The organism is Enterococcus sp. 6D12_DIV0197, assembly GCF_002174385.1.
Classification (GTDB): domain Bacteria; phylum Bacillota; class Bacilli; order Lactobacillales; family Enterococcaceae; genus Enterococcus_D; species Enterococcus_D casseliflavus.
On sequence record NZ_NIBN01000001.1, the window covers coordinates 1,283,106 to 1,340,776 of the forward strand.

58 protein-coding genes (1 of these 58 only partly in view) are annotated in these 57,671 nt (G+C 43.3%); 46 read left to right on the plus strand and 12 right to left on the minus strand.

Annotated elements, in window-relative coordinates; translation table 11 throughout:
- The first annotated feature begins 92 nt into the window (after positions 1–92).
- The 26 genes from A5867_RS06015 to A5867_RS06140 all read left to right on the plus strand — a co-directional run bounded on the left by A5867_RS06015 (position 93) and on the right by A5867_RS06140 (position 27,462).
- A complete protein-coding gene (locus A5867_RS06015) occupies positions 93–1,943 on the plus strand; it encodes a DUF262 domain-containing protein (RefSeq protein ID WP_212648492.1) in 1,851 nt (616 codons plus the stop codon).
- A gap of 226 nt (positions 1,944–2,169) precedes the next feature.
- Positions 2,170–2,907: a tRNA pseudouridine(38-40) synthase TruA gene (gene truA, locus A5867_RS06020; RefSeq protein WP_087627111.1), complete on the plus strand. Its 738-nt coding sequence runs from the start codon at positions 2,170–2,172 to the stop codon at positions 2,905–2,907.
- A 42-nt stretch (positions 2,908–2,949) separates the two neighbouring features.
- Positions 2,950–3,708 (plus strand): type I methionyl aminopeptidase, encoded by a 759-nt coding sequence (gene map / locus A5867_RS06025; RefSeq protein WP_087627112.1) that lies wholly within the window; start codon positions 2,950–2,952, stop codon positions 3,706–3,708.
- An 87-nt stretch (positions 3,709–3,795) separates the two neighbouring features.
- The gene (locus A5867_RS17790; protein WP_074534955.1) at positions 3,796–3,894 is read left to right on the plus strand and encodes a type I toxin-antitoxin system Fst family toxin; all 99 of its coding nucleotides are present in this window, start codon (positions 3,796–3,798) and stop codon (positions 3,892–3,894) included.
- Positions 3,895–4,240: 346 nt separating this feature from the next.
- Positions 4,241–4,408, plus strand: a complete 168-nt coding sequence (locus tag A5867_RS06030; RefSeq protein WP_087627113.1) for a PTS glucose transporter subunit IIA — start codon at positions 4,241–4,243, stop codon at positions 4,406–4,408.
- A 259-nt stretch (positions 4,409–4,667) separates the two neighbouring features.
- The gene (locus A5867_RS06035) at positions 4,668–4,958 is read left to right on the plus strand and encodes a SpoVT/AbrB-like protein (protein WP_016621415.1); all 291 of its coding nucleotides are present in this window, start codon (positions 4,668–4,670) and stop codon (positions 4,956–4,958) included.
- Entirely contained in the window at positions 4,952–5,302 is a 351-nt protein-coding gene (locus A5867_RS06040; protein ID WP_087627114.1) for a type II toxin-antitoxin system PemK/MazF family toxin, read from the plus strand. The genes A5867_RS06035 and A5867_RS06040 overlap by 7 nt, the downstream gene beginning before the upstream one ends.
- Positions 5,303–5,577: 275 nt before the next feature.
- Positions 5,578–6,501 (plus strand): peptide-methionine (S)-S-oxide reductase MsrA, encoded by a 924-nt coding sequence (msrA, locus tag A5867_RS06045; protein WP_087627115.1) that lies wholly within the window; start codon positions 5,578–5,580, stop codon positions 6,499–6,501.
- 349 nt (positions 6,502–6,850) lie between these two features.
- A complete protein-coding gene (locus A5867_RS06050; protein WP_005225442.1) occupies positions 6,851–8,212 on the plus strand; it encodes a hypothetical protein in 1,362 nt (453 codons plus the stop codon).
- Positions 8,213–8,228: 16 nt separating this feature from the next.
- Positions 8,229–9,452, plus strand: a complete 1,224-nt coding sequence (locus A5867_RS06055; RefSeq protein WP_087627116.1) for an amidohydrolase family protein — start codon at positions 8,229–8,231, stop codon at positions 9,450–9,452.
- Positions 9,453–10,310: 858 nt separating this feature from the next.
- A complete protein-coding gene (locus A5867_RS06060; RefSeq protein ID WP_087627117.1) occupies positions 10,311–13,346 on the plus strand; it encodes a WxL domain-containing protein in 3,036 nt (1,011 codons plus the stop codon).
- A 506-nt stretch (positions 13,347–13,852) separates the two neighbouring features.
- Positions 13,853–14,260, plus strand: a complete 408-nt coding sequence (locus A5867_RS06065; RefSeq protein WP_016613633.1) for a helix-turn-helix transcriptional regulator — start codon at positions 13,853–13,855, stop codon at positions 14,258–14,260.
- A gap of 322 nt (positions 14,261–14,582) precedes the next feature.
- The gene (locus tag A5867_RS06070) at positions 14,583–15,161 is read left to right on the plus strand and encodes an LOG family protein (protein ID WP_087627118.1); all 579 of its coding nucleotides are present in this window, start codon (positions 14,583–14,585) and stop codon (positions 15,159–15,161) included.
- Positions 15,158–15,598 carry a nucleoside 2-deoxyribosyltransferase gene (locus A5867_RS06075; RefSeq protein WP_087627119.1) on the plus strand — a complete coding sequence of 147 codons (441 nt, stop codon included), beginning with the start codon at positions 15,158–15,160 and terminating at the stop codon, positions 15,596–15,598. Before A5867_RS06070 ends, A5867_RS06075 begins: the two co-directional genes overlap by 4 nt.
- Positions 15,599–15,613: 15 nt before the next feature.
- On the plus strand, positions 15,614–16,348 hold the full coding sequence (locus tag A5867_RS06080; RefSeq protein WP_087627120.1) for a deoxynucleoside kinase: 735 nt from the start codon (positions 15,614–15,616) through the stop codon (positions 16,346–16,348).
- 55 nt (positions 16,349–16,403) lie between these two features.
- A complete protein-coding gene (locus A5867_RS06085; protein ID WP_170927504.1) occupies positions 16,404–17,255 on the plus strand; it encodes a helix-turn-helix transcriptional regulator in 852 nt (283 codons plus the stop codon).
- Positions 17,256–17,455: 200 nt separating this feature from the next.
- Positions 17,456–18,394 carry an FAD:protein FMN transferase gene (locus A5867_RS06090; protein ID WP_087627122.1) on the plus strand — a complete coding sequence of 313 codons (939 nt, stop codon included), beginning with the start codon at positions 17,456–17,458 and terminating at the stop codon, positions 18,392–18,394.
- 24 nt (positions 18,395–18,418) lie between these two features.
- A complete protein-coding gene (locus A5867_RS06095) occupies positions 18,419–19,024 on the plus strand; it encodes an NADPH-dependent FMN reductase (RefSeq protein WP_005234653.1) in 606 nt (201 codons plus the stop codon).
- A 26-nt stretch (positions 19,025–19,050) separates the two neighbouring features.
- The gene (locus A5867_RS06100; RefSeq protein WP_042890446.1) at positions 19,051–20,271 is read left to right on the plus strand and encodes an NAD(P)H-dependent oxidoreductase; all 1,221 of its coding nucleotides are present in this window, start codon (positions 19,051–19,053) and stop codon (positions 20,269–20,271) included.
- 261 nt (positions 20,272–20,532) lie between these two features.
- Positions 20,533–21,582: an FUSC family protein gene (locus A5867_RS06110; RefSeq protein ID WP_087627123.1), complete on the plus strand. Its 1,050-nt coding sequence runs from the start codon at positions 20,533–20,535 to the stop codon at positions 21,580–21,582.
- Positions 21,583–21,817: 235 nt separating this feature from the next.
- On the plus strand, positions 21,818–23,887 hold the full coding sequence (locus A5867_RS06115) for a BglG family transcription antiterminator (protein ID WP_087627124.1): 2,070 nt from the start codon (positions 21,818–21,820) through the stop codon (positions 23,885–23,887).
- Between the two features lie 24 nt (positions 23,888–23,911).
- On the plus strand, positions 23,912–24,214 hold the full coding sequence (locus tag A5867_RS06120) for a PTS sugar transporter subunit IIB (protein ID WP_005225455.1): 303 nt from the start codon (positions 23,912–23,914) through the stop codon (positions 24,212–24,214).
- 31 nt (positions 24,215–24,245) lie between these two features.
- Positions 24,246–25,535, plus strand: coding sequence for a PTS sugar transporter subunit IIC (locus tag A5867_RS06125; RefSeq protein WP_008379073.1), 1,290 nt, complete (start codon positions 24,246–24,248; stop codon positions 25,533–25,535).
- Between the two features lie 18 nt (positions 25,536–25,553).
- Positions 25,554–25,946, plus strand: coding sequence for a hypothetical protein (locus tag A5867_RS06130; protein ID WP_016610048.1), 393 nt, complete (start codon positions 25,554–25,556; stop codon positions 25,944–25,946).
- A gap of 22 nt (positions 25,947–25,968) precedes the next feature.
- The gene (locus A5867_RS06135) at positions 25,969–26,835 is read left to right on the plus strand and encodes a class II fructose-bisphosphate aldolase (protein WP_087627125.1); all 867 of its coding nucleotides are present in this window, start codon (positions 25,969–25,971) and stop codon (positions 26,833–26,835) included.
- Entirely contained in the window at positions 26,836–27,462 is a 627-nt protein-coding gene (locus A5867_RS06140; RefSeq protein WP_074932238.1) for a zeta toxin family protein, read from the plus strand.
- Between the two features lie 43 nt (positions 27,463–27,505).
- On the opposite strand, the gene A5867_RS06145 is transcribed toward A5867_RS06140, so the two are convergent.
- The gene (locus A5867_RS06145) at positions 27,506–28,504 is read right to left on the minus strand and encodes a DUF389 domain-containing protein (protein WP_087627126.1); all 999 of its coding nucleotides are present in this window, start codon (positions 28,502–28,504) and stop codon (positions 27,506–27,508) included.
- Between the two features lie 195 nt (positions 28,505–28,699).
- Here A5867_RS06145 and A5867_RS06150 point away from each other — a divergent pair, with 195 nt between their 5' ends.
- Together A5867_RS06150 and A5867_RS06155 are read left to right on the plus strand one after the other, a co-directional pair.
- Positions 28,700–29,299, plus strand: coding sequence for an NUDIX hydrolase (locus tag A5867_RS06150; RefSeq protein WP_010747733.1), 600 nt, complete (start codon positions 28,700–28,702; stop codon positions 29,297–29,299).
- A 160-nt stretch (positions 29,300–29,459) separates the two neighbouring features.
- Entirely contained in the window at positions 29,460–30,770 is a 1,311-nt protein-coding gene (locus A5867_RS06155; protein ID WP_016610053.1) for an NCS2 family permease, read from the plus strand.
- 168 nt (positions 30,771–30,938) lie between these two features.
- Here the strand turns inward: A5867_RS06155 and A5867_RS06160 are convergent, their stop codons facing one another.
- Together A5867_RS06160 and A5867_RS06165 are read right to left on the minus strand one after the other, a co-directional pair.
- On the minus strand, positions 30,939–31,280 hold the full coding sequence (locus tag A5867_RS06160; protein ID WP_087627127.1) for a type II toxin-antitoxin system PemK/MazF family toxin: 342 nt from the start codon (positions 31,278–31,280) through the stop codon (positions 30,939–30,941).
- A complete protein-coding gene (locus A5867_RS06165; RefSeq protein ID WP_087627128.1) occupies positions 31,280–31,510 on the minus strand; it encodes an AbrB family transcriptional regulator in 231 nt (76 codons plus the stop codon). The genes A5867_RS06160 and A5867_RS06165 overlap by 1 nt, the downstream gene beginning before the upstream one ends.
- A 366-nt stretch (positions 31,511–31,876) precedes the next feature.
- Between A5867_RS06165 and A5867_RS06170 the strand changes: the two genes are divergently transcribed.
- The 3 genes from A5867_RS06170 (at position 31,877) to A5867_RS06180 (ending at position 35,881) form a co-directional block, all read left to right on the plus strand.
- Positions 31,877–32,872 carry a LacI family DNA-binding transcriptional regulator gene (locus A5867_RS06170; RefSeq protein ID WP_087627129.1) on the plus strand — a complete coding sequence of 332 codons (996 nt, stop codon included), beginning with the start codon at positions 31,877–31,879 and terminating at the stop codon, positions 32,870–32,872.
- Positions 32,873–33,018: 146 nt separating this feature from the next.
- Entirely contained in the window at positions 33,019–34,395 is a 1,377-nt protein-coding gene (locus tag A5867_RS06175) for a PTS transporter subunit EIIC (RefSeq protein ID WP_087627130.1), read from the plus strand.
- A gap of 43 nt (positions 34,396–34,438) precedes the next feature.
- Positions 34,439–35,881 carry a glycoside hydrolase family 32 protein gene (locus A5867_RS06180; protein ID WP_087627131.1) on the plus strand — a complete coding sequence of 481 codons (1,443 nt, stop codon included), beginning with the start codon at positions 34,439–34,441 and terminating at the stop codon, positions 35,879–35,881.
- A 121-nt stretch (positions 35,882–36,002) separates the two neighbouring features.
- Here A5867_RS06180 and A5867_RS06185 read toward each other — a convergent pair whose 3' ends face one another.
- The gene (locus A5867_RS06185; protein WP_005225467.1) at positions 36,003–36,674 is read right to left on the minus strand and encodes a cyclic nucleotide-binding domain-containing protein; all 672 of its coding nucleotides are present in this window, start codon (positions 36,672–36,674) and stop codon (positions 36,003–36,005) included.
- A 92-nt stretch (positions 36,675–36,766) separates the two neighbouring features.
- Here A5867_RS06185 and A5867_RS06190 point away from each other — a divergent pair, with 92 nt between their 5' ends.
- Both A5867_RS06190 and A5867_RS06195 read left to right on the plus strand, forming a co-directional pair.
- Positions 36,767–37,423 (plus strand): hypothetical protein, encoded by a 657-nt coding sequence (locus A5867_RS06190; protein ID WP_087627132.1) that lies wholly within the window; start codon positions 36,767–36,769, stop codon positions 37,421–37,423.
- Between the two features lie 109 nt (positions 37,424–37,532).
- Positions 37,533–38,795 (plus strand): PTS transporter subunit EIIC, encoded by a 1,263-nt coding sequence (locus A5867_RS06195; RefSeq protein WP_010747740.1) that lies wholly within the window; start codon positions 37,533–37,535, stop codon positions 38,793–38,795.
- Between the two features lie 56 nt (positions 38,796–38,851).
- Here A5867_RS06195 and A5867_RS06200 read toward each other — a convergent pair whose 3' ends face one another.
- The 3 genes from A5867_RS06200 to A5867_RS06210 are packed head-to-tail and all read right to left on the minus strand — an operon-like array spanning position 38,852 to position 41,034.
- Positions 38,852–39,256: an arsenic metallochaperone ArsD family protein gene (locus tag A5867_RS06200; protein ID WP_087628161.1), complete on the minus strand. Its 405-nt coding sequence runs from the start codon at positions 39,254–39,256 to the stop codon at positions 38,852–38,854.
- 51 nt (positions 39,257–39,307) lie between these two features.
- Entirely contained in the window at positions 39,308–40,285 is a 978-nt protein-coding gene (locus tag A5867_RS06205) for a MetQ/NlpA family ABC transporter substrate-binding protein (protein ID WP_086294838.1), read from the minus strand.
- Positions 40,282–41,034 carry a polysaccharide deacetylase family protein gene (locus tag A5867_RS06210; RefSeq protein WP_170927505.1) on the minus strand — a complete coding sequence of 251 codons (753 nt, stop codon included), beginning with the start codon at positions 41,032–41,034 and terminating at the stop codon, positions 40,282–40,284. The genes A5867_RS06205 and A5867_RS06210 overlap by 4 nt, the downstream gene beginning before the upstream one ends.
- 96 nt (positions 41,035–41,130) lie before the next feature.
- Here A5867_RS06210 and A5867_RS06215 point away from each other — a divergent pair, with 96 nt between their 5' ends.
- From A5867_RS06215 to A5867_RS06260, 10 genes are all read left to right on the plus strand, one after another.
- Positions 41,131–41,850: an ATP-binding cassette domain-containing protein gene (locus tag A5867_RS06215; RefSeq protein ID WP_195960380.1), complete on the plus strand. Its 720-nt coding sequence runs from the start codon at positions 41,131–41,133 to the stop codon at positions 41,848–41,850.
- Complete coding sequence (locus tag A5867_RS06220; protein ID WP_086294841.1) at positions 41,847–42,581, plus strand: ABC transporter permease; 735 nt, start codon at positions 41,847–41,849, stop codon at positions 42,579–42,581. The genes A5867_RS06215 and A5867_RS06220 overlap by 4 nt, the downstream gene beginning before the upstream one ends.
- A 113-nt stretch (positions 42,582–42,694) precedes the next feature.
- Positions 42,695–42,928 (plus strand): DUF1858 domain-containing protein, encoded by a 234-nt coding sequence (locus tag A5867_RS06225; protein WP_010747746.1) that lies wholly within the window; start codon positions 42,695–42,697, stop codon positions 42,926–42,928.
- The gene (locus A5867_RS06230) at positions 42,925–44,238 is read left to right on the plus strand and encodes a DUF438 domain-containing protein (protein WP_087627134.1); all 1,314 of its coding nucleotides are present in this window, start codon (positions 42,925–42,927) and stop codon (positions 44,236–44,238) included. Before A5867_RS06225 ends, A5867_RS06230 begins: the two co-directional genes overlap by 4 nt.
- 214 nt (positions 44,239–44,452) lie before the next feature.
- On the plus strand, positions 44,453–45,277 hold the full coding sequence (locus A5867_RS06235; RefSeq protein ID WP_205820711.1) for a PRD domain-containing protein: 825 nt from the start codon (positions 44,453–44,455) through the stop codon (positions 45,275–45,277).
- A 97-nt stretch (positions 45,278–45,374) separates the two neighbouring features.
- Positions 45,375–47,276 (plus strand): beta-glucoside-specific PTS transporter subunit IIABC, encoded by a 1,902-nt coding sequence (locus A5867_RS06240; protein ID WP_015509281.1) that lies wholly within the window; start codon positions 45,375–45,377, stop codon positions 47,274–47,276.
- 47 nt (positions 47,277–47,323) lie between these two features.
- Positions 47,324–48,829 (plus strand): sulfatase-like hydrolase/transferase, encoded by a 1,506-nt coding sequence (locus A5867_RS06245; RefSeq protein WP_087627136.1) that lies wholly within the window; start codon positions 47,324–47,326, stop codon positions 48,827–48,829.
- An 18-nt stretch (positions 48,830–48,847) separates the two neighbouring features.
- A complete protein-coding gene (locus tag A5867_RS06250) occupies positions 48,848–49,960 on the plus strand; it encodes an SPASM domain-containing protein (protein WP_087627137.1) in 1,113 nt (370 codons plus the stop codon).
- A complete protein-coding gene (locus A5867_RS06255) occupies positions 49,957–50,733 on the plus strand; it encodes a sulfite exporter TauE/SafE family protein (RefSeq protein WP_074534991.1) in 777 nt (258 codons plus the stop codon). The genes A5867_RS06250 and A5867_RS06255 overlap by 4 nt, the downstream gene beginning before the upstream one ends.
- A gap of 15 nt (positions 50,734–50,748) precedes the next feature.
- Positions 50,749–51,612: a formylglycine-generating enzyme family protein gene (locus tag A5867_RS06260; protein WP_087627138.1), complete on the plus strand. Its 864-nt coding sequence runs from the start codon at positions 50,749–50,751 to the stop codon at positions 51,610–51,612.
- 51 nt (positions 51,613–51,663) lie between these two features.
- On the opposite strand, the gene A5867_RS06265 is transcribed toward A5867_RS06260, so the two are convergent.
- The 4 genes from A5867_RS06265 to A5867_RS06280 form a co-directional block, all read right to left on the minus strand.
- Positions 51,664–52,506, minus strand: coding sequence for a hypothetical protein (locus A5867_RS06265; RefSeq protein WP_087627139.1), 843 nt, complete (start codon positions 52,504–52,506; stop codon positions 51,664–51,666).
- Positions 52,507–52,685: 179 nt separating this feature from the next.
- Entirely contained in the window at positions 52,686–52,901 is a 216-nt protein-coding gene (locus A5867_RS06270) for a DUF378 domain-containing protein (protein WP_170927506.1), read from the minus strand.
- A 28-nt stretch (positions 52,902–52,929) separates the two neighbouring features.
- Positions 52,930–53,274 carry a YrhK family protein gene (locus A5867_RS06275; RefSeq protein WP_086297251.1) on the minus strand — a complete coding sequence of 115 codons (345 nt, stop codon included), beginning with the start codon at positions 53,272–53,274 and terminating at the stop codon, positions 52,930–52,932.
- 19 nt (positions 53,275–53,293) lie between these two features.
- Entirely contained in the window at positions 53,294–54,427 is a 1,134-nt protein-coding gene (locus A5867_RS06280) for an alcohol dehydrogenase catalytic domain-containing protein (protein WP_074534994.1), read from the minus strand.
- 286 nt (positions 54,428–54,713) lie between these two features.
- Between A5867_RS06280 and A5867_RS06285 the strand changes: the two genes are divergently transcribed.
- On the plus strand, positions 54,714–54,998 hold the full coding sequence (locus A5867_RS06285) for a hypothetical protein (protein ID WP_026008050.1): 285 nt from the start codon (positions 54,714–54,716) through the stop codon (positions 54,996–54,998).
- 55 nt (positions 54,999–55,053) lie between these two features.
- On the opposite strand, the gene A5867_RS06290 is transcribed toward A5867_RS06285, so the two are convergent.
- The gene (locus A5867_RS06290) at positions 55,054–55,572 is read right to left on the minus strand and encodes an isochorismatase family cysteine hydrolase (RefSeq protein ID WP_087627140.1); all 519 of its coding nucleotides are present in this window, start codon (positions 55,570–55,572) and stop codon (positions 55,054–55,056) included.
- Between the two features lie 242 nt (positions 55,573–55,814).
- Here A5867_RS06290 and A5867_RS06295 point away from each other — a divergent pair, with 242 nt between their 5' ends.
- The gene (locus A5867_RS06295) at positions 55,815–57,131 is read left to right on the plus strand and encodes an ABC transporter substrate-binding protein (RefSeq protein WP_087627141.1); all 1,317 of its coding nucleotides are present in this window, start codon (positions 55,815–55,817) and stop codon (positions 57,129–57,131) included.
- A gap of 132 nt (positions 57,132–57,263) precedes the next feature.
- Positions 57,264–57,671 carry the 5' end (the start) of a sugar ABC transporter permease gene (locus A5867_RS06300; protein ID WP_005234717.1) on the plus strand. Its footprint extends 504 nt past the window's final position, so 408 of the gene's 912 nt are visible here — the first part of the coding sequence; it begins with the start codon at positions 57,264–57,266; its stop codon lies off the right edge, out of view.

Genomic DNA, 57,671 nt, shown 5'->3' on the forward strand with positions numbered 1-57,671 from the left:
TACTATAATAAATAAGAATAAAAGTGACAAATTTCGTGGATTTTACAAATCTTTTGAGTAAAGCAAAAATATTCTAGGATTTCAAAACAAAGATGAAGAAAAATATATTAAAATCAGTAGGAGGAGAAAGAAAGGGAATGAGTAGTAAAGAAGTAAATAGTTTAGTAGTACCTTTAAAAACTCTTTTTTCGGAAAAATTTGATGTAGATTTTTATCAGCGTGAGTACGTTTGGCAAAGAAAGCAATTGGAAGATTTAGTCAATGATTTATCGAATGAGTTTTTAAGACAATGGGACGTAAAAGATAATATCGAGAAAGTGAGAACATATGATCCTTACTTTATGGGAGAGATAGTGTTATCGTCAAAACAAGATGACCGTAATTCTATAATTGATGGACAGCAGCGGATTACTACCTTTACCCTGTTTTTAATGTATTTGTATAATAATTACAAGTACTTGGAACAATTTCCCGAATCTGATATTAAGCAAATGATATATAGTGATGACTTCGGAAAGAAGAGATTTAATCTAGAAATTGATGAGCGAAGATTATGTATGTTAGAACTATATGAAAAAGGCATTTACGAAGTAAAGAAAAATGATCCAATTTCTGTAATTAATATTGTCGGAAGATATAAAGATTTCTCTGATTGCTGGAACGAGAATATTAATGAAAGTAATATTATACATTTTATTTACTGGATAAAAGAAAAAATTGTCTTTTCAAAAGTTTGGACTAATAGTGATGAGTTTGCTTATGTAATATTTGAAACTATGAATGATAGAGGTTTGTCTCTTACACAAGTTGAAATGTTAAGAAGTTATTTGTTGGCACACATAGACGAAGAGAACCGTGATAAGTATGCTCAAAAGTTTGATAGGTCAATCGCAATGCTTAAAGAGATAAAGTTACCTTCTAAGTCCAAAGCGGAATTTGACTTCTTTAAAATATATTTTAGAGGTCATCTTGCTGAGTCTTTATCTCAAGGTAATGATTCTCAATCTGATTTTGTAAGAATAGGTAACGAGTTTCATAGATGGGTCAGGGATAAAAGCAAACAATTGAGTTTAATATCATCTAACGACTTTATGAAATTTATTGACCGAATTAGTTATTATACTTGTATATACAATAAAATTAATCAAATTATATTAGATCGAAATACAAAAGATTTCTTATATGTAGTTATAAATGCTGATTATGGATTCACACTACAGCCGGCAGCACTACTTGCATCGATAGATTATCAAGATGATGATGATGTGGTAGACAAAAAAATAAAAATTGTATCTAAGTATTTGACAAAACTTTTATCTTACCGTGTTTGGAATCATGTTCAAATTTCTCAAAGCTCACTTGAATCAACAATTTATTTATTTTGTAAAGAAATTAGAGGGAAAACAGTTACTAAAATAGAGCAGAATATTAACGATAATAGTCTGGATATACCTGAATTAGTCGGATATCCTATTTTAAATCAGCAGAATGGAAGAAAAATAAGAGTTTTATTAGCTTTAATTACAGAAATAGTTGCAAAGAATTCCGATGAATCAAATTATATTCTAAATTTACAAAATAAAAATAATCCAATAGAAATTGAGCATATTTGGGCTAACCATTTTGAAGAACATCTTGAAGAATTTGATAGTGAAATTGACTTTAACCAAACGAGAAATAATATTGGCGGACTATTACTCATACCAAAAAGTTTCAACACGTCATATGGAGATTCGTCCTATGAAATAAAATTAGAACAATATTTTAGCCAAAATATATTGGCCCAAACTCTAAATAAAAAGAAATACCAAAACAGTCCTAGATTTATAAAATTTATGAAGGAATCAACTTTAGAATTTAAGCCTTACGAATTATTTAAAAAAGAAAGTATTTATGAAAGAGCTGAATTGTACAAAAACATATTGTATTGGAATTGGTCTTGAATTTATGAGTTTAACTTCAAACCGTACTATTTAAACTATTCATACCATAGATAGTACGGTTATTCTATTAAAAGTATCATTTATTGATGCTATAGATCTATTAAGTTTATAATACTAATTATTTTTTAGTTTTTGGGAACCTTATCATTAATTAATAATTTGATGTAATTGACCATAATAGAAAAAAACTATCCACCGATAGTATCGGTAAAAAGGAGCAACAACCATGCGAAATATCAAATTAACGATTGAATATGACGGCAAGCGCTACTTAGGGTGGCAACGACTAGGAGATACAGAAAAAACCATTCAAGAAAAAGTTGAAGGGGTCATCAAATTATTGACGGGAGAAGAAATTGAGATTGTGGGTTCTGGTAGAACCGATGCGGGCACGCATGCTCGAGGACAAGTGGCGAATTTCAAGACGACCCATCAAATGAGTTTGCCAGAGATGCAGCAGTTCTTCAACCGTTATTTGCCGCAAGACATCGTCGTCAACAAGATTGAAGAAGTGCCTGAGCGCTTCCATGCACGCTATCACGCCAAAGGCAAGCAATACAGCTATTATGTTTGGAACAACGCGATCCCATCAGTCTTTGCTCGCAATACTAGTTTTCATTGCCCGCAGCCCCTTGATTTGGAAAAAATGCAGCAAGCGGCTGAGAAGTTGATCGGCACCCATGATTTTATCGGCTTTTCTGCATTGAAAAAATCAAAAAAATCAACGGTGCGCACGATCGATGAAATCACCATCACACCAGAAGGCGACCTATTGCGGTTTACCTTCAAAGGCAACGGCTTTTTGCATAAAATGGTCCGAATCTTGACAGGCACACTGATTGCCATTGGCGATGGCACACTGCCACCAGAAGTGATCGATCAAGTGTTAGCCGATAAAGTACGACAAGCAGCTGGTGAAACAGTGCCTTCTCATGGCTTATTTCTAGATGAGGTGTATTATTAAAAGAAACAGAGTAATGGCTATTTAAGGAAAGGAGATCATCTATTGATCACATTAAAATCCCCACGAGAGATCGAACAAATGAAAACTTCTGGTCGTATCTTGGCAAGTATTCACGAACAGCTACGGGAAAAAATCGTTCCCGGTATCACTACGAACCAAATCAACGCCTTTGTCCATCAACAGATAGAAGCTGCAGGGGCAACAGCCGCTCAAATCGGGTTTGAAGGGTATGAATTTGCGACGTGTATCAGTGTCAATGAAGAGATTTGTCATGGTTTCCCTTCAGAATATGTTTTAAAATCAGGCGATGTCGTCAAAGTCGATTTTTGTGTCGATTACAAAGGGGCAATCTCTGACAGCTGTTGGACGTATGCGGTAGGAGAGATTTCACTTGAACATCAAGCGCTGATGGAAGTAACGAAAGAAGCCTTGATGAGAGGCATCGAGCAAGCACAGGTCGGTAACCGAGTCGGCGATATTGGTTATGCGATCCAAAGCTTCGCTGAAGAAAAAGGGTATGGTGTCGTGCGGGACTTTATTGCTCACGGCATTGGCCCAACCATTCATGAAGAACCATTCTTTCCTCATTTCGGGTTACCTGGCAAAGGAATTCGGTTGAGAGAAGGCATGACGATCACTATCGAACCGATGATCACGACCGGCACTTGGCGCATGAAGATGGACCCGAACGGCTGGACAGCACGCACCATTGACGGCAGCTACTGTGCACAATATGAACATTCGATCGCCATCACCAAAGAAGGTCCTGTCATCATGACATTGCAAAAGGAAGAAGCGTGAACATCACTTAATGTCTTTGAAAAATAACTGTGTGTAATTTCCGTAACATGAATACTTTCTACTCCCCCTGTGGAGGATATAGTGTATATGATTTATCTATCGCTGGTTGTCGCACCAATTGTTGTTGGTATAGTCATCGAACTATTTTCTCACTGGTTGGATGAGAAAGACAAAGACGATAACTAAGCAAGTTGCTATCCAACTCACATGCTAGCAGTCGCAACTAGCATAAACAAGGCGCTCCCTTTCGTCGCGGTTAGGGAGCGCCTTTGTGCTGTAGTGCTATAAACTTTCTATCGTTTCGCAAGGTTATTATATCACAGGGAAAATAAAAAACTACCCGTGATATCCACTCGAATAGATAAAGAAAACCTAATAAATTTGAAATTTAATTACCTCTACTTCTATTTTCCGAAATATGGATGGTAACCCCCACTTGAGGTATTATCGTGAAAAAAAAAAGTCTATAGTGGGAGTTATTGTTTTCTCTTTTTTTTAAATAGAGAAAAATTTAAATTAGGTGTACATGTAAGTGATAAATTCGGATAAAGTAAACGACCCAGTATTTTCTGATAAAGCCATGGGTGACGGTTTTGCAGGTATTCCTATTGAAGAAATTGTTGGCTCCCTAATTAGTGGGAAAGTTAACTATTTTTTCGAACTAGCTATGCTATCGAATATAGAACACATGATGGAATAAGTAGGGGAGGGACAGCAATCCCTGTTGTTTACTACTTACTTGCATCCAAATATTGTTAATACCTAAAGAGCGTATCAACGTGGTTATAATCAAATCGTTTATGTCAGTCATTGTCCTGCAATTTGACATTTTGGTATACTACAAATTTTTATTAGCACAGCAGTGTAAACTTGTAAGAACAATTCTTTTTAAATGAATTTAGGTGAATCGACCAAAAAGGATAATTATGTATATACTCTGTCACGATATATGTTATACTATGTATATACAGAAAGAGGTGTCGCGCATGGAAATGCTACCTATAAAAAAATGGGGCAATAGTAACGGTCTTAGATTGCCAAAGTACATTATGGAGTATCTTGGCATTCATACTGATGACAAAGTGAAGATAATACAAGAAGAAGTAAACGGACATAAACGGCTAATCATCGAAGCAGCAAATTTAGAAAACGAGTTAACGATTGAAGAGTTATTTGAAAATTACTCTGCTGAGAAAAATCATGTGGTAATTCAACATTTAGGTGAAGCAGTAGGGAATGAAAAATGGTAAGAAAACCTAGACAAGGGGATATTTTGTTATTGGATACAGCTCCTCGTTCTGGACATGAACAAACGGGAAAAAGACCCTATATTGTTTTAAGTCATGACATGATTGCAAATTATAGTAACGTTGCCACCGTTGCTCCAATTTCTAGTACAAGTAGAAATTATCCGTTATATGTAAGTATTAATCCAGATTATGGAATGAAGACAACAGGAAAAGTATTGTTGGATCAATTAACGACAATTGATTATGAAGCCAGAGCATGTGTTTTTTTGGAAAAAGCGCATGAGCACTTGGTTGATGAGTTATTGATGAAAGTTAGAACAGTATTTCAAAAAGTAAGTAGATAAACACAGCATGCTCATCTTATCGATGTTGACCATGCTGTTTTTATTTATTCTATAAACAGTGTGTCCGTAAGATTATACTCCTTTGTAATCTTTAAGATAGCAACGCCATTCTCAAAATCCTGAACGATTTATACGCCAACCCATACAAAAGCCAAAAACGTTCGAGGATTTCTCTCGAACGTTTTTTGGGCATCAAATTGGGCGAATCGGCGAAACTATGGTACAGTGCAACCAAACAAGGAGAGAGAGTCGCTCCTTTATGAGGCAAAGGGGCAATGGTGATGAAGCAAACAACGATGGCGTGGCTGTCAGAAATCTATAATTTGATCTTGCATCCTGGCACGAGACAGTGGGAACGAGAACAACTGGTGCAAGCAAAAAATACACTGGAAACTCAGCTGGCGACCAAACAAAAAGCAGGCAAACACGAAAAAGAATCGTCAAATAGCCTTGAAGACCAACAGACCAAGCGGGTTTTGGAAAAACTAGAAGCGTCGTTGCGTCCTTTGGCAATGAGAAACAATCTGACCCCGAATGTCGCAGAGTTTTATCAAACAATCAGCCAGTCAGCACCGACAAAGGCAATGAATGAAGAAACAAGCAAAGCCCAACCAGCAGAAGTTTCGGTGGAGCCGACCGAAACAGGTGGAAAAGCACAAGAAGTGGCTATTTTTGCTGGCGGCTGCTTTTGGTGTATGGTAGAGCCTTTTGAAGACCAGCCGGGCATTCTTTCCGTCTTGTCGGGGTATACTGGGGGAACAGTCCCGAATCCGACGTATGATCAAGTACTAAGTGGAACAACAGGGCATGTCGAAGCAGTAGAGATCATTTTTGATCCCAAAATCATCACCTATCAGGACTTGTTACAGTTGTATTGGCAAGTGACAGACCCGACAGATGCTTTCGGACAATTTCAAGATCGCGGCAATTTTTATCGTCCAATCATTTTCTATACGACTGCTGAGCAAGAAGTGCTTGCGCAACGAGCCAAAAAGGAACTAGCACAATCTGGTTATTATCAGCAACCCATCGTGACTGAGGTCCGCAAGGCCACGCAGTTTTGGCCAGCGGAAAACTACCATCAAGCATTTTACAAGAAGCAGCCAAAGCGCTACCAGCGGATCAAGCGAGCGCGCAAACAACTGATGCTTTTTTATCGGCTGAAACGCTGGACAAACCGAGGAAAAAAACGATCATAAACAGAAGATCACTAAAAAAAGCGAGGCTCCGAGAAAAGGGCAAAAGGATCAAATGAAGGCTCTTTTCTCCACAAGTTGCGCTTTTTTCTGCGCTTTTAGCCAATTGGATAAAAAACGTAGATTTATTTTAGAATAATGTCCAAAGAAAGCGTTAACAACAAGAATTATAATAGAGAAAGAAAAAGTGGCGAAAAAGGTCGAAAAAGCAGGTGTCTTTTGCTTGATTCCTTTCTTCGAGGAAAGAAGGTGGGAAACACCAGAGAAAAATCAGCGGAAAAATCAATCGGCAACACCCCATAGCAACACAACATTTATTATATGAAGGTTCATATAAGTTAGGAGAAATGTGATGAAAAAAAAGGGAACGTTCGTCTCACTGTTTATGGCTCTCATTCTTTTTATCTTTTCAGAAAGAACAGTGTTTGCGGCAGAAGCGATCAATGAGATCGTCGCACCAACAGGAGTCAAAGCATTTCTAGTACTGATTCCATTAGTGTTAGTGCTGGTTTTGCTCTTTAAAAAAGTAGATATGATCATTGCTGGCTTGATTGCTGGGATCTTGGCGATGATTATTGGCGGGATCAGTTTAGCTGAAGCCAATTCGCAACTGTTGGAAGCTATTCCGACGATGTTAAGTATTACGGTGCCAATCATCAATTCCGCTGTAGCGATGGCGGTCTTCAAAGCGGGCAGTTATACGGCGGCCTTAACCTTAGCCAAAAGAGGGACCAAAGGAAAAGTGGAATATGTGGCTGGTTTTATTGTCATCTTATTGGCAGCAGCGACTTATATGTCTGGGATCGGCGGCGGGAGTGCAATGGTGATCGCACCGTTAGCATTTGCGGCAGTTGGGGTGGTACCCGAATTGATCGCAGCGATGTCGTTAGCGGCAGCGGTCTCCTTTACGACTTCTCCTGCCTCTTTGGAATCTAGTATCGTGTCTGAACTAGGCGGTTTTAGTGTCGCTTCTTATGTCGATCAAATGCGCCCATTTTGGTTATTATTCGTTGGTTTGGCGATTTTATTGGCATTCTTCGGGACCAAGCGTCGTCATCTGGGCTTCAAAGAATCAGCCAACCAAGAGTACGAAAACAAAAGCAATGGCGAGTTATTCAAAACGACACTGCCTGCGATCTTCTTGCTTTTTGCGGTCATCTTTGGTCCGTTGATCAATGACCTGATCGGCTTTGTCCTCTTTACGCCGCTAGTTTATATGGTGGTCACGTTGGCGTTGATTTTTGTCTGTACCGACTTTTCGATGAATCAATCGGTGGAAGCGATGGTGGACGGATCCACGTATATTTTGACCCGCTTGTTCCAAGTGGGGATCTTTTTAGCCTTCATCAACGTGATCGCTGAAACTGGGACGTTTGCTGTAATTGCCGGTGCGGCACAAAATGCCCCCGCAGCGATCGTCGTTCCCGTGGCGATCTTGACGGGTGTCTTGATTGGGATTCCCGCAGGTGCCTATGTCGGCTCCGTTTTAACATTAGTGCTACCAGTTGCCGTTTCATTAGGCTTCCCAGTCTTAGCTCTTGGCTTTGTAACGATGGGGGTTGGCCTCGGCAGTCAAATGAGTTTCGTCAACATTACGATGCAAGCTTTATCTTCTGGTTTCCAAATTCCGATTCTGGATGTAGTCAAAGGAAACGTGAAGTGGTTGAGTTTAGCAGCCGTATTATTATTAGTCATCGGCTTAGTGTTTGGCTGATGGATAGGAGGAAAACATGGATTTATTGATCAAGCAAGCACGTCTTGAAGACGATGCAGAATTAGTAGACATTGCAATTTCAGAAGGAAAAATCACCGCAGTTGCACCCAACATTGAAGAATCAGCAGCAACAACGATTGAGGCGAAAGGCAAAGTGGTGATTCCTGGATTGATCGAAAGCCATATCCACTTAGACAAAGCCTTGATCGCCGATCGTGAGCCCAATAATTCAGGTACATTGCAAGAAGCGATCCAAGTTACGGCAAAGCTGAAACCGACCTTTACCGAAGAAGACATTTATGATCGGGCGAAACGCGCATTAGAAATGCTGATCCTACACGGCACGACTGCTGTGCGCACCCATGCCGAATTTGATCCAGCACAAGGCTTCACTGGGTTTGACACCATCATGCGCTTAAAAAAAGAATACCGCGACTTGATCGACATTCAGGTCGTTGCCTTTCCGCAAGAAGGGATTTTTAAAGCCCCAGGGACGGATAAAATGATGATTGAAGCGATGGAAAAAGGCGCCGATGTCGTTGGCGGCATTCCTTACAATGATGCGCCAGCCAATGAACACATTGACTTGATCTTTGAGATCGCCAAACGATTTGACAAAGACATTGACTTGCATCAGGATTTTGCCGACGAAGCAGACGATACATCGATCGTCTACCTGTGTGAAAAAACCATCGCAGAAGGCTACCAAGGTCGGGTATCAGTAGGACACTTGACTGCGCTGCACGCCATGGAACCAAATCAGCTGGCAGAAGTCATCGATTTGATGGTCAAAGCCCAAATCAATGTGATGCCGTTGCCTGCGACCGACTTGCACTTAGGTGCTAGAAACGATGCCTACAACGTTCGCCGTGCCGTGACGCCGATTCGCAAATTACGTGATGCTGGTGTGAATATCTGCTTAGGCAGCAACAATATTCGTAACGCCTTTACGCCCTATGGCAATGGGGATTTGATTCAAATCGCTATGTTGGCTGTGCCAGTGGCACACTTAGGCGGCGCCGATGACCTGCCGACAGTCTTGCCAATGATTACGACCAATACCGCCAAAGCATTAAATATCAAAGACTATGGGATCGCTGTTGGCAACCGCGCAGATTTGATTCTTTTAGATACCCAGAGAAAAGCCGATGTGCTGATCGATATTCCTGAACGTTTAGTGGTCATCAAAAATGGCCGCATCACCGTGGAAGTCAAAAAAGAAGTGACGATCCACCGCTGATGACAATAATTGAAACTTAATTTTTCGATGCAAAAATAAAACATATTTTAATAGATGAAACAGACTCGTGAGATGAAGAATTTAATCATTTCACGAGTTTTTTGTGTTTAAACGAATATTTTCACACATATAGGAGTGGATTTTTATAAAACAAGTGTCTCGGATGTTATTGCTATGTTTCGAATAAAAGGTGTATCGTTATTTGTTTTAAAAAGTTGATGTTCTTTTATACCCTTTGAAGAGAATACCATCTTTGAAACACGATTTTCGTTGATCGATGAATATTCTGATTTTTTCTCATGGACGATGTCCACTATACTGGAAGAGAGTAAGTTTGAGAAACTTCGTGTATGAATAACAGCAATGAAGACGTATTAAAAGGTTTTTAAAGTAACGCCTAACGTTGCTTCTGTAGTAAATTTTTTTTGTGATAAAAAACAACGAATTTCTGTCTCAATAACGATCCTCAACCCACTGGATACTTTTAACTTAGGCAGTCAATAAATTGCTTTTGTGAAGCGAGACATTCTTTAATTGCTGTGTTAGTGATGAGGTTTTGGATGAAGGCCATCATTCTGGTATGCAAATGGCACTAAGTACTCATATGCCCTTTCAAGGCGCTTTGAATCTAAATCGATTCTATTCCGCAATGACTGCTCGTTCTAAAGGAGCAGTGTGAATGTAAAAAGGAGCTTCGGATCGATGCTACTTACGTACGCCGTTTAAACAATGAAGATGTCTCCATTAGCCGGAGACCAATTGGTGACTGCTTGTTGGAATCATCGGACTTGTCTTAGTCGTCTTGCACATTGTTGTCTCGATCATCAAAAAAAAACAAAGTAAGGTGGGATCAATAGTATGAAAATGAAAACACTAAAAGTAATGGCATTAATCTTTATCGGGCTGTTTATTGTTCAGCAGGGGTTTCCCATAGTTCAAAATTTTTTCATTGATACGATTTATGCACTACAAGATAAAGAAGATGATGCAGTGTATTCTACCTTGGAGACTGCGGGGACTGAACAGCAAGACGTTGAAATTGGTTTTTCAACAGCAACGAAGCAAGGTAGTCCTGGAGAGACTGTCTTAATCGAATTCACCTCTAATCAGCCTCTAGACGAAATCAATCTGATCTTGCCAGCAGAAGCAAAAATCGAAACATCTTCTCTGCTAGAAGGTGTCGTCATCCAGCAGGTAGAAGCCGAGCAATGGTATCTTCTGTCCAAAGAACCGTTAAGCGCTTTTTTGCTCCCATTGATCTTTGAAGAAACCGGCGAGTATGAAATCCAAGTAGAAAATGAGATGCTCGCTGTGAAAATAGAGCAAGACAATAAAACAGCTGAGCCAGAAACTCCGAGAGAAGTAGAGGAGCAGCAATTGGATGAGGAAGTAGAGGATTCAGAAGATGGAACAAAGCATGCTCGTGATGATATCTTTACAACACCTGATCCAGATTTGCCTTTTGACCCCAATGATTCAGGAAATCTTTATTTGTTAGAGGGGCAGGAAATCGTTGAGCGGGGGGTCAGCAACTGGCGAGAATTTTTAATCGCCTATAGTGATCCTAGTGTCAATTACATTTATTTTGAGCGAAGCTTTCACTCTACCGAACCAGCTACTGCGGGTTTAACTAATATGCACAACAATCATGGTTTCCATAACGTCAATGGGGGAGATAATGGCATTTGGTTTATGGAACCTCGTATATCTAGAACATTGATTGTTGACGGAAAAGGATTGACCCTCGATATGCAGGCAGTGGTATTAGGGATGTCGTTCGTGACACATGATCCCACTAGCCCTTGGGATGTCACTTATCAAAACATGAAAATCTATCATGGAAGTTTCTACGGTACGTTTAATTTTTATGGTGCTGGAGCTGAAAATGTGCGAAATTCACGACTTCGTTTCCACAATGTGATAAGCACTGGAAATCGTATGGTTCTTGAACCAGAAGGAAGTGTCATTCTATCCGGTCATGTTAGTTCACACCAAACAACTACCTATACTTCAATATTTAATCCGTCATGGAACATTTCTGCTACCCGAAACTTAGCAAATCTTCTCGTCAATCAAATCGACATTGCAGAAAATGCGGAAGTATCTTTGTCCACCTTTAATTCGGGAAATCTCGATTTGAGAAGCGGGGTTTGGCCAACTGATCCAAGAGCTGCTTTAAGAATCGGAGAGAACGCCACATTGACACTGCAGTCAGCGGGGACTACAACTAGCGACTTTGCGGCTGGTGGTGCGAATATCTCCTTTCGAAATTTGCAAGGGAATATGACAGTAGGAAAAGGTGCCACGGTCAATCTAATCCCACGAGCCAATGGGGCATCCATTGTCATGAATGGAACCAATGGCACTATCCAGCTAATGGAAGATAGCACTGTGAATATTCGTTCATCGGGGCGCACCACGAGTACTAATGGCAATTTGCACAACCTCATCTGGGTAGCGGCAGGAAATAATCTTACTCTCGGTGAGAGGAGTACATTAGATATAGAAGCGATCAATCAGACAAGCTCAGGGTCGAATATCGTGAATTTTAGTGGGACTACTGGAATACTTCAAGTTGGCAAAGATGCGACGTTGGATATTCGTTCGGATACAACTGCTACTGGTCAAAATCTTATTGGTTTTTCTGGAGCAAACAATGCTACTAGATTTGTGATAGATGAAGCCAAACGTGTCAATCTTCAAAAATTAAACAGCATGAGTACTGGCAATCTAATCCACGGTGGGGGAGTTACTGCACGAAGGCAGTCGATTAAGCAATGGGACTATGGGAATATCAGTGGCGGGTCCAACTTTCATTGGACACCGATTTATTCGATGACTGCAAATATCTCCAATGCAGCAAATGCCGTAACAAACGTTACGAGTGTGACGTCTTTTCTACCAGTTACAGAGGAAAGTTTGAGGACCACTTTTAATTCGAGATCAAATCGCTTACTCTTTGAACATGTTCCTAACGTGGAAGTGACCATCGATTCCTTGACAGAAGATCCGTCTCTTCGTAATTCTCGTGTTATATCTGGCAGGGCGACACCAAGCAGCTATATTCGATTTCAAAGAGAGGGAGCACTCCCTGAGCCAGAGATATCAGCAATCACAACAATAAATCAGGATACTGAATCCTTTCATGTCATGTCAGATGCAAATGGTTACTATGAATTTGATTTATCACAGTATGAGCCTTTTGAACGCTTTCAAGTGGGAGAGTTTGTTACAGCCCATGCTATGTTATATGGTGAGTGGGCAAGTAAAACGGTGATCGTTGAGGCAATACAAGATATGGATCCAAAAGATCCACTGCAACCTGACAATACGATCGATCCGGATAATCCGCCAGATTTGGGTGTGAATCGCGGCATCATCAGTATCGATTTTATTTCACAATTTAATTTTGGGTCGGTACCGATTCGTTCAAGCCGAACCTCCTATTCAGCACAACCACAACAATTAAACAATGCTGAAGGGGATACATTCGGTGGAAAACGACCAAACTTTATCCAAGTCACTGATCGGCGAGCAGAAAATAGTGGATGGACGTTAAGTGCTCGTCTCGGAGAGGATGGCTTTGTCAGCAATGATGGCCACAAACTTCGTGGTGTCGAACTCTCGCTGAACAACATTGATATGGTAACGACGGGATCCAACGATTCGATGCGTCCTCACTACTGGGAAAGCCGAGCACTCAACACTGGTAGACAAACGCTGGCGAACGCCGAAGTAAATCAAGGCGGCGGTACGTGGATCCAACGGTATGGAGATCAAGAAACAATGGCGGATAGCGTTGTGCTAGAAGTACCTTCTGGAGCAGTACCACAGGCGACTGCATACACAGCCACGATCCATTGGGAACTGAGTTTTGTTCCGGGAATGGATTGATTGTTTTACAGCTAAGTACAACAGCATGATCAACTATCCGGTTAATGATAGAAAAAATAATGAAAAAAGTTATGCGGAAGCTGCAGAAGGAATCTACAGCTTCCTTTTTTTACGACTTTTTGTCAATAAGGGCTGATGTGTTTTGCAAATTCAAATCTGAGACTGAAGAATGCCTTATGATTTATTAGGTCTACAAATTATAAAACAAAAAAATACTAATGGAATAATTCCGACTTCATGTAGCTGGGATTTTTTGCGTTAAGACGTTAATTGAATGGAATCTGGTTTAAGGTTGTAGAAAGCTCAGATACGTATTATGCCGAAATCACTCAATAAGCGGTTCTCTAGTCATTTATTCTTTTTTCATCTATGATAGAAAGAAAACCGCTATCACGGAGAGTTCGTTAAAGAAAATCCTGTCAAAACTGTTTGACAATGCCGTAATATCAATGGATTTGAGCAGAAACCACAGCAGGTCTGCGTTAAGGTAGAAGAAGGAGGCCAAGATGACGATTGGGGAAGCATTAAAGAACCATCGAGTCACACAGCAAATGAGCCAAGAAGAAGTAGCAACAAAAATTTTAGTGACCCGTACATCGATCTCAAATTGGGAAACCGGCAAGACGGTACCAGACAGTTTGAATTTATTAAAACTGAGTACCCTTTATGGGTGCAGTGTCGATGAGCTATTAAAAAAGGAGCGAGCAGGAATGAAAAAGAACTTTCGTACGATGACCTATGGCGCTGGATTGAAAGATGGAACGATGCGTTTGAAAATCGAGACCGATGCCAGCAAGTTTTTCCCAAAAGGAGTTGAAGTCAAAGCATCTGTCGATTTAGAAACAGGAGAAGTGACCTTTTTTGTCGAGCAAGAGGATTTGAAAAAGCTGAAAGCAGCCACCGACGAAAAATAATTTTTTTATACAGGTTTTTGCTAAATTTTGCTTGGACAAGAGAAAAAAAGTGATGGATAAAAAAACACGAGCCTACCTGCATCGTGTTTTTTTATGTGGGATGAAAGAGGACTGAGGCAATCGATGGAAGCTGATTCTGTTTTTTCTTATCTGCTATTTTCAAAGTTTGTAACGTTTAAGGGAAAGCGAAAAGATGTAAATGGATATATACAATATATAGTGAATAGATCGATTTTTATCTAAATAAAGCACAATATGTAGTATTTACTTTTTTAATAGATTGTGTAAAATAGCAGATGTAGTGAAGAAGGAGCTGTTGTTTTTGAGAGTAACTGTATGTTGCGGCACCCGTTTAGAAAATGAGAAAAAGTTGGCAAAGACCGCTCGTGCCATCGGCAATGCCTTGGCAAAAAATCACATCGAGTTGGTTTATTGCGGCCCTTTGGCTGGCTTGATGAGGGAGATCGTGAAAGGGGTCTTTGAAAAAGAAGGCGCAGTGACAGGGATCTATCCATCAGGTTCCTTTGCAGAAGAATTGCCGCCAATCGTCACTGGATCAAGCACCTATACTGAGTTCTATACGGATACGAGGGAGGAACAAACGCAACAATTGCTGGAAATGAGCGATGCCTACCTTGTATTACCTGGTGGATTTGGTACACTAGAGGAGTTGTCATCAGTATGCTCTTTTACGACTCTTGGGCCATTGTCAGGCAAGCCGATCGGTGTGTTGATGACCGAAGGCTTAAATGATGGACTAAAGCCGCTGCTAAAAATGTTTGAAGCTTCCAGCTTTGCTTGGGCTGAACTATCTGAAACGCTCTTTTTCCTATCTGACGTTGAGTCGTTGATCCGACGATTGGCTGCGAAGGGGTCAGGAATGGAGTGCTTGGCAGGATGAAGCATGTCTATTTAGCGGGACCGTTTTTTTCAAACGAACAAGTCGACCGACTCAAACAAGTAGAACGCAGTTTAGCTGAAAACCCGCAGCCCTTGGCGGTCTATTCGCCGCGCTTGTATCAAGAAGGTTCATCTGAACCCAATACACCAGAACGGGCAAGAGAAATTTTCGAAAAAGACATGCTGGAATTGACACGAGCCGACGTCGTCGTTGCCGTTTTGGATGACCATGAAGGGATCGCCGATCCGGGAACAGCCTTTGAAATCGGCGCAGCACACGTACGAAATAACCCAGTAATCGCTTTTCAGGAAAAAGCCGCGGCGGTCAATCTGATGTTGACGGAGTCGGTGCAAGCGTATTTGACTGATCTGGCGGCACGAACAGCGTATGATTTTGAAGCGATGGCGCACCGAGCCTTTGTCGGTGACTATATTTAATAAAGGATGATGAATGTGTTATTAATCGCAGGAACGATCGGGGCAGGAAAAAGCAGTTTGACTGATTTTTTATCGAAGGAAATGGCGTCGAAGCCTTTCTATGAAAACGTGGAGGACAACGATGTTCTGCCATTGTTTTATTCCAATCCAGAGCGATACGCCTTTTTATTGCAGATTTTTTTCTTAAACAAAAGCTTTTTAGGGATGCGGGAAGCTTTGTCCAATGATGACAATGTCATTGACCGCTCCATCTATGAGGATAGTTTGATGTTTCATCTAAATGCGGATCTAGGTCGAATCGCACCGATGGAAGTCGAACAATACGATAACCTGTTGAACACGATGCTGCGGGAATTGGAAGAATCAGCGCCGTTGAAGCATCCAGATCTAATGGTTCATATCAAGGTTTCCTTGGATACAATGATTGAACGGATCAACAAACGTGGTCGTTCCTATGAACAAATTGCCAACGATCCGACATTGTACGACTATTACAAAGAGTTGAATCAGCGATACGATGAATGGTATGAAAACTTTGACGTTTGTCCGAAAATGCAAATTGATGGGGATCAATTGGACTTTGTTGCCAATGAAGACAACCTCATGGTGATCCTCGAGATGATCCAAGAAAAACTGGCGGAAGTCCGTCAGACCCATGGCAAAGGCCACTATTGTACGGACAAAGCCATCGCAAAAGGTGATTTTTCTAAGAAAAACGCAGCATCTGTGACAAGCCGACCCAGCAGTTGAGGACAGCTTACGAAAAAAAAGAAGTGTTTTATCGACAATGGGAGGGAGCAAGGCGATGAATGTTGAACGATTTATTGAAGCGAGGAAACAGGCGGGCTTCTCGCAGCAAGAACTTTCGGAAGGAATCTGTACGCAAGCCACTTTGAGTAAATTTGAAAACAACGGTCAAGCACCGTCCCTCAAAATTTTGATCAAATTGTGTAATCGGATCGGCTTGCCATTGGTCGACTTGTTTTCTTCCATGAATGTCGCAACGACCAAAATCAAAGAAGAATTGGCAAAAGCCGAATTCTACTTGATCACGAGCGAGTATGAACAGTTGGCTGCATTGTTAAGTCAAATCGAAGTGAAGCTGATCGATGAACCAGCTTTAAAAGCGCAATATGATTATTTAAAAGGCTTTGAAATGATTTTTAATGAAGCGGCGATTACCGATGTCCTGTTTCAATTCGATCAGTTATTGATGAATGAAACGGCGGAGGAATTGTTTGATCTCTTAGCGTATACTGGGATCGGTTTGGTGTATGCCAGAGAAGAAGAATGGGCAAAGGCTGAGTTTTATGTGACGAAGGTCTTTGAGAAAATTTATACCTATCCGATCAAAACGATCGAAGACACGTGGCGGGTGTTGAACATCGTCTTTCATTGCGGCGTCTTTTATGCCAAAGTCGATGATTTGGAAACTAGTGATACCTTGTTGAATTATGTGTTGGCGATTTGTTCCGACAATCATTTGACCTACTACTTGGCTCGCGCGGCAGCCCAACTGACCGAAAATGCCATTCGTGAACAACAGCCGAAAGAAACAATTTTGGAAATGTTACACGATGCACGAGCGTATGCCAAAATCAATAATAATGTAAAATTACTGGCGCATTTAAAAGCGGTCGAAGAAACGATTGATTAAAAATATATTTTCGACAAAAAAGTTTTGTTGCTCAAATGCTTGATAACTAGCAGTCCTTTCGACGAAGGGACTGCTTTTTTGAATTCCTTTTATATAAAAAAATATATAATCGTGTTGACAAAAAAATATATCGGGAGTATTCTTTAATTGTGAAAAAACTAACATAATTGAGATGCATCGTTTTGAGGAGAAGGGATTTTATGAAGGCAGCAGTGAGAGAAGCCACTCGCACGATTCAGCGGATGGGCACGTCCATTGAGTTAAAAGTCGCTCATACAAAACCAGAAAGTGTACTGGACGAGCTGGAGACCCAGCTGAAAGGATACGACCGTCGCTTTAGTGCCAATGATCCGCGATCGGAATTGAATCAGCTGAATCAGTTGGCAGGACAAAAGGGGCTTGTGCTTGATCCAGAATTGTACCAGCTGATCGAAATCGGCAAACAGCATAGCTGTGCTCCCCACAGTCAGCTGAATATTGCCATCGGTCCACTTGTCCAAGCATGGCGCATCGGGTTTGAAGATGCCTGCATCGTATCAGAGACGCAGGTCAAAGAATTGCTTGCGCTAACGGACCCGCAACAGATCCAATTGGCAGCAGGCAAGGTTTTTTTGAAAAAAGGTGGAATGAGGATCGACCTCGGAGCATTAGCAAAAGGCTACATCGCTGATAAGTTACGCACCCTTTGCCAAGCCCGTGGAGCAGCGTATGGATTGATCAACTTAGGTGGAAATATTGTCTGTTTCGGCGCTGCACCAAATCATTCGGACGGGCATTGGCGGATCGGGATCCGAGATCCCAAAGGTGGTCGGGCAGACACCTTGGGCATTCTGCCAATCAAGGACCAAACCGTCGTCACTTCGGGGATCTATGAGCGGGTCTTGGCCACCGCTGAAGGAACGTATCATCATTTGATTGATCCTCAGAGTGGCTTTCCCATCGAATGTGGGTATTTGAGCATCACGATCGTTGCAGCGACATCGTTACTGGGGGAAATCTGGACTTCGCGCTTGTTTGGCAAGCCCATTCCAGTTGTTTTACAAGAGATTCAGCAGCAGCCAGAAATCGAAGGAATCATCGTAACCAAAGAAAATGAAGTCATTGCCTCTAAAGGCATTCAGGCAAGACTTTTAAGATAGCCCAACCAGAAAGGAAGAGACAGGATGAAATTTATCGGATTCGTAGGAACCAATGCCACTCGTTCCACCAATCGCACGTTGTTGCAATTTATGAAAAAAATGTTTGCCAATGAGGCAGAGATCGAACTAGTCGAGATCAAAGATCTTCCAATGTTCAACAAACCAGAATCAAAGGAGTTGCCCGTACAAGTAACCCAGCTTGCCGAAAAAATCACGGCAGCAGACGGTGTGATCATCAGCACACCAGAATATGATCATGCCGTACCCGCAGCGTTGATCAATGCCCTGAACTGGTTGTCCTATGGAATTTTCCCGTTTGTTGACAAGCCAGTGATGATCACTGGTGCTTCTTATGGGACGTTAGGTTCTTCTCGTGCCCAAGCCCATCTAAGACAGATTCTGGACTCTCCAGAGTTAAAAGCACGGATCATGCCTAGCTCTGAATTTCTATTAGGTCATTCGCTGCAAGCGTTTGACGAGCAAGGCAACTTGATCGATGAAGAGCAGACCCAAAAACTGCAAGGACTGTTCAACGATTTTCTTTTATTTGTAAAAATTACCAGCCAGTTGCAGCACGCCCATGCCGCCAATCAAAAAGAAGCTGCTGAATTTTCATGGGAAACCATCTAATCGCAAAAGATAGGAGCGTAAAGACAATGAAATTGATCGGAATCGTCGGATCAGCCGCTGAAGTCTCCACCAATCGTCAGCTGCTGAACTTTATCAAAAAGCAATACAAAAAGGAATTCACGTTAGAACTTGTAGAGATCAAAGACTTTCCTCTCTTTAATCAAGAGGAAGATCAAACCCAAAGCCCAGCCATCCAGCGTTTGAATCGGCAATTATTGATGGCAGACGGTGTGATCATTGCTACACCAGAGCACAACCATACCGTGACGGCAGGACTGAAAAGCTTGCTAGAATGGCTTTCATTCAAGATCCATCCTCTGGAAAACAAACCAGTAATGATCGTGGGTGCCTCTTACTATGATCAAGGAACTTCAAGGGCCCAGCTGCATCTGCGCCAGATTTTGGACGCACCGGGAGTCAATGCTTTAGTGATGCCAGGAAATGAGTTTTTGTTGGGCAAAGCCAAAGAAGCTTTCGATGAAGCCGGTGATTTGATCGATGCCCGAACGGTTGCTTTTTTAGATGCGACGATCAACAGCTTCTTGCAATTTATCAAAGTCGTTTCTGCCTTAGCGGGTCCTAAACAATTGCCGCCCGAAGACCTCTACGCCACAGGGAAAATCGCAACCACCGTGGAAGGAGTGGATATGTATGATGATCAATGGCTGGAAAAAGCCGCTGAAGCAGTCGGTGCCGTTTCTGGCAATACCTACGTCAAACTAAATCGCGGCTTGCTGACAGTCGATCAGATCAATTACTTCTTAGATTCGATGCCGATGGAATTGACATTTGCCGATAGCAACAACCAATTCTTGTATTACAATCTGCGGGAAGAAGCCCAAAATATGCTGGCAGCACGTGTGCCAGGACAAGTCGGCAATCCATTAGCAAAATGCCATCCTGAAAAATCCTTCAAAAATGTTGAGTGGGTGATCCAACAGCTGCGCAGTGGGGCAACCGACGCGGTTCGGGTCCATGTGCCGAAACAGGTGCCAGAAAAATACATCGTCCACAATTATCAAGCGATGCACGATGAAAACGGCGAATATGCGGGGATCAACGAATACATCCTTGATTTCAAGCCAATCATCGAATGGTATTTGCAACAAACCGGTCAAAAACTTGTCGGCAATGAAGACGCCATTTCCAGTGCTTCTGTGCACCAAGAACCGACCGATGCGGTCACTAGTGCCAGTACTCATGACGCACCTGCAGCAGATGCGGTCACCAGCGCTTCTGTGAAATAAGGGTTGTCTAAAGGGAGAGACGGAATCGCTAGAAGCATTCGCTTGCAATCAGTTGCCAAGCGAATGCTTCTCTTTTTGCTGCTTTTTCATGAATAAACGGTTTTCTATGAGCGATTGAGTTGATCAAGGACATCATTGCGAGGATTTCACAAAGTTTCTGAAAAAAATTTGCATATTCATCTTTTGCTTCGTATACTAGTTTAGGACGTTGCTTATAAAACGGCTGTATCATCGTACATATTTTTTGATAGGAGGAATTGCATGAAAGACAAACGAAAAGTCTTGCGTCCGTTAGGATCAGGGTTTGCGATGGCGGTTCCTTTGTTTATAGGGATCCTCGTTCAGGACCCTTTGATAAGTTCTGTGGGGGCGATGGGGGCTTTTTCCTACTTGGCTTTTCAACATCGGTCCCTTTTTTATAATCTGCGCGCCATTTTGACCCACGGCGCTGCGCTGCTGCTGGCATTTATTTTAGGCGCTGGGACAGCACTGATTCCTTGGAGCGCGCCTTTTATCATCGGTGCGTTATCGTTTTCTGCGTTTTTGTTGTCAAAAGTGATGCGGATCCCCAAGCCCGATTATTTCTTCGTGTTGATGCTTTATGCCACCGGCTTTAATTTTCACGCAGCGCACCTTGGAGAGATCTTGCACCACAGTTCCTATTTGCTTTATGGCATCGCAGGCTCGCTGGTTGCTGGACTGGTGATTTCGTTGGCTGAACAGCTGCCGTTGAAAGAAGAAAAAACGGCCTTTCAACAACTGAGCTTGCACGAGAAATATTCGCTAGCATTATCTCAGCAACCAGAAATGGTCATCAAGGCGCTGCACTTTTCTTTGATATTGTTTGTTGCGACCTACATTGCCTACCTGCTGCGAGACAGCAACGGCTATTGGATCTTGATTTCTGCTGCTGCCGTCTTGGCAGGAGAACATATGGAAAAAATCAAAAATCGCACGATTGGTAGGGTACTGGGAGGAATCGTGGGGCTGCTGCTGGGTTTCTTATTGATGTCCTTGCATATGCCCCTTGAAGCGATCGCAGTGGTATTGATCATTCTAAACATATTGACGGAGTTTTTTATGCCAGTCAATTATACCGTTGCTAATTTTTTTACCAACCCGCAAGTTCTGCTGTTAATGACCATCGGTACTAGTTTTACGCCACTGAAATTGATCCCATTGCGTTTTTCAGGGGCATTGATCGGCAGCGTGCTGGCAATGCTGTTGATCTTTCTAATGGATTGGGCAGTAAAGCAAATGGAGCAAGCACTGGGAAACAAACCAGAAGACACGACGGATCAAACACAATAGAATGCACCATCATCGATAAGCAAGAGCTGTAGCTCTTGCTTTTTTTGCCTTTGATCCTCTATCTAAACGTTATCTCCATCGGATAGGAAAAATAAGGGAAATATGAAATAATCGAGCAAAGGTTCCTATTTTTAAATAGAAGCGTTTACATTTTTGCAAACTAAAGTGGCAGAAACATCTACTTTTTTTGTTGTAAGCGAAATCATATACTCAAATCAGAGAAGGAGAGAAAGTTGTGAAAAAACGAATCGTAGATGTTTTGCATCGCCTGTTGGTGACTGATTATCCACTATCCATCGAGCAACTGGCAGAAGAGACCGCAGCCAGTGGGCGGACGATCCGCAATGATTTGAATGAGATCAACACGTTTCTTGCGGACTTACACATCGGACCGATCCAAACTCTTCGAGGAAAGGGCATCCTTTTGAAACTGACCTCGAAACAGCAAGCCATCGTTTGGCAGGCATTACACGCACAACAGTCGGAATATATGACCCGTGAAGAGCGTCGTTTTGATCTGCTGCTGCATCTGACCTTTTCAAATGAGATCCTGGTGTTGAATAAAAAAGAAGAAGCGTACCAGATATCAAAAAGCAGCATGGATGAAGACATGCGCCGTTTGCGGGCGGACATCAATAAATATGGCATTGAGATCATCAGCCTAGGAAAAAAAGGACTGCGGTTGAATGGATCGGAACGAGCGATTCGGACGATGATTTTTGACATCATCAATCAGCGGATCGGTAGGTTGCCACTTGATAAACAGACCCCAGATTTAGTCTTTACGAAATTGCTTTATCGCTATTTGCCGCAAAAAGAAATCAAGCAGATCCAACTAGTGATGCAAGCAGTGTTGCCGCCAAATCAAAATGAGTTGTATAGCAGCCAAATTTTATTGTTTACCGCCATTTGGCTGATGCGTATCAGAATGAAGGAATTTATCACTCGCATGAACTGGTCTGCTTCCAGCAATCAGCTCCAAGGGTCAGCCTATATCCAGGCGATCGCTGATACCTTTTCGATCGAGCCACCAGAAATCGAAGTCAACTATCTTTCTTTCATCATCGAGTCACTGAACTTTAAAGATTTGTCCAATTCCATCGAATGGGCGCATGCGCAACTTTTGTCGCTGCAGCTGATCCAATTTGTGGAATGCCAAACCAAGATCCCTTTTAGTAAAAAGGAAGAAGAGCTGTTAGAGGGATTGTATAAACATATGGCAGCGCTGATCGTTCGAGCCAAGAGCGGCATTCAAGTACCCAATCCGATCAAAGAGACTGTTCGCAAAAATTATGGACAAATCTACCAAGGCGTCAAGGGCTTCGCCCCCACGATCGAAGAGATCGTCGGTCAACCACTATCAGAAGATGAACTGACATTTCTCGTGATCCATTTTTCTACAGCCCTAAGTTCATTGAACCACGAAATCATTACGAGCTATAAGGCGGTCGTCGTCTGTAACCATGGAATGGCAACCGGCAATCTGCTGGCAGCCAGCCTCAAGGAGAAGTTTCCAGAAGTAGAAGTTGCGGCAGTCTTGAATTCACAAGAAGTCAATTTGATTACGAAATTCGATGTGGATCTGGTTTTTTCAACCTATGAGATCGATTATCGAGAAAAGCCGGTATTACTGATCCCACCGATCATCAATGAAGAAAATCACAAAGTGATCCGCCGTTTCTTAAACAACAATGAACAATTCAAGCGGATCGCCTTTGACCAAAAAAATGCCACGCTGTTCTTCAATCAGTTGCTTACAGTGATTGAAGAAAGCGGCGGGACAGTCGATGCTGCCGCCTATCGCAAATTGACACACTTGTTTGAACAAAATCAATTAGCCATTAATGCAAGGGAGATTCAGCCAATGTTAAAAGATGTTTTATCCGCTAATCATATTCAATTAAACGTTCCTGTTCAAAATTGGGAAGAAGCCATTGAACGCTCTGCGCAGCCGCTAGTAAAAGAACAGATCATCGAAAAACGCTATATCGAGGCAATGGTTGCGGCGGTGGAGGAATACGGTCCTTATATCGTCATTGGCAAACATTTGGCGCTGGCGCATGCACGACCAGAAGATGGCGCCCAGCAGTTGGGTGTGAGTGTCCTCACCTTGGCGCCGCCAGTCGCATTTGGGAACCCAGAAATGGACCCCGTCAAAATCATTTTTTGCTTGGCTGCGGTGGACTCCTACTCTCATCTTGCCATCATGAAGGAATTGATCGAACTGATCAATGATGAAGAAAAAGTCACGCAGTTGCTGGCTTGCTCTACGATTGAAGCTTTTCAATCATTGCTATTTTCATAAAAAAAAAGAAAAGGGGAAAAAATCATGAACAAATTATCGATCTTATTCGTATGCGGTGCAGGTCTTGGCAGCAGCTTTGCGGCTCAGATGTCAACAGAAGATGTCTTAACGAAATTAGGAGTGGAGGCGAAATTGGATCATGTCGATATCTCATCAGCGGTATCAATGAAACCAGACATCATCATTACGGCAGAGAATTTCCGAACGCAATTTGAAAAGTTTGCCTTGGACCCGACAACCGCAATCATTTATTTACGCAACATCGTTTCAAAACCAGAAATCGAAGAAAAAATCACCCCAGTATTAACGGAAAAAGGCGCACTGTAAGGAAGAGGCATGACGAAGGGAGTTTGAAAAAATGGGCATCATCAATTTTATCATTGATAATATTTTAACGCAGGCATCGATCACGATCGCTTTGATCGCGATGTTAGGGCTGCTGCTTCAAAAAAAGTCAGCAGGTCAAGTCATTTCAGGAAGTTTGAAGACGCTATTGGGCTTCCAGGTTTTAAGCGCTGGTTCTAGCATCATCGTCGGTAGTTTGACCTATTTCGGCGAGATTTTCACAGAAGGATTCGACATGCAAGGCATAATTCCTTCCATCGAAGCCATCAACGGGCAAGCGATGAATGAGTTGGGCTTGGGTCGGGACATAGCGCTGACATTTTTAGCCATCTTTGTTTTTAATATTTTATTGGCACGCTTTACAAAATGGAAATATATCTTCTTAACGGGTCAAGCCATTTTATGGATGGCGACCATGACGACGGTCTTTGGCTATTTCGCTGGTTTACGCGGCGTTGTCTTGATTCTTGTCGGTGGGTTGATTGGGGCGATCTTTGCCGTAGCGATGCCAGCGATGGCTCAGCCCATCATCCGCAAAGTCACTGGGTCAGACGACATTGCTCTCGGACATTTCTGTACGATCGGCTACCTCTTTGAAGCAGGCGTTGCCTATCTGTTTGGAGAAAGAGGCGAGAAGAAAAAATCGATCGAAGACATCAAACTGCCACGTTCTTTTGAATTTTTACAAGATACCTATCTTTCTGTCATGGTCGTGATGGTTCCACTGTATATCGTGACGGTCTTGTTTGCTGGAGAAACCTTTGCTTCTACGCTTTCTGGTGATCAAAATTACATCATGTATGCCTTCTTGCAAGCCATTCAATTCGTGGTTGGAGTCTATGTTTTGCTAGCAGGCGTTCGGTTGCTCTTAGGCGAGATCGTCCCTGCGTTTCGTGGGATCGCCATGAAATTGGTGCCTGATGCAAAACCAGCACTCGATTGCCCAGTATTCTTCCCATATAGCCCAAATGCAGTTATTTTAGGCTTCATTACTACAACGATTGGGACAGTCATCGCCATGTTCGTTTTACCAGTCTTTGGCTTGGCGATGATCTTGCCAGGGATGCTGACGAACTTCTTTGCAGGCGGTACCGCTGGGATCTTCGGCAATGCGGTCGGTGGACGTCGAGGGGCGATCATCGGAGGGATCTTTCACGGATTCTTCATTACGTTACTGCCAGCCCTACTTGTAACGATCTTCAATCAAATGGGCTTTGTTAACGCTACGGCAACTGATGTGGATACCGTTACGGCAGCCTTGCTATATGCTTGGATCATCAGTCCCTTATTGAAAAACTTTTAATCGCTAGGAGGAAGACGCATGTTCTCTTTTTTCAAAAAAGAAAAAAAGCCCACAGAAACACCAGCGGTTCCTTTGACCGCTGAAGAAAGCCAAGAGGCAGAAGCGCTTATTGCAACACTAGAAAGTCAGTTGCAAGCAGAAACTGACATCGACGAACAAGCAAAATTGTATGAAGCGTTAGGCTTGGCGCAGGCAAAACTATCCCGCACAGAAGAAGCGATCGACGCATTGGAAAAAAGCTTGCAGGCGAAAAAATCGATCGGGGACGGCTACAAAAAACTGATGTCCCTTTACAATGCTCAGCGTGCCGCCGCCGCACGAAACGGCGACGATGCAAAGATCGACTATTACATGGACAAAATGGAAGAAATGCGGCAAATCGCCAAACAACTTACGATCAGCGGCAATTAAACTAGACGAGGTGGAATCAAGGATGTATACAACATTAAAAGAAGTAACGAAAACAGCAGAAGCATTGAATTTTACAGTGGGGGCTTTTAATACCCATAATTTAGAAATGCTGCCAAGTATGCTGTGGGCAGCCAAAGAGATGGGGGCACCCATCATCATTCAAACAAGTATCGATACGGCGAAATACATCGGCTATGATGTCTTGGTCAATGTCGTCAAAACGATTGCCGATCACGAGCTAGTGGACGCTGTCTTGCATTTGGATCATGCCAGAGATTTCGATGAGATTAAAGCGGCGATTGATAGCGGCTATAGCTCGGTGATGTATGATGGCTCGCATTTGCCCTTCAAAGAAAACATTTTGAAAACGCGCGCAGTCGTCGAATACGCTCATGCTCATGGGGTGTCCGTCGAAGGAGAACTAGGAACGATCGGCGGCACAGAAGAGGGCATTCATGTGGAAGAAGACGATAAAGTCTTCACACGCCCAGAAGATGCGGTAGAATTTGTCGCTGCTACTGGCGTCGATGCGCTAGCCATCGCTATCGGAACCAATCACGGTCAATTCCGCTCCAAAACCGAAGTGAATGTTGAGTTATTGAAGGAGATCCATGCAGTCGTCGACGTGCCGCTAGTCATTCATGGAGGAACTGGCGTCAAAGAAGAAGATTATCCCGAATTGATCAATAACGGCATTCGTAAGTTTAATGTAGGTACTGAATTGTTGGTGAACTGGACGAAGATTGCGAAAGAAAATTTTGGGGCAACGGAAGTCAACAAATCTTTGCGCCACAACGTGATCCCATCCAATGAAGCCATCAAAGAAATCGTCAAGCACAAGATCGGCCTTTTCATGAATACGAAAGCGCCGACTGCGATCGGCAAATAGATGGTACGCAAAAAGATGCTTGTTTTATTAGCAGGCAGCCCTGGAACTGGAAAAAGTTATTTACTGAATCTGTTGAAGACACGTTTTCCTGATCTTTTCGCTCTTACGCCAGATGAAATCAAAGAGTGCTATGCCGAATCCCTCGGCTTTGATTCATTGGCAGAAAAAGCCCAGATCGAAAAGCAGTATGTTTGGCCTTTTTACTATCAGGCATTGGGCTTGTACATGTCTTTAGGAAAACGCTTGGTGGTCTCGGAATATCCTTTTAGTGAAAAACAGAAGCCATTGCTAACTTTTCTCGCCCAAAGCTATGGTTATGAGTGCTTGACCATTCGCTTGACTGCTTCTTTTGAAACCTTATGGGAAAGACGTCACTTACGTGATCGAGCGGATGACCGTCATTTAAGTTTCATCATGGAACGGTACCATTACGGGGATGTACTGGAAGATAGACAAGCTGCAACCAACCATATAACCAAAGAAGCGTTTCGGCAAATCATCACTGATCGCCGTTACGATGACTTTCAGTTAGGAGCGCTTATCGAAGTCAATGTGGAAGATTACGAGCAAGTGGATTATCGCCCGTTGATCGAGAGAATCGCTGAACAACTCAATGACTTAAATTGAAGAAAAACAGGCGCTACACCTGAAAAGGGCAGCGCCTGTTTTTTTAGTCTAAGCCCAAAAATTTCGAAGTTCCTTGGTTTTGGACTTGTAGGATTTCGGCTAATACTTTGGCATCAAATTGCCCCTCTTTATTGGCAGAATAGACATTGACCTTGAGCTGGTAGTCGGGCAAAGCATAGTTTTCAAGACTTGCTTCAAGCTGCGCGACCGCTTGTTTCGAGAGTGGTTCACCGACGAGTTTTAATTCAAGGGATTGTTTCTGCTCATTAAGTGTTTGCTCCAGCAAATAATGTTCCCCCAGTTTGGCTTCTACAAAACGCTTGGCATGGTATTCCACGATGGTCGTTTGGATCGTCGTATAAACGAAGAAACTCCCAATGACCGTGATCGGTAAGGCAACCACGGCAAACTTCCACCATTTTTGGTGACGGAAATCCCCATACTGCAACAGCCAGATGGTAATGAACAAGGAAAAACAAATCAAAAAGGAATTGGTGAAGAAGAGTTGAACAGACTCCCATGAAATCGAATAGTCTTTGATCGACAGCCCATAACCTGTCACACAAAGCGGCAAAATCAGGGACGTCCCGATGGAGACGCCGATAATAACATCGTTGTCGCGGCCCCTGACTTTGGCAAAAGCCAGTGCTGAACCACCGATCAATGCGACGCAAATATCCCAAATCGTCGCAGATGTTTGGGTGATGATCTCAGGGGTTGTGTCTTTGACTGGCGTGAGTAAGAAAAAGGCAAATGAGATGATAAGTACGATGATGACTTGGATGCTAAAGACCAGCAGCCCTTTTTTGACTAAGCGCAAGTGGGAAAGACCTAAACCAAAGCCGATCCCGTTGATCCCATTTAAAAGTGGCGAAATTAACATCGCCCCGATAATCGTTGTCGTAGAGTTGTAGTTCAAACCAATCGAAGCAATCAGCGTTGCACAAACTAAAAGTGCATAGACGAGCATCGTTTGGTCCATATCTTTTTGAATTTTTCCAATCAATTGTTCTTTGGAAACTAAATCAGGCGTTAAGTTCATCTTCATCATCCTTTCTGAGAAAAATCGTTCTGCTCTTTTCATTGTCCCTTAAATCGGCTGATTTTACAAAAATCTGCGTTTATCAGGCGATGGCAGCAACGAGAATTCAATGATTGGGTTGCCAATCTTTTGCAAAACCGCCGATTTCCTCTAGAATAAGAAGCATAACAGAGAAATGGAAAAGGCGGGGAATGGATGAAAGATTATTTTGCGCAATACAAACGCCTGTTATCGATCGCTGAAGCAGGTTTGTACTATGGCAAAGATGTGTACGATAAGGAACGTTATCAAGAGATCAAAGAGTTGGCATTGCATTTGATGAGTACCGTCGTGGATCAAGACGCAGCTGCGTTGACCCTTTTAACAGAAAAAAATGAGGGCTATCCTACGCCTAAAGTCGATGTACGAGCATTGATCCAAAAAGACGAAAAAATCTTGCTGGTGGAAGACAGCCTGACGAAAGAATGGTCACTGCCAGGAGGCTATGCAGAAATTGGCTTGACACCACGGGAAAACATCAAAAAAGAAGTGCTGGAAGAAACTGGCTTACTCGTTGAGGTCAAGGAGCTGCGAGCAATTTTTGATACGAATCTAAGACCAGACATTCCGCAAGTGTTTCAATACTATAAGCTGGTCTTTGCCTGTGATGTTTTGGCAGGGGACTTCATCAAAAACAGTGAAACCTCCAACAGCGATTACTTTTCGTTGAAGGAGCTGCCGAAGCTTTCCATCAAGCGCACCACCAAGGAACAACTGGAGCAATTGGTGAATGAGAAGTCGTTACACGTTGATTAAAAACAGCTAAGGGTAAGATGTTGGAAAAAGCGTTTTATTGGTTTTTTTAACTGGATAATATTTACTTGCAGATAAAGTTGGTTTATGATTGATTTCGTCGTTTTCATTATAAAAAATCAAGCAATGGCGACACCTTTGCTTGATTGCTGGAGGAGTAAAAATGAAGAATCAAATCAATTCCTTTTTTGGGCTGGATGCCTTACAAACAACGGTCAAACGAGAAATCTTAGCTGGTTTTACCACCTTTATCTCGATGGCCTATATTTTATTCGTCAATCCAACGGTCCTTGGGGCATCTGGGATGGACGAAGGTGCCGTCTTTACGGCAACGGCGTTAGCCAGCGCATTGGGCTGTATCTTGATGGGGGTTTTAGCAAAATACCCGATCGCTACGGCACCCGCATTAGGGATCAACGCTTTCTTTTCTTATTCAGTCTGTATTGGAATGGGGGTTCCATGGCAAACAGCATTAGCGGGTGTGTTTGTGGCATCACTGATTTTCATCGTGATCACGATCTTCAAATTACGGGAGCTGATCATTGATGCGATCCCTGCTGATTTAAAATACGCCATCTCTGGCGGGATCGGTCTGTTCATCGCCTTTTTGGGATTGAGCGAAGGCGGGATCATCGTTTCCGATGATTCGACCCTTGTGGCACTAGGGTCATTGAGTGTCGGTACGACGTGGCTGACGATTTTTGGTTTAGTGATCACTGCCGTCTTGATGGTTCGCAGAGTTCCTGGTGGAATTTTTATCGGGATGGCCGCAACAACTGTTTTAGGTCTTTTGACTGGCTTGATCCAAGCACCATCCAGTATCGTTTCTGCTGCACCGAGTATTTCGTCCACATTCTTAGTGGCGCTAAACCATGTAGGAGACATCAACTCCCTGCAAATGTGGGTCGTAGTACTGACTTTCTTACTCGTCACTTTCTTTGATACGGCAGGCACCTTGGTGGGACTTGCCAATCAAGCGGGCTTTATGAAAGACAACAAAATGCCGCGGGTCGGCAAAGCACTTGCTTCTGACTCCACCGCCATGCTCGCTGGTTCTTTATTAGGGACCTCACCAGTAGGCGCATATGTCGAATCCTCCGCTGGGATCGCCGTGGGCGGTCGCTCTGGCTTGACTGCCGTGACGACTGGAGTTTTCTTCTTGTTCGGCTTGTTCTTTTCACCATTGCTATCCGTTGTTACTTCCCAAGTGACAGCACCAGCTCTGATCGTCGTAGGCGTGCTGATGGCACAATCGCTACGAGAAATCAAATGGCACGAAATGGAAATCGCAATCCCAGCCTTCTTGATTCTATTAGGCATGCCGTTGACCTACAGCATCTCCGATGGGATCGCCTTGGGCTTCATCTTTTACCCAATCACCATGTTAGCAGCCAAACGCGGCAAAGAAGTCTCACCAATCATGTACGGCTTGTTCTTTGTCTTTCTTGGGTTTATGTGGATTTTGAATGTGTGAGAGGCGTTTTAATGTAAACTTAGGATAGGATTTCAACTAATAAAAAACCAGTTAAGCGTGGCTTAGCTGGTTTTTTTATTATATGTCGCTTACTCTAAAAATGTTCAGAATCGAATAAGGGTTTACTATCCGTGGTTTATCTGCCGACGAATCATGGTGTTGTATTGCTTAAAAAATATACTCAATGATCTGATCGATCTTCGCCATATCTTGTAAAGGGAGGTTTTCAATTTTTTTCAGTTTTCTTTCTTTAAAGTCTAGTGATTTTAATTGAGAGATAATCACTTGTCCATCTGTATCTATGCTATCTGGCAATGTATAGTGGGTAGGAAATTTCCTAATCGTATGTGTAATAGGACAAATTACCGCAAACATCGTTCTACGATTAAACTCATAGCGAGAGACGACTAATCCTGGACGTCTTTTTTGAATTTCCTTTCCAGCCGAAGGGTCAAAGTCGATCCACACGATATCCCCTTTTTTGGGAATGTAAGTTTGATCATTCATCATTAAAAAATTTCTCTCCCTTCAGGTGAAAGGTCTTCCCACTCATCTTTTTCATAAAACTCTGATTCTTCTCCACCATGAAAAGGATCTTCAATTTTAGGAACAAGAATGATCGTCCCATCCTCTGCGTAGACGACAACGTATTCTTGATTTTCAGAAGGTTTCTTACCGTTATCAGAAGGAAGCGTAATGACGACAGAACTGCCTTGCAGTCTTGATTTAGTAATAAGCATAATATCACCTCTTGATTTATAGTATATCATACAACATTGAGTAACGCGATGTTAACGGAAGAATTTAATGTATTTTGAACACATCAAAAGTTGAAAAACTCACTTTACATAAGATAGATAAGAAACCGCAATGAAATATTGTTTGAAAAGATGGATGAACATCTCAGAAAAATAGATGTTAGATTTTAAGCAGAATTACGAAGTTTTTTAGATGGATCATTTATGGCATACCAAGGACCAGGGTATTAAAGCAACGAAAAAGTGAAACTTCATTCCAAAACCGCCCAACCCAACAATTTTCACGCAAAACCTGCGCTTTTCTTTCTGTTATTGTTATAATAAAAGAAAACGCAAAGGTGGGAAATCATGACAACGATCAAGGACATTGCTGAAAAGGCGGGAGTAGCGAAAAGTACGGTTTCCCGCTATCTGAACAATGGCTATATCAGTGAAGAAAAGCGCCAAAAAATTGATCAGATCATTGCTGAAACTGGCTATCGCCCCAATACATTTGCTCGTTCGCTGAAAGCCCAAGACACGAAATTGCTGGGCGTGATCATTCCTCGACTGAATTCACCATCGACAAATGATGTGTTGAAAGGGATCGATACGACGGCACGGGAAAACGGCTATCAAATGCTAATCACCAACTCTGATCAAAGCGATGAACGGGAATTAGAAAATATCGAAATGCTGGTCAAACAAAAAGTAGCAGGGATGATCCTGTTTGCGCGCAAAATCACGCCGCAGCTGCAAGCGGTGCTGGCAGAGGTTCCTATGCCTGTTTTATTGTTAGGTCAACAGTTAGCTGGCATTCATTCCATCGTCCATGAAGATTATCAAGCTGGCAAAACCATGGCAGAATATGCAGTCAGCGCTGGCCACCGACGTTATTTATTTGTTGGTGTCAGCGAGAATGATTATGCGGTAGGTGTCTTGCGGAAAAAAGGATTTCTTGATGTCTTAGCACAAACGCCCAACGTCAAAGTCGACTTTATCGAAACGTCCTTTTCAAGAAGAGAAACGTACCAAAAAGCCCTTATGTTCTTGAAAGATCAATCGGCAACGTACATCGCCTGTGCTACGGACAATATTGCTGTTGCTGTACTGAAAGCCGCCCATGAACTAGGGTATCAAGTGCCGCAAGACTTTTCCTTGAACGGATTTGGCGGCTATGATTCGACGGATTATGTCTATCCGACCATCACAACGACCCAATATCCCTATGTCCAATTAGGCATCGATGCCGTCTTAACGATCCAAAAACTGACGCAAGGGGAAGAGGTTCCTGAGGTGATCGAATTACCGAATCGATTAGTGGTCAAACAGTCGACTGCCAAGCTTGACAAGCAGGAGAAATAAAGCAAACATTTTTAGAGAAAACAGGACGTCCAGTTGCGGCGTTCTGTTTTTTTACTTTCTTTGCTTGCAATTGCAAACGGTTTCTGTTAATCTACAAATGTAGAACCGGTTCCACAAATGGACCGACGATCAAAGGAGTGGGAAAAATGAAGGAACAAAAAACGATCGACCAAGTGTTAGAAGCTGTTGGCGGCAAAGAAAATGTCAAAAACTTTGAACACTGTGCCACACGTTTGCGCTTGATTTTGAAAGACGATCAGTTAGTAGATAAAGACAAAGCGGAAGCAGTTGAGGGTAGCAAGGGCTATTTTTTCAACACGGGACAGCATCAGTTCATTTTTGGAACAGGAAAAGTCAATGAAGTTTATCAAGCCTTCGCAGCAGAAATGGGCAATGACGCCTCCGCTGATAAAGCTGGCTTCAAAGATGATGTGTATTCGAATCTGTCACCCGTCCAAAAAGTCGTCCGCACGTTGTCAGATGTCTTGGTGCCATTGATTCCAGCTTTGGTAACGACGGGGCTTTTGATGGGGATTCGGGGATTATTGACCGAGTTGGGGGTCACTTATAGTGCTGACTGGTTAGCTATGTTTGAAATGTTAACGGATACAGCGTTTGCCTTTTTACCTGTTTTGATCGCCTATAGTGCGACGAAAAAATTCGGCGGTAATCCGATCATTGGGATCGTGGTAGGATTGATGATGGTGGCACCGCAATTGCCGAACGCTTGGGCAGTTGCCAGCGGGGATGCAGAGCCATTGCACTTATTCGGATTATCGATCTCTGGGTATCAAGGGTCGATTTTTCCAGCAATTATTGTCGGGATCTTAGTTTCTAAGCTAGAAAAATGGTTCCGTAAATTTGTTCCGCAAATGATGGACTTGATCGTGACACCATTCTTAACGATTGTCATTACTTTAGGTTTGATTTTGTTTGCGTTAGGACCAATCTTGCAAGTAGCTGAAAGAGCAGTCATCAACAGTATCGTCTACTTGGTGCAAGCACCATTGGGCATCGGTTATATCATTTACGGAGGGGTTCAGCAAGTGATCGTAATCACTGGATTGCACCATTCGTTAAGTATTATTGAGTTAGGGTTATTGAATACGACAGGCGAAAACGTCCTACAAGTCTTAGGTACAGCAAGTATGGCGGGACAATTTGGGGCTGCGATTGCTGCGTCATTTATTTATAAAAACAAAGTCAAACGCTCAAATGCCATCAGTGCGGCGGTTCCAACCTTATTTGGGATCACTGAACCTTTACTATTTGGGGTCAACTTACGCTCGATGCGCATTTTTGGCGCAGGCATGCTGGGAGGCGCAGTCGGCGGGTTTGCGACGTATGTCTTCCAATTAGCTGCCACTGGGATGGGCATCACTTTTATTCCAGGACTGTTGTTGTATACTGGAGATTTCGGTGCCATGCTGAAATACGTTGTCGTGATTTTGATTGCCTTTGGTGTCGGTTTTGCTGGTGTCCAATTGCAGCGCAAACCGCTAGCCAAAGAGTTGAACCAATAAATAATCCCTTGCTGTTCATCGGCAAGAGAAAAGAGGTACCACATTGTTAACGAAGGAATACTGGGCACAGCTTGCCCAAACCCAAAGCGAATTAGCAGAAAAAATCAGTGCTGATGCGTGGCGCTTGAACTATCATTTGATGCCAGAAACAGGATGGATGAACGACCCGAATGGTCTTTGCCAATTCAAAGGCGTGGTTCATTTTTACCATCAATATGTACCGCAAACGCCCCATGGCGGGGAACCACCCCACTGGGGACACAAAACGTCGACGGATTATGTCACGTTTCAAGAAGAAGCGCTGTTTCTTTCTCCCGAACACGACTATGACAAAGACGGGGTCTACTCGGGCTCTGCCTTTATCGAGAATGACGCGATCCATTTCTTCTATACTGGGAATGTCAAACATTCAGGTGATCATGACTATACCTTTAGTGGACGAGAACAAAACACGGTCCATGTAATCAGCAAAGACGGCTATACCGTCGAAAAGCAAGAAGTCGTGATTCCTCATGAGGACTACCCTGAAGGATTTACCGATCATATTCGTGACCCAAAGGTTTTTGCCCACGAAGACACCTACTATATGCTGCTAGGCGCGCGTACGTTGGAAAACGAAGGCAAAATTTTGATTTATGAATCGACGGATTTAAATGAATGGACCTATCGAGGAATCTTTTTCGGTGAGGACTATGCTCTAGGCTACATGTGGGAATGCCCAGACTACTTCCATTTAGATGGCAAAGATGTGTTGGTCTTCTCACCGCAAGGCTTGGCAGCCAAAGAACATGCCTACCAAAATATTCATCAATCAGGGTATCTGATCGGTGAGGTGGATTGGGAAACCCTGACGTTTAAAGAAACTTCTGCGTTTCGTGAACTTGATTATGGGTTTGACTTCTATGCCCCGCAAACCTTTGAAGATGAGCAGAAACGTCGGATCTTGTGGGGCTGGATGGGGCTAGGGGATACCAGTCCTGAATACAGCAATCCTACGATCCCTCGCGGCTGGCAGCATGCCGCAACGCTGCCAAGACAGCTTTCGGTCAAAAATGACCAGTTGTATCAACAACCTTTGCCAGAATTTAAAAAATTGCGAGACAAGCAAGTCAGCCAAAAAATTGTGCTTTCAGAGAAACCGCAGCACTTGTCTTTCGGTGAATTGGCATATGAGTTGCAAGTTACGGCGGAAGCCCCATTGCAGCAGTTCCAGCTTGGACTTTTGCAAGATACGACTTTGGCTTATGAAGCTGGTGTCTTCACGATCCATCATGGCGTTTCTGGCTACGGTCGTAAACAGCGCAGTGTCAAGGTCGATGAACTGACGCAGCTGCAGATTTTTGTCGATACGTCTTCGATTGAGATCTTCCTAAATGGCGGGCAATATTGTTTGACCTCTCGCGTGTATCCCAAACGGACCGAGGCGATCGCTCTCAGCGGAACCGGCACGGTTTGTGTCAATGCTTGGGCATTGGCGAAAAATTAAAGCAACGATCCGAAAACGACAGCAAACAGTTGGTTTTTCTTGTTGCACCCCCAAGAGTCAGCTTTTTCTCTGGCTTTTAGGGGGGCATCATACCAACTATTTTGCTGTCGTTATTTGCTTGTTACTGCTTTTGTTGGTTTTGGATAAAGGTCTGCAGCGCAGGCGCATCGATCCGATAGCCGTCTGCAGTTTTTGTGACTAGTTTTTGCGTTTTGAAATCTTTTAAGGTATACGTCAAATGGCGATAGCTCACGCCTAAGTATTCTGCGGTCTCCGTTAATTTTTCTTGAAAAAGATCATCGATCGAAGCTTCCAACAGTAGATGGGCAAGGCGCCAAGCTAAGGGATAGGTTTGATTGACGGAAAAATGATCCATACGCAGCAGCAATTTTTCACCGATAGTTTTGCCTAGTGTTTGTACGAAAGCCAGGTCTTGCATGAGCCCGTGAGCTGCTGCTTGCATCGGAATGCCCAGACATGTTGTTTCACCGATCGCAACCACGGTTTTCGGTACTGTTTCGGCGCCAATCAACGTGAGATCGCCAATGCAATCACCAGGATGGAGAAACTGCAGCAAGGCACGTTTGCCGTTTTCTTGCGTTTGAATGATCTTGGCTTTGCCAGTCAATAGGACGAAAAAGACCGACATCGGCACCGTTTCTTTTTGGATCGCTTCTCGATGATCAAAGGTCCAGAGGGCACTTTGTTGTAAAATCTCCTCAGGAATCGGCAAGGGGCAGCTTTCTTTGATTGGTACCTGCTTTATTGCCAAGGCATAAGCGGTTTTTTTCACTTTTTTCCTCCGAACTAGGAGAAATCTCCTATTTGTTTTTAGTCAGTATAGCACATACTTAGAAAAGCAAAAAAGAAAGTGTGGGAGAAAAAATGAATAAAAAGCAATGGATAGGATCAGGGATTTTTTATGGGTTGAGTGCATTCGGGATCAGCTTGACCATTAAGGCAAGCGTTGGGGTCAGTAGTTTTAATGCCTTGAATGTTACGCTGGCAACGATGTCAGGAATCAAAGTCGGCACCATCACAACAGCCATCAACTTGGGCTTTTTAGCTGCCTGTTGGCTATTGGATCGGCGGCAGACGTCCCTCAAACAAAAAGGCAGTGAGTACTTGACTATGTTTTTTGCTTTGCTGGCATTCGGCTATTTGATCAATGGCTTTGTTTACTACTTCTTGGCATCGCTGCACTTGACGAATTATTGGAGCCAACTAGCTGCTTTGATCGGTGGGATCTTGATTTCTGGAACGGCGACGGGACAAGTCCTACGGTTGCAGGTCTTGAAATTTCCAATCGAGCACTGGTGTCATTTGCTGGCGCAACGCAGTCGTTGGACATTTAAGCAGTACCGTTATGGCGTTGATGCAGTCTGTATTTCGGGGGCACTCTTGCTAGCGATCAGTTTGGGCTTACCGCTAGCGGTGAGGGAAGGGACGGTCATTAGTTTCTTTTTGCTGTCAGGTGCCATCGCTTGGTCGAAGGAACGTGATTTGGCAGCGGCTTTACCCATTTGGCAAAGAAACAGTTAGCCAGTAGTATTCTTGGAATTGGGAAGGCGTCGAGTGTTCTAAAAATGCAGAAAGCGTTTTTTATGCTACTCTTATTAAAAAAGCGAGATATTTAGTAGGAGGAGACAGGATGAATCGGTTGATTGAAGGGTTTCAGGAAAATTTTGCACCAAAATTGGTTAGGATCAGTGAAAATCGGTTTTTAGTTGCCGTGCGCAACGGAGTCGCCGTCACGATGCCGCTGACGATAATCGGCAGTCTCTTTTTGATTTTAGCCAATCTGCCTTTTCCTGGCTGGACCGAGTTTGTCGGGGAGTTTGGCGTCAAACTAGGCGCCGCCAGCAATTTTACATTTGGAATTTTGGGACTGGCCGCTTGTATCGGGATCGCCTACTATTTGGCGGCCTCGTATGAGATCGATCGGATCGGTTCTGTCGTGTTGGCAGTCTGCGCGTTTTTGCTGCTGCAGGCGGGGGAAGAATGGACGATCGATCCAGCTTCTTTGGGGGCGTCTGGTCTGTTTACAGGAATCGTCACAGCGATTGCGACAGTAGTGATCCATCGCTTTTTTCTCAAGCACCGCTTAGTGATTCGGATGCCAGCAGAAGTGCCGCCCGCAGTTGCCAAGAGTTTTTCGGTCTTGCTTCCTGGAGCTGCCATCATCACTGGTGCCTGGGTGATTCGGGTCTTGTTGGAATTTAATGTCAATCAATTCGTGCAAGCCATCTTTTCACCGCTGGCAGTTGGTCTAAACACATTGCCTGGGATGCTGTTGTATACCTTTTTGATTTTGTTGCTTTGGTGTTTAGGGATTCATGGCAGCAATGTGATGGGGAGTATCGGCGATCCGATTTTTCTAGCTTTATTAGCAGCCAATACCGAAGCCTACACTGCAGGCGAACCGTTACCGAACATTTTTGCAGGCGGGTTTTATATCATGTTTTTGTGCTATGGAGGCACTGGTTCAACACTGGGGCTGATCATCAACATGTTAGTTTCAAAGAAAAAAGCCTATCGTTCCCTAGGGAAGATGGCTTTGCCCTCTGCTATTTTTTGTATCAATGAGCCAATCATTTTTGGGTTTCCGATCGTGATGAACCCTATTATGATGATTCCTTTCATCCTGACACCCCTTGTATTATGTGTCGGAACGTATTTCTTGTCGGTCACCAATGTCATTGGGCGAATCATGTTCAATCCACCGTGGACCACACCGCCCTTTATCAATACTTACCTTGCAACCGGCGGCAATATCCCTGCTGTTCTTTGGAGTATCGCTTCCTTACTGATTAGTGTGGCGATCTACTATCCATTCTTTAAAATCAGCGAACGAAGTTTAACAGAAGAAGAAAAAGGCGTTACCGACGCAGTTGCCGCGAAGGGGGAGAACTAAACGCTGATGATTGGCACGTGGTGCGTTGTTTTGTCTGGCAAAGAGAACAGTGGCTGCTACTCATCAAATTGCACAGTGATCCCAGATTTCGTCAATTGTTCCCATTCACGGATCGTTGGCAAGCGACCTTGGCAAAATAGCTGATCGTCGACATACACGAGTGGCAGACAGCTGCGGCCATTGCTTGCTAATTGCTGCTTGACGGCTTGATTCGTATGAAAAGGGGCAGAATCTTCTGTAAAGAAGTATTCGTCGATCGTTAAAGGTTCGTTATGGAATGTTTGATGAGCCTGGGTCCTTTCTTCATTTATTTTTAACTGGTGAGTCAAGTGTGCTTCCCAAGTATCTTCTTTCTGGTCGGCATAAACCGCGATCGTTGGCATTGCATCAAATCCTTTCATGGCAGCTGATTTGTCAAAAGTATACCTGAATTTCTTGCCACGAGCAAAAAAGAGTATCAAAAAGAAGTGAAACAACAAAAAAAGACGCAAATGCGTCTTTTTTGTTGTTTCTTATTCGTCAGCGGGTAAAAAATCGAAATTGGTCAACTCGTTGTAAGAATACGCTTGGTCGATTTGATCCTTGTCTTTCGTCCAAGCAATGATTGCGTCGAATTGCTCTTGCGGCACTGCCTGGGCATACGGATAGTCTTCCTGGCTGTCTAAGTAAGTACTCATAGCATCGGGAAATTGATAGTCTGCCAAGATGTCGGCATAGTCTTTTGCTGAATGAGCATTCATGTAATCGATGGCTTCGTTGTAAGCACTGTAGAATGCTTTTAGGTCTTGCGGGCGATTTTGGATAACTTCGTCCATAAATTGTAGTGTGCCGCCTTTGATGCCAGCATCTTTAGAGCTGCCTAAAACAATCGCCCCTTGGGCAGCCAACATGCTGGCTTGCGGTTCCGTATAAACAGCGCCATCGACTTGGTCATTGAGCAATGCTTCGGAACGGGCAGAAAAAGAAGCGATATCCACGATGTCATAGGTAAAATCATTTTCCTGTGCAAATTGGTCCATGATGTATTCTAAAATGAAATTCGGTACAAGGGTGATTTTTTTATCCGCTAACCCTTTCATCTCAGTGATCCCTGAATTCGGTGAAGCGAGAATCTTGAAGTTTTCCAAAATATCAGAAGTGATCGTCATATCAATGCCGTTTTGCTTAAAGGTCGCTTCTGTCATGACATCGCTGATCGTACCATCCAGCTCGCCTGCCTGCACCGCCACATTGCGGTCATTCGGGGAAGTGAAGGATTTGAGTTCCACAGTCAATCCTTGCTTTTCGAAAAAGCCTTCTTCTTTTGCTAGAATGATCGGAATCGCTGATTCTGCTGGTAACACCCCGATCGTCAATGTTTGATCTGTGACCGCAGCTTCTGTACTGCTAGTGCTGGAATTGCTGGTACTTGCTGTTTCGCCAGTGTTACCGCATGCGGCAGCGCCAACAGCGAATAGTGCTAGGATACTTGCTAAAATCGTTTTTTTCATTGGTTCATTTCCTCGTTTCTAAATCGTTGTTCAAAAGCAGCCATTGGTAGTGAGAACGGGATGACTGCCCGATGGAGTTCCATTGGCTTGGTTTGTGCCGTGTTGATACCTGGTTTGGTGGTAAATGCTAGAACGAAGCCTTCCTTTTCCAAGGTAGTGATCGTCTGCGGATCATAAAAGCCAAAGGGATAGGCAAAAACATCCTTGATGGCCACGTGCTGATTGCAGCTTCGTAAGTCTTGCGCAAAGGCTGCTGGTGTTTCCCACATTGAACGCCCTTGCTGGTCCTTGCGTTCGTGAAAATGATCGGTATGGTTGGCATATTCGAAGACATCGCTCATTTCGGCTAATTCGGCGCTGCTCAATGTCCGCGAAACTTCTGGCTCGTAAGGCTGAGGGGCATCAAAAAGCCAGCCAGTCACGACAAAGGCTGTTGCCTTGAAACCAGCTTCTTTCAACAGTGGGTAGGCATATTCTTTCATCGATTGATAGCAGTCGTCAAAGGTCAGCAACACGGATTTTTCTGGTAGCGGCTGCTGCTGGAAATAAAAATCTTTGACTTCTACAAGGGTCAACGTATGGTAATTTTCTGCTTTCAAAAAGTCAATTTGTTGTTTAAAATGAGAAGTGCTATTGAATAAGGGCAGAGGCAAGGCATCTTGATAACCGTCTGCAACTTTGATCGGGCGAACCTGATCATAAAGTTCTGCTTCGGGACGTATTTCATGAAATACGAGGGTCTGAAACATCATAAACCATCCTTTCTTGTCAATCACGCAAAAAATAGTATAGCACAAAATGTGAAAACCAACACAAATAATTTGAAGAAAGAAGTTTATTCTCTGATGAGTATTCTATTCGATTCCGTTTCCTTTACCTATGGAGATACCACCATTTTTAAAAACCTTTCGTTTTGTTTTGAACAAGGCGCGACTTATGTGCTGCTTGGAGAATCGGGGATTGGCAAAAGCACGCTTTTATCCTTGATCAAAGGGTTGCAGCGACCGCAATCGGGCACGATCACTTACCAAGGCTGTTCCCCTGACAACATCGAGGTCGTTTTCCAAGAACTGCATTTGTTTCCTTGGCAAACAGTCTACCAAGCACTGGAAATGCCGCTGCTCATCAACCAAACCCCTAGTGAGCGCCGTAAAAAACGGGTCGCCAGCTGTTTGGCTGAGTTGGGATTGACGCAGGTGCAGGACCGCTATCCGCATCAGCTTAGCGGCGGTCAAAAACAGCGGGCCGCCATGGGGCGGGGACTGATCACACAGCCCGATGTTTTATTATTGGATGAGCCGACTGCTTCACTGGACCAAGAAACCAAAGCAAACGCCCAAGCCATGATCGCTGCCCAACAGCAGCGCAGACAAAACAGCTTGATTGTGGTGACCCACGATCCAGAAGAGGCAGTGTTTTTGGGGCAGACAATTTTGCTGCTAAAAGATCAGGGTGTTACGCCGATCAGTAATCCTTTTTACGGCAGCCAGCAGGAACGAGACTCATTGGCATTTTATGAAGTCGTCTTGCAGTTGAAAGAACAAATGAGGGAGGCGAGGCAATGAAAACCATCAAATCTTTTGCTTGGGGCTTCTGTTCGTTTGTCGTGGTTTGGTGGGGTGTAAGCTGGGTGACCAACAATCGCTCACTGCCTAATCCTTTAGAAACGGCTGAACGTTTTTGGGCATTGCGAGAAGTCTTACTGATCCACGCAGGTGCCAGTTTGCTGCGGGTATTTGCGGCGTTGAGTGGGGCGTTGCTAGTCGGGGTGCCGTTAGGGATCTTGATTGGGCGATCCCAAAGAGTGGATCGGCTGCTTGGTCCACTGCTTTACTTTTTATATCCGATTCCTAAAGTTGCGTTTTTACCCGTCTTTATGATTTTCTTTGGCTTAGGCAATCTCTCAAAAATTCTCTTGATTTTTGCGGTGATCGTCATTCAAGTGATCGTCTCGATTCGTGATGCAGTCACGAAGATCCCACCAGCGTATTTTCAGGTCATGAAAAATTATACCAACCAATGGCGCCATGTCTTGCGCTTCGTTATTTTGCCCGCGCTCATGCCCGCGCTTTTTGCCAGTGTGCGGGTCAGTATCGGGATCGCGTTGGCTTCCCTCTTTTTTGCCGAAAATTATAACACGACGTATGGTGTCGGCTATCTGATCTTAAGTGCGTGGTCAAAAATGGACTACCCACAAATGCTTTCGGGTATCCTCCTGATTGCTTTGATGGGCTATCTGCTTTTTGCCAGTATCGATTGGTTGGAAAAAGTGGTGTGCCGTTACCGACAATCTTAGAAAAAAATGATCAATTGATGAATTTTTGCGGCAGTTCGTGTATTTTTGAACAAAATGATTTATACTAAGGATATCTTATTGAGAATCATTCTCACTGAAAGGAAGACCTTACTATGAAAGAAATCGATCTGTCAAAAACGCTCTATGAACTTGTGGCACAATATCCTGAAATACAAGAAATCATGAGTCAACTAGGGTTTACGGCGATCAATCAACCAGGGATGCTGCAAACTGCTGGACGTTATATGACGATACCCAAAGGTGCTCAGATGAAGAAGATCCCCTTGGAAATGGTTTGTCTCGCTTTCGAAAAACAAGGTTTTCTTGTGAAAGGAGCGACGAAATGAAAACCAACAGTCAAAGACAAGAACGGATCGTCGAAATACTGAGTTTGCTTCACCAAGGCGGTTCCTTTGAAGAAGCTAAACGCTTGTTTAACGAAGAATTTGATGGTGTGGATGTGACGGAGATCACTGCTGCTGAAAAAGCTTTGATCCAAACGGGGTTGGACCCTTCTGAGATTCAGCGTTTGTGCAATATTCATGCTGCTGTTTTCAAAGGTTCGATCAACGAGATCCATCACTCCAATGAAGAATATGGGCAACCAGGCCATCCTGTGCATACCCTGAAATTGGAGAACCAAGTCCTGCAATCCCTGTTGGCCGATGAGATCGACAGCCTCTTAGCCAAAATCAAAACCGGTGATTGGACGCCTAAAAAGCGTCTACAAGCTGCCTGCAATGATTTAATGCAGATCGACAAACACTATGCGCGAAAAGAAACGTTGATTTTTTCTTACATGGAGAAGTACGGCATCACTGCGCCGCCAAAAGTGATGTGGGGTGTTGATGATGATATTCGGGTTATGATCAAAGCGCTCAATGAGCTTTTGGCATCCGAAAAAGCTGCCTATAATCCAATCGCTGTCCAATGGGAAGCAGTCAAAAACGAGATTGAAGAGATGATTTTCAAAGAAGAAGAAATCATGGTGCCCATGACGCTGGATGTCTTCAGTCTTAAAGATTGGGAACAAATTGCGGCTGACAGCTTTGACATCGGCTTTGCCTTTATCCCAGAACCGCTTCCTTGGAAACCGAGCCAAGAAGCCCTTGAAAAGGAACAGGCGGCAGAACCCGCACGGCAAGCGGCGATCAAACAAGCCCAAGAAACAACCGCTGGCATCGCAGCCGGTTTAGGATTCAATGACTTTCAAGTCACAGAATCGGAAGATTCGCCGCAAATTGCTGAACAGCCGACCGTTTCATTGCCTACTGGTAATCTGCAATTTGAGCAATTGGTGGCCATTTTTCAAACGCTGCCAGTGGACTTGACCTTTGTAGATAGTGAAGAGCGGGTGCGCTTTTATTCAGAAGGCAAGAGTCGCGTCTTTCCACGAACGAATTCGGTTTTAGGTCGTGAAGTCGTCAACTGCCATCCACCGAAAAGCATGCATCTCGTGCAACAGATTTTGGATGATTTTCGAGCGGGTACAAGGGAGACAGCTGAATTTTGGATCGATATGCGGGGGCGTAAAATCTATATTCGCTACTTTGCATTAAAAAATGAAGCAGGCATCTATTTAGGTTGTCTAGAAGTCACGCAAGACATTACGGAGATCCAAAAAATCGAAGGGCAAAGCCGGTTGTTGGATCAGTGAGCAGTTTGGAGAAAGGCTGATCCGTGTCTATTTGAAACGAAGCAAAAAAAGAAAAATCAATAAAACGCTTGCAACGTTTCTAGAAAAATAGTATAGTAAAGGCAATCAAATGGGTAGTTACTGATAATGCAGGCTATACCTTTTTACGTGTGTATGGATCCTACACATGTATTAAGGTATAGCCTTTTTTCATTTTAAGGAGGTGAGAAGCGTCTTGAAGATCAAAAAAATCTTAAACAACAATGCAGTTTTGGTCGGACAAGATGGCAAAGATTTTATCTGGATCGGTACCGGCCTTGGCTTCAAAATGAAACCAGGACAAACCGCCGATGAATCAAAAATTGAAAAAGTGTTTGTGCTTCATAAGAACAAAGTTTCCGAGCGGTTTTTAAGTTTATTGTCATCCATACCAACAAACTATGTGTCTTTAGCGGATGATATTATCTCACTTGCAAAAGCGGAAATAAAACAGGAGTTAAGCGAGACGCTGTATGTATCACTTACCGATCATCTGTATAACCTGTTCAAACTGCATGAACAAGGAATCACAGTTACGAACCGATTATCATGGGAAATAAAAAAGTTTTATCCGCAGGAATTTGAAGTTGGTAAAAAAGCATTGGAAATGATCGGACAAGAAACAGGGGTCGTCTTTGAGGAAGAAGAAGCAGGAAATATAGCAATGCATTTGATCAATGCACAAGTAACAGATGAGGTTGATCAGCCAAAAGATGTCCAATCGATTGCAAAAAAGATTCGCGATATTATTTCACTTATACGATTTTCAAACAAGATACAAATTGATGAAAACTCTTTGGCATTCGATCGATTTATCACCCATTTGCGCTTTTTTTTCCAACGATTGAAGGCTCGACCAGATGTGGTAAAAGCAAACCCACTATTGGGACACGTGAGTGGACAGTATGCAGACGCTTATAAGACGATGCTTTTGATTGAAAAGTATTTAGATGTTCCCTTGAACGATGATGAAAAGCTGTACTTAACATTACACATTCAAAAGTTAATAGAGAACGAATAAAGGTTGTTACTGATAATGCAGGCAAGACTGATAATTATTCCATCAAGGAATAGTTATTTGTCTTGCTTTTTATTTTTACATTGAAAGGATGAGAACGATGGCATATCAAGAATTGGTCGATGAAATTTTAAAAGGAGTCGGCGGAAAAGAAAATATCAATGGGGTGACCCACTGCATCACAAGACTGCGTTTTGATTTAAAACATGAGGAGCAAGCAGACACCGAAACACTGAAAAAGACGAAAGGGATCGTGACAGTCGTTCAAAGCGGCGGTCAATACCAAGTCGTGATCGGCAATCATGTGCCAGAGGTGTACCAAGAATTTGTTCAACATGCAGGATTGGCAGGAAATGATGCGGCACCTTCGGGAGAGAAGAAGGGACCGCTGGATGCTTTTATCGATGTGATCTCCAGTATCTTTACACCTGTATTGGGTCTTCTAGCTGCCACAGGAATGATCAAAGGATTAAATGCGCTATTTGTTTCTTTGGGATGGATTGAGAATACGTCAGGAACCTATGCGATTTTGCAAGCAGCAGGCGATTGTTTCTTCTACTTCTTTCCAATCTTTTTAGGATATACCGCAGCGAAAAAATTTGGTTTAAAGCAATTTGTCGGTATGGCGATCGGTGCTGCCCTTGTTTATCCAGCCTTGTCTGGCTTGACGGCAAATGCCGAACCGTTGTATACCTTGTTTGCAGGAACTGTTTTTGAATCGCCTGTTTATGTCACTTTTTTAGGAATACCAGTCATTCTAATGAGTTATAGTTCCAGCGTTATTCCAATCGTCATTGCTACCTATTTTGGTGCCAAATTAGAAAAAGGCATTACAAAAATCATTCCTAGTATTGTACGGAGTTTCTTAGTTCCTTTTCTAACCGTCTTGATCATGGTTCCGCTGACTTTCATTGTCATTGGTCCGATCGCGACGTGGATCGGCAATTTGTTGGGTGCGGCTGTGTTGGCGATCTATAACTTCAGCCCAATTATTGCAGGGATTGCAGTTGGTGCTGTTTGGCAAGTGTTGGTCATGTTTGGTCTTCATTGGGGAATCATTCCGATCGCAATCAACAATATTGGTGTTCTTGGTTACGACCCAGTGATGGTCTTAGGACAAGCGACTCCATTTGCGACCGCAGGAGCTGTGCTGGCAGTTATTATTAAGTCTAGAAATAATTCTATTCGGGCAATCGGGATTCCCGCATTTATTTCCAGTCTGTTTGGGGTATCGGAGCCATCCTTGTACGGCATCACGTTGCCTAGAAAAAAACCATTTATTGCGACCTTGATTTCAGCCTCGATCGGCGGATTGATCATGGGTGCCATGGGAACAAAATCTTTTATTATAGGTGGGATGGGTATCTTTAGTTTACCCAACTACATTGATCCGACAGAAGGCATCGGAAGCGGCTTTTATGGGTATGTATTAGCGATCACTGTAGCATTCGTCTTATCATTCATTTTAACGATTACCTTCTTGTATGATCCGCAAGAGGATCGGCAAGAAGCAACAGCTAGTGATAATGAAGCCTCACCTTTGATCCCATCAGAAAGAGCAGCGAAAGAAATCACTTTTTCGCTACCATTAACAGGCATCGTTTTGCCTTTGTCGGCAGTAGAAGATCAAGCATTTGCAAATGGACTATTAGGAAAAGGCTTAGCAGTTTCACCAGATGAAGGACTGGTTCGAGCACCTTTTGACGGAGTAGTTGAAACACTGTTTCCAACGAAGCATGCGATTGGCTTGAAGTCGGACGATGGCGTGGAAGTGTTGATTCACATCGGCATGGATACAGTGAACTTAGATGGTCGTTTTTTCGAAACAAAAGTCAAGCAAGGGGATCAGGTCAAGCAAGGAGAGGTATTGCTTACATTTGATAAAGAAGAAATTGAAGAGGCGGGATACTCGTTAGTGACGCCGATCGTCGTTACGAATACTTCCGCATACTTAGATGTGATCGCTGATGATAATCGAGGGGCGATAACGATCGTCAAGTAGTCGCAATGACCAAGAAAAGGAAAGAAAAGAAAGAAGGAAAGAATGCTATGCGAGCAATTATGCTGATGTTTGATACTCTGGCTAGAGATTTTTTATCAAACTACGGAAACGATTGGATCAACACGCCAAACTTTGAACGGCTAAGAGAAAAAACGGTTACGTTTGACAACTTTTATGGTGGCAGCATGCCTTGTATGCCAGCAAGAAGAGAACTTCATACAGGTCGTTACAATTTTATGCATCGTTCGTGGGGTCAATTAGAACCGTTTGATTCGTCAATTTTTGATACGCTGCAGCAAAATGGTGTCTATTGTCATTTGGTAACCGACCATTCCCATTACTTTGAAGATGGCGGTGCCACTTATCATAACCGTTATTCCACATGGGAAGGATTTAGAGGACAAGAAGGTGACCGATGGGTTCCAAGAAAACAGGCAGAGAATCATCCACCGCTGAATCCGTTAAATAAAAGTGGTATTTCTGTGGAACAGCATTTTGCGAATCGAACACGGCAAGCAGTAGAAGAAGACCTGTCCACGGTTCAAACGATCCAAGCCGGCTTGGATTTTTTGGAACAGTACAAAAATGAAGATCAATGGTTTTTGCAACTCGAATGTTTTGACCCCCATGAACCATTTTATGTGCCAGAAACCTATCGCAAATTGTACCAGGAGACACCAAATGAATCACCTTACTTTTGGCCAAAATATGGTCGTGTAACAGAAGATGTTGGCGAGCAGGATTTGATTGAGCTGCAAAAAGAATACGCAGCGTTGATCAGTATGTGTGACCATCACTTAGGACGAGTGCTGGACTTTATAGAAAAAAATAATATGTGGGAGGATACCTTGATCATTGTGAATACCGACCATGGCTTTTTGTTAGGGGAACATGACTGGTTAGGAAAAAATGTCGCGCCGATGTATGAAGAAATCATCCATCTGCCCTTTTTCATCAGTTACCCACAGGCTGAATCGGGAACCCATACTCAAGTATTGAGTCAAACCATCGACATTCCAGCAACTTTATTGGATTATTTTGAAATTGAGAACACCTTAGATATGGATGGCAAATCTTTGCTGCCTGTGTTGAAAAAACAGCATTCCCAACCGCTCCATCAAGAAATTATTTTTGGTACAAACGGCGGTCATGTCAATATCTACGATGGTCGTTATGTGTATATGCGTGCATCGGTTCACCCTTCGAATGGACCAATCACCATGCAGACGCTTAGTTATGCTTCATTGCGTGGTTTTTTGAATAAAGAGGTCTTAGACAGCATGGTCTTGAAAGAGGGCAATCGATTTACAAATCATTTTCCTTACACAGAAGTTGAAGTTTCCACCTATATCGATTCTTATTCAGTAGGCCACTTGCTGTTTGATCTAAAGAATGATCCAAAGCAGTTAACACCGCTTCATGACCCACTGATTGAACAAGAAATGATTCAGAAATTGATTAAAGTAATGGATCAGATTGAAGCCCCTGAAAGCGAGTATCAGCGCTTAGGTTTAAGCAATAGTCAGAGGCAGACAATTGCACAAAAGAATTAAAAAAGCGAGGAACAACACATGAAACACATCTCCGTATTGATCAAGCCAGCATCCTCTCTTTGCAATCTGCGCTGCACCTATTGCTTTTATGCTAACGTCAGTTCCTTGCGCGAAGTGCGTTCCTTTGGCAAAATGAAAGAGGATGTAATGGAAAAGATGATTGCAAACATTTATGCAGACTTAGAAGCTGGCGATCATTTGACGTTGGCATTTCAAGGCGGAGAGCCGACGATGGCGGGGCTGAGTTACTTTAGAAAACTAACGGCTTATGTTGCGGCGCAAAAAAAGCAAGTGACAGTACACTATGCGATCCAGACCAACGGCATGGTGATCAATGACAAGTGGTGTCGTTTTTTGAAAGAGCATCGCTTTTTAGTCGGGCTGTCGATCGATGGGCATCCGCTTGCGCACGATCGGCATCGATTAGACGCCAAAGGGCGGGGAACCTTTGCGCGGGTTTTACAGACCAAGCGGTTATTGGATGCCTATCAGATCGAGTACAATGTCTTGTGCGTGTTGACAAATCCGTTAGCAAAGGAAGCCCAGCGTGTGTTTGACTTTCTCAAGGAAGAGCAGATTACATTTGTGCAATTCATTCCTTGCTTGGCTGATTTGGATGCCACATCAACCAACGACTATGCCTTGACACCAAGAAGCTTTGCTGGCTTTTATCAGCAGCTGTTGGCGTTTTGGCTGCAGGAATTGAAGCAAGGGCGCTACCTAAGTATCAAGCTGTTCGATGATTTACTGAATCTATTGGTGCGGCAGCAAGTAACTGCCTGCGGGATTCTAGGCAATTGCCAAGTGCAGTATGTGATCGAAGCCGACGGCAGTGTCTATCCTTGTGACTTTTATGTATTAGATGAGTTTCGCATGGGCTATATCCAAGAGCAAACGTTACGGGAATTGTTTTCTCAAGACTGTTCACAGCAGTTTTTGTGCCAGAAAAAAGACATGCCTTCGAAGTGTACGCAATGTCCTTTCCAAAAAATGTGCCGAGGAGGCTGTAAACGAATGAAAGATGCAATGTACGTGGATAGTGAGGGTTTTTGCGGTTATCAGGAGCTGTTAAAAGACTTTACACCTAGAATCAATGAGATACTGGGGCTTTTGCAAGGGGTGAGACAATGATCGGACTGATTTATTTTCTCGTGATCGTCTTAGCAAATGCCGTAGGGGCAGTTTCGGGCATGGGGGGCGGCGTGCTGATCAAACCGATTTTCGATTTTATCGGCGCCCATTCTGTTGCTGCGATCTCTTTTTACTCGGCGACAGCGGTCTTCACGATGTCCATCGTTTCGACAGCTAGACAATTAGCCAGTGGACGGAAAATCAATTGGTCGATTGCCTTGTGGGTTTCTGGCGGCGCTGTGTTAGGCGGTGTTTTAGGCAATGTTGCCTTTGAACAGCTATTGCTTGTCTTTCGAGACGACAAGATGGTTCAGCTGATCCAAATCCTTGTGACCGTGCTGACACTATTGTTTGCTTTTTTGTATACAAAATATAACTGGCGCGGGTTTGCGTTGGAAAAAGTCGGCTGGTATGCAGCTTGTGGCTTGATTCTCGGCTTTCTAGCCAGTTTGCTGGGGATAGGCGGCGGACCCATCAATGTTTCTTTATTGATGCTGCTGTTTGCCATGCCGATCAAAGAGGCGACGATTTATTCAATTTGTACGATTTTTTTCTCACAGCTGGCGAAAATTTTGACGATCGCTTTTACGACAGGTTTTGGTGCGTATGATCTGCAAATTTTGTGGTTTGTTATTCCAGCCGCGATCGTGGGAGGACTGTTAGGCGCCAAGGCCAGCAACGTCCTGTCACCGCAGCGAGTGACACTGGTATTTCAAACTGTGATCGTGCTGGTGTTACTGATTAATCTGTACAATGGCTATCAATTATTGTAAAAAGGAGGCAAGCAGATGCCCACGATTCCAGCAGGAACTTATCGAATCGGCACGAATACGATGGACGGCTTTGCCGAGGATCTTGAGGGACCGCAAATCAGCCTCGACAGCCCAGCATTTGCCATTGATGCCACGACGGTGACGAACCAAGCTTTCCAAGTTTTTGTGGAAGCAACAGGATATGTCACAGAAGCCGAGCGCTTTGGCTGGTCGTTCGTTTTTCACTATTTTTTAAGTGAGCAAACGAAACACCGCAGTCAAAAGATACCGAATATGGCTTGGTGGTACGCAGTTAGTGGCGCAGATTGGCGTCATCCTGAAGGACCTGATTCAACGATTGCCCAGCGGATGGATCACCCAGTGGTTCAGGTGTCTCGCAACGATGCGATCGCCTATTGCCAATGGGCAAAAAAACGCCTCCCGACAGAAGCAGAGTGGGAGATCGCTGCAAAAGGCGGGACAAGTTTTGAAAAATATCCTTGGGGAAGGGAATTTTTGGCAGAAAATACCTATCATTGCAATATTTGGCAAGGAGAGTTTCCAAAAAGCAACACGCGAGCAGACGGCTTTGCCAATACAGCGCCAGCGAAATGGTATGAGCCCAACGGCTTTGGTCTCTATCAAGTGATCGGCAACGTCTGGGAATGGTGCGTCAATCCTGCCCGCATCCCGCTGACACAGTTTCAACAACAGACGGGACAAACCTTTTGGGTAAGGAATCAAACACAAGATGATCAACTGTATGCGACTCGCGGCGGTTCGTTTTTGTGCCACGAATCCTATTGCAAACGATACCGAATTGCCGCTAGAAATGGTAATTCTGGGATGTCGGCAGCCTATAATTTAGGGTTTCGGTGTGTCAAAGACTTGGATCAGTAAACCGATAAAAGCAAAAGCGGCACCTATTCACGTGGATAGGTGCCGCTTGTTTTATTGCCATTCGGATTGATAATTTCCTTTGAGATCATAAACATAATTGATCTCGGTGCGATTACGAATCCCATTTAAACCAACGGTCCAAGTCCATTCACCTTGGAAGCCGTTTAAAATGACGATGCTGATGCCAGGGACATAGTGATCCAGCTGAGCTGCTCGTGCCTCAGAATCCTTGATGATCTTGGGGATGACGCCCCAATCGATGGCATCAAAGGCAATGGTATCTTCCATCGAAAGCTCGATCGTATCGTCGTCTTTTTTCCATTTGGTCAACAGATTTTCTGGGTAATACCAATACTCGTCTTGCAGGCCTGTGTTTGGATTGATCACTCGCGCAACTGCATAAATGCCGCTTTTCAGCGGGACATTGCGGATGTGAAAACTATAGCTGACCAGTTGCAGCTCTTTGTCCTTGAATGAAGATTGATTTGGCAGCGCCGCCATAATTTCTTTGGCACTGGTTTCTTCTCGAAAGAGTTGGCGGTCTACAGGTAAAAAGGTGGAAACTACGCCAATACAAAAGAGAATCGCTGGCAGCAAGAGCAATGAGAATAACCAGTAAAATGGCGATTTTTTGTGTTTTTTGAGGCCGATGATCAGACCGATCAAAAAGACCAGCAGGATCCCTGCTACCCAAAAGTAGGGGAACAAACGAATGATCTGATGCCTGGTTTCAACGACTTGGTATTCATTCAGACCAAACCAGTTTTCCGCGATGGTGAGGTTATTTAAAACAATGATTCCGCCAATAATACTTAGAATAAATAAGAAAATCAATAGCAAAAGTATCCAGCCGAGTATCCGACGTATCAGTGAGGGTCTAGTAGGTGGGGTCATGAGTCACGTCCTTTTTGTTTTTCGAAAATAGTAGGTTAAATACAAGAGTAGTACAACTGGTGTTTTTTTTCAATGATTGTAGACAAAAAAACTGCATCCACAGATGCGACCTCAAAAAGTTAGACCAAAAATCTAACTTTTTAGGGTCAGGACACCGCAGATGCAGGTTTTATTTTCAATTAGTCGAGGGTTTGTTGGCGGGCGATAGCTGGAAAGAATTTCAGGCTATACAATGCACTGATCCCAACTAGAATATAAATGACGCGGGCAATGATCGACGTGCTGCCGCCGGTGATCGCGGCGACAAGGTCAAAATCGAAGGCGCCGACTAGCAGCCAATTGATACCGCCGATGATCAATAAGGTCAGTGCGATCCCATCAAATGTTTTTAACATAGGAAACTCCTCTCTAGTTGTCGTCCCATCAACTTTCATCGTCGGTGATGGTGACATCTTTTTCTTTCTCGCCGTCTTGATTGCGCTCATTATAAATATAGACATGGCGAACGATTTTAATCAGCGGGCGAATGGTCAAAAAGACTCCGCCGATCAAATAGGCGATCGTTCCGTATATCGCAGGCAAACTAGTTAATGAAACGATACTCCCGAAAATATAAAACAAGCCCGTCAAAATATCATTCGTAAGTGAGATCAACATGTAGCGATTTTGAAAGTAGATGCGAAAGCGGCTTGCCTTGATGATCACATCTTCTTCTTTTCCCGGATCGAATTGATGTTCACTCCGTTTGATTTTTGGCATAGGTGCCATCACTGCTCCTTTATTTGTGCTAAGGTTTCAAGACAACTTTGATGTTCTTGTCTTCTTTTTTGTCAAAAATCTCATACGCTTTTGCAGCATCAGCTAAAGGCATCGTGTGGGTGATGATCTGTGACGGGTCAAACAAGCCGTCCGCAATCATATCATAAATTTTTGGCATCAAATGGATCACAGGTGCTTGCCCGTGTTTGACATCGATGTTGCGCATAAAGAATTCTTGCAATGGATAAGAAGAAGCTGGTGTCATGTAAACGCCAGTGATTTGGACGGTACCAAATTTTTTGACTGCTTTGGCGGCCATCTGGATCGGTGAGATCGTGCCACTTTGCAAGCTGACTAGGTTTTTGGCTTTTTCTTTGACGGGTTCTAAACCATCCATCCCAACACAGTCGATGATCACATCAGCGCCACCTTTGGTCAGCTCATACAGTTCATCAGCACTAGTAGCCAAATCATCCAATTGGAATGTTTCGACTTGATTGTAGCTGCTGGCTTTTTCTAAGCGATGAGCAACAGGATCCACGGCAATCACCCGCTTAGCGCCTGCCATCACGGCAAATTTTTGGGCAAACAACCCAACTGGGCCTGAGCCTAAGACGATCACGGTATCATCCTTTTTGACGCCAGCGTTTTGGACGCTCCAATACGCTGTAGGTAAGATGTCAGATAAAAACAATACTTTTTCATCAGGGATCGTTGATTCAGGTACGATAAACGAGGTGAAATCTGCGAAAGGTACGCGCAAGAATTCGGCTTGACCGCCCCAGTGGTTGCCGTTCATTTTTCCGAAACCGAATAAGCCACCATACAATGTATCTTCTGAAGAATTGTCGCATTGGCTTTCCATTTCATTTTGACAAAAGTGGCAATGGCCGCAACCGATATTGAAAGGGATGACGACGCGGTCGCCTTTTTTTAGTTTCTGTACTTGACTGCCAACTTCTTCGACAATACCCATTGGTTCGTGACCAACGACATAGCCTTCTTCCAAAACCGAGCCGCCATGGTGGTAAAGGTGGAGATCAGAGCCGCAGATTGCGGTTGCGGTGATTCGGATGATCGCATCCGTCGGTTCTAAAATCGTTGGATCTTCTACACGGCGAACGTCCATTTTTTGATTTCCTTGCCAAGTTACTGCTTGCATCATTTTTCCTCCTTGTTTGTTCAGATAAGTTCGGACAATCACTAATTTTTTCAACAACACGTTTTTACTTTTTAGTAACAGATAATTTAATTCTGCAAGGATTTTAACGATTTGACAACGAAAACGCTCAAAACGGTTGATTTGTTTTTTCTTCATCAATGGTTTAAAAAAAGAAAAACAGATGATTTGCTAAAAAAGTGAAAGCGTGACACTATTAAAGTGAAGCATGCATGCGTTACGAGTATCTAACGGAACCTGCATCAACCAGTGACAAGAAATGAGGGGGATGATCATGGATCTAACGATTCGAGGAAAAGCTTCCTGCACCAATTGCAATGAAAACTTTGATGGGAAGCTGGTCGTTCATTTACAAGAAGACAGCGAGGGGCAATTAACCATGGTACCACCGTTGGAAACGAATGAATTGGCAGAAGATGAAATCGCTATTCATTATGCTTACGGGGAAGTGAAGGAAGCCATCGAAGGAACCTTCGTATGTCCAAACTGTCAGACTGAAAATGAGGTTCGGATTGAAATTCCGACCGAGCTATTAGATGGCTCAATGAATTAAATGAATAATCAAATTGAAAAAGCTCTCTGTTCCTTGAACAGGGAGCTTTCGTTACCTATTGGTCATTGTTTTGTTTTGTGCCATCAATGATTTGGACATTGAAGTCTCGTAAGATGTCGAGTCCTTGTGACTCGTGGTTTTTACCAGCGACTAATGTTTTATTGATAGTAAAATCAGCGTCAGGAAAGGCGCTTTGGATCTCGATGGTATTGGAAAGGACACAGATGTTGGTTTCAACACCGGTGATTTCGATTTTCTTTTCTTCTTCAGGTTCAAATAGATTTTTCTTAATGTCGATCAAGACCTCAGGTGGAATACTGTAATAGTATTTCTTGACGACTTTTTCATTTTCGAGAGGCTTAAGTTCTGGGATCAGCTGCAGGGCATCGGCTTCTTCATCAGGCGTTCCTTTTACTTCGATTGGAATGTCGCGGGTGTGTAAAATGTACTCCCCATTCGCCCGCGCTTGTTCTAGACGCTTGGCGATTCGTTTGACGAGAGCGGCGCCATCTGGTACATGCGCTTCGTTCTCTTCATCGAGAATTTGGTTTTGCATATCGACAATGACTAGCATGTGGTTACTCCCTTTCTATAAACATCGTTTTTCAAATGGTCTGACGTGAGGTTGAAAAATAGGTGCTATTTCTATGATGCCCCACTTTTTTTATATTTTCAAAGAAAACGCTCTTCTTGTCGAGAAACGGTAAAAACGTTATTTTTTTATTCGAATAACGATGCTTTTTGTTTGCTGAAAAGAAGAAGTAGTGATAGCTTTTAAATAGTACATTAAAAATAAATGAAAGTAGGTTAGGTTAAATGAGAAAGTTATTTTATATGGGGACTTTGCTTTTTTCAGTTGGTGTACTGGCGTCAGGATGCGGCAACAGTGAAACCGCTGATTCCTCGGGGAATGAGTCAGCAGATGGCAAAACGACGTTGGACTTTTGGTCCTTCTGGGGGTCTGGTGCAAGACAAGAAGTAATTGAAGAAATTATTGATGATTTTAATGCGTCACAAGATAAAATCGAGGTCAAATACAGCTACCAGCCTTGGGGCGATATTTGGACAAAATCACTGTCGTCGATCACTGCTGGCAATCCGCCTGATGTTATTGTACAAGATATCAATTCTGTTGCTCAGCGGGCAGAAGCGCAGCAAGCAACGAATTTAAGTGAGTATATCGAAGAGGGCTTTTCTGATGAATTTTATCCGCAATTATGGGATACAGTGGAATACGAAGGGGATGCCTATGCCGTTCCTTTCAATACAGATACGCAAGTGATTTTCTACAATAAGACACTCTTTAAAGAGGCTGGTATCAGTGAAGAGCAACTGCCACAAACGTGGGAGGAGTTAGAAACAGTTGCTCGTAAATTAGATGTCAAAAACGGTGATGACTTTGAGCGGATCGGCTTTTACCCATTGTGGAATTTAGGCGCTGACGTGTGGGCGTTGAATGCCGACGATGGCGTCAGCTGGTTTGACAAGGATGAGAACGTCAAAATCGATACAGACAACAAAGTGGAAGCGTTGGAATGGATCTTAGACTGGCAAGAGTATTATGGTCAAGATACCATCAATCGCTTAGAAGCTGAATTTGGTTCAGGGGTTGCCGATCCATTCATTTCTGGATTAGTGGCGATGCGTGCGCAAAACATCAACTACTACTCAAGTTTGGCGGAAAATGCACCAGATGACTTTGAATTTGGGGTCATTCAAATTCCTGAAAAAGAAAGCGGCTCTGGTCACTGGTCATGGGGCGGCGGGTTCGTCCTAGAAGTGCCATACGGTGCCAAAGATCCTGAAGCGTCCTATGAGTTTATCAAATACTTGTCGACACCAGAAGTTCAAGAGAAATTTGGTGAGAAGAGCTTTGATATCATGGCGAATCGGACAGCCAACGAAAACTTGGTCAACAACGACAATCTAGATGAAAACGGCCAAATGATCTACCAAATGGCGGATGAAAACTTTGCCAATACGGTGATCACGCCTGTGCCATTGACAGCGCCTGACTTCAGCAGTCTTGTCAATGAACAGATCGACCAAATCATGCTAGGCAGCAAAACACCGGCTGAAGGGTTGGCAGATGCGCAAAAAGCGGTGGAAGATCTTGTTGAGCAAAACAAATAAACTTCAAAACGAGCGTTTTTAAAAAAGAAGGAAAGTCCAGTCGGTTAGCGGACTGGGCTTTGCTTTCTGCTTTGCGAAGCGGACATGTTTTCTTGAACAAACAATGAGTAAAAATAGAATGGAGTGGAAGGAATGCCAAAGAAGCGTTCAAAAAGTAAACGGCAAGAAGCTCTTTGGGGCTACTTCTTCGTAGCACCATTTTTGCTTGGGTTCGTGGTGTTTATGTTAGGGCCCATGCTGTTTTCCTTCGTAGGAAGCTTTACCGATTACAATCTGACTTCGAAAATGAATTTTATCGGCTTTAAGAACTTTACCCGCATGTTTACGCAAGATACCCTATTTTGGAAATCTCTCTATAACACGGCGTATTTTGTACTCTTCAATGTTCCCTTAACCACGTTGTTCAGTGTCTTTCTAGCCACTTTATTGAATCAAAAAATCCGCGGAATCAGTTTTTTCCGAACCACCTTTTACTTGCCAGCGATCCTTTCAGGGGTTGCCGTCTACGTCTTATGGATGCAATTATTATCTCCTTCCGCA

Excerpts from the sequence above, each read along its gene's own strand:
- A5867_RS06040 (WP_087627114.1), top strand. The coding sequence starts at position 4,952 with ATGGTAAGAAAACCTAGACAAGGGGATATTTTGTTATTGGATACAGCT.
- A5867_RS06060 (WP_087627117.1), top strand. The coding sequence starts at position 10,311 with ATGAAAATGAAAACACTAAAAGTAATGGCATTAATCTTTATCGGGCTG.
- A5867_RS06240 (WP_015509281.1), top strand. The coding sequence starts at position 45,375 with ATGGCATATCAAGAATTGGTCGATGAAATTTTAAAAGGAGTCGGCGGA.
- A5867_RS06130 (WP_016610048.1), top strand. The coding sequence starts at position 25,554 with ATGTTCTCTTTTTTCAAAAAAGAAAAAAAGCCCACAGAAACACCAGCG.
- A5867_RS06075 (WP_087627119.1), top strand. The coding sequence starts at position 15,158 with ATGAAGCATGTCTATTTAGCGGGACCGTTTTTTTCAAACGAACAAGTC.
- truA (WP_087627111.1), top strand. The coding sequence starts at position 2,170 with ATGCGAAATATCAAATTAACGATTGAATATGACGGCAAGCGCTACTTA.
- A5867_RS06250 (WP_087627137.1), top strand. The coding sequence starts at position 48,848 with ATGAAACACATCTCCGTATTGATCAAGCCAGCATCCTCTCTTTGCAAT.
- A5867_RS06140 (WP_074932238.1), top strand. The coding sequence starts at position 26,836 with ATGGTACGCAAAAAGATGCTTGTTTTATTAGCAGGCAGCCCTGGAACT.
- A5867_RS06175 (WP_087627130.1), top strand. The coding sequence starts at position 33,019 with ATGAAGGAACAAAAAACGATCGACCAAGTGTTAGAAGCTGTTGGCGGC.
- A5867_RS06275 (WP_086297251.1), bottom strand. The coding sequence starts at position 53,274 with ATGGCACCTATGCCAAAAATCAAACGGAGTGAACATCAATTCGATCCG.
- A5867_RS06050 (WP_005225442.1), top strand. The coding sequence starts at position 6,851 with ATGAAAAAAAAGGGAACGTTCGTCTCACTGTTTATGGCTCTCATTCTT.
- A5867_RS06125 (WP_008379073.1), top strand. The coding sequence starts at position 24,246 with ATGGGCATCATCAATTTTATCATTGATAATATTTTAACGCAGGCATCG.
- A5867_RS06225 (WP_010747746.1), top strand. The coding sequence starts at position 42,695 with ATGAAAGAAATCGATCTGTCAAAAACGCTCTATGAACTTGTGGCACAA.
- A5867_RS06145 (WP_087627126.1), bottom strand. The coding sequence starts at position 28,504 with ATGAACTTAACGCCTGATTTAGTTTCCAAAGAACAATTGATTGGAAAA.
- A5867_RS06245 (WP_087627136.1), top strand. The coding sequence starts at position 47,324 with ATGCGAGCAATTATGCTGATGTTTGATACTCTGGCTAGAGATTTTTTA.
- A5867_RS06260 (WP_087627138.1), top strand. The coding sequence starts at position 50,749 with ATGCCCACGATTCCAGCAGGAACTTATCGAATCGGCACGAATACGATG.
- A5867_RS06265 (WP_087627139.1), bottom strand. The coding sequence starts at position 52,506 with ATGACCCCACCTACTAGACCCTCACTGATACGTCGGATACTCGGCTGG.
- A5867_RS06285 (WP_026008050.1), top strand. The coding sequence starts at position 54,714 with ATGATCATGGATCTAACGATTCGAGGAAAAGCTTCCTGCACCAATTGC.
- A5867_RS06215 (WP_195960380.1), top strand. The coding sequence starts at position 41,131 with ATGAGTATTCTATTCGATTCCGTTTCCTTTACCTATGGAGATACCACC.
- A5867_RS06085 (WP_170927504.1), top strand. The coding sequence starts at position 16,404 with ATGAATGTTGAACGATTTATTGAAGCGAGGAAACAGGCGGGCTTCTCG.
- A5867_RS06135 (WP_087627125.1), top strand. The coding sequence starts at position 25,969 with ATGTATACAACATTAAAAGAAGTAACGAAAACAGCAGAAGCATTGAAT.
- A5867_RS17790 (WP_074534955.1), top strand. The coding sequence starts at position 3,796 with ATGATTTATCTATCGCTGGTTGTCGCACCAATTGTTGTTGGTATAGTC.
- A5867_RS06170 (WP_087627129.1), top strand. The coding sequence starts at position 31,877 with ATGACAACGATCAAGGACATTGCTGAAAAGGCGGGAGTAGCGAAAAGT.
- A5867_RS06160 (WP_087627127.1), bottom strand. The coding sequence starts at position 31,280 with ATGATGAATGATCAAACTTACATTCCCAAAAAAGGGGATATCGTGTGG.
- A5867_RS06210 (WP_170927505.1), bottom strand. The coding sequence starts at position 41,034 with ATGTTTCAGACCCTCGTATTTCATGAAATACGTCCCGAAGCAGAACTT.
- A5867_RS06110 (WP_087627123.1), top strand. The coding sequence starts at position 20,533 with ATGAAAGACAAACGAAAAGTCTTGCGTCCGTTAGGATCAGGGTTTGCG.
- A5867_RS06090 (WP_087627122.1), top strand. The coding sequence starts at position 17,456 with ATGAAGGCAGCAGTGAGAGAAGCCACTCGCACGATTCAGCGGATGGGC.
- msrA (WP_087627115.1), top strand. The coding sequence starts at position 5,578 with ATGGTGATGAAGCAAACAACGATGGCGTGGCTGTCAGAAATCTATAAT.
- A5867_RS06220 (WP_086294841.1), top strand. The coding sequence starts at position 41,847 with ATGAAAACCATCAAATCTTTTGCTTGGGGCTTCTGTTCGTTTGTCGTG.
- A5867_RS06295 (WP_087627141.1), top strand. The coding sequence starts at position 55,815 with ATGAGAAAGTTATTTTATATGGGGACTTTGCTTTTTTCAGTTGGTGTA.
- A5867_RS06230 (WP_087627134.1), top strand. The coding sequence starts at position 42,925 with ATGAAAACCAACAGTCAAAGACAAGAACGGATCGTCGAAATACTGAGT.
- A5867_RS06100 (WP_042890446.1), top strand. The coding sequence starts at position 19,051 with ATGAAATTGATCGGAATCGTCGGATCAGCCGCTGAAGTCTCCACCAAT.
- A5867_RS06155 (WP_016610053.1), top strand. The coding sequence starts at position 29,460 with ATGAAGAATCAAATCAATTCCTTTTTTGGGCTGGATGCCTTACAAACA.
- A5867_RS06055 (WP_087627116.1), top strand. The coding sequence starts at position 8,229 with ATGGATTTATTGATCAAGCAAGCACGTCTTGAAGACGATGCAGAATTA.
- A5867_RS06205 (WP_086294838.1), bottom strand. The coding sequence starts at position 40,285 with ATGAAAAAAACGATTTTAGCAAGTATCCTAGCACTATTCGCTGTTGGC.
- A5867_RS06120 (WP_005225455.1), top strand. The coding sequence starts at position 23,912 with ATGAACAAATTATCGATCTTATTCGTATGCGGTGCAGGTCTTGGCAGC.
- A5867_RS06195 (WP_010747740.1), top strand. The coding sequence starts at position 37,533 with ATGAATCGGTTGATTGAAGGGTTTCAGGAAAATTTTGCACCAAAATTG.
- A5867_RS06255 (WP_074534991.1), top strand. The coding sequence starts at position 49,957 with ATGATCGGACTGATTTATTTTCTCGTGATCGTCTTAGCAAATGCCGTA.
- A5867_RS06165 (WP_087627128.1), bottom strand. The coding sequence starts at position 31,510 with ATGCTTATTACTAAATCAAGACTGCAAGGCAGTTCTGTCGTCATTACG.
- A5867_RS06280 (WP_074534994.1), bottom strand. The coding sequence starts at position 54,427 with ATGCAAGCAGTAACTTGGCAAGGAAATCAAAAAATGGACGTTCGCCGT.
- A5867_RS06065 (WP_016613633.1), top strand. The coding sequence starts at position 13,853 with ATGACGATTGGGGAAGCATTAAAGAACCATCGAGTCACACAGCAAATG.
- A5867_RS06150 (WP_010747733.1), top strand. The coding sequence starts at position 28,700 with ATGAAAGATTATTTTGCGCAATACAAACGCCTGTTATCGATCGCTGAA.
- A5867_RS06290 (WP_087627140.1), bottom strand. The coding sequence starts at position 55,572 with ATGCTAGTCATTGTCGATATGCAAAACCAAATTCTCGATGAAGAGAAC.
- A5867_RS06095 (WP_005234653.1), top strand. The coding sequence starts at position 18,419 with ATGAAATTTATCGGATTCGTAGGAACCAATGCCACTCGTTCCACCAAT.
- A5867_RS06035 (WP_016621415.1), top strand. The coding sequence starts at position 4,668 with ATGTATATACAGAAAGAGGTGTCGCGCATGGAAATGCTACCTATAAAA.
- A5867_RS06270 (WP_170927506.1), bottom strand. The coding sequence starts at position 52,901 with ATGTTAAAAACATTTGATGGGATCGCACTGACCTTATTGATCATCGGC.
- A5867_RS06015 (WP_212648492.1), top strand. The coding sequence starts at position 93 with ATGAAGAAAAATATATTAAAATCAGTAGGAGGAGAAAGAAAGGGAATG.
- A5867_RS06190 (WP_087627132.1), top strand. The coding sequence starts at position 36,767 with ATGAATAAAAAGCAATGGATAGGATCAGGGATTTTTTATGGGTTGAGT.